Raw genomic sequence first — 57,099 nt, forward strand, 5'->3', positions numbered from 1 at the left:
GCCGGTGACGACGCAGGACGAAACGGGACTGATCGCCACGGTCTTCAATTCGATGGTGCAGCAGATCAAGGAGCTGCTTAAAGCCATAACCGAGGAACAGGGCCGCAAGCGGGAGTACGAGCTGGCCCTGATTCACGCGCAGATCAAGCCTCATTTTTTATATAATACGCTGGATACGATTTATGTGCTTAACGATTTGGGACTGAACGAGGAAGCTCGGGATACGACCAAGGCGTTGGCCGACTTCTACCGGGTGGTTCTGAGCAAGGGCAGTGAGCTGATACCGCTTGCAGACGAGATTGACAATGTCCGGGATTATCTTAACATTATGCAAGTCCGCAACCCCGACGTGCTGCGCTATGAAATCGATATTCCGATTGAACTGGAGAACGTGATGGTGCCCAAGCTGTCGCTTCAGCCGCTGGTGGAGAATGCCATTTACCATGGTCTGAAAACCAAGGGCAGTCAGGGATTAATTGTCATCCGGGCAAGGAGAGACGGCGGCGATGCGGCGATTGCCGTTATAGATAATGGGGTAGGAATGTCGCCGGAGCAGGTGCTGCGGGTTACGCAGTTTACCTCCGGGAACGGCAAGCCCGCATCAATCGGAATATACAGCGTATACGAACGTATCAAGCTCTATTTCGGCGAGCCGTACGGACTGACGGTGCGGAGCAAGCCGGGAGCAGGGACGATAATGGAAATGAAGGTGCCCGGAAAGGAGGGGAAGGATGGCAATGTATAAGGTGATGATAGCCGACGATGAGCCGCTGTTCCGTTATTACATGCGCAGCAAGCTGGACTGGAGCGGACACGGCTTTACGATTTGCTGCGAAGCCGCCAACGGCCGGGAAGCGCTGGAGGAGGCGAAACAGTACTTGCCCGATTTGGCGCTGATCGACATCAGCATGCCCTATATGAACGGTTTGGAGCTGGCCGAGAAGCTGAAGGTGAATGTGCCCGGACTGCTGATCGTTTTCGTAACCGGCCATAATGAATTTGAATACGCGCAGAGGGCGGTTCGGCTGGGTGTCCACGATTATCTGCTCAAGCCGTTCGACCAGCGTGAGTTCGACTCCATGATGGGAAAAGTAAAAGAAACTCTGCGTCTTCGGGGGGGATTCATCCCATCGTATCGCGAAGCCGAAGGGAATGAGGCGTCTTTGCGTAACAATGTGGAGCAGGCAGCGCAGGAGGTCTTCGCGCTGTTCAATGAAGTCTCCACGCCTTCCGGACAAGGAACTTTACCGGTTCGGCATGAGTTTCATCCGGGAACCCACGAAACGCTTCTCATGGCGCTGAAGATGCGCGATCATGAGGCCGCTATGGACGAAATTGGCCGGACAATCGCTCTGTTTCGGCTTCAGCATACCGGGGACCGTTTTGCTTTTACCGTTCTGATGGGCTATGTCTCGTTGTGTCTGTCCCACGCGGGCGAAATCGGAATGAACCCGGAGAGCCTGTGGAAACCGACGGCTTCGCCGGAGCAGCGTCTTCGGGAAATGTCCTCCTGGGAGGAGATAGAGGACTGGATTGCCGGCCTGTACCATAAGGTCATCGAGTACAGGCCCGACGCGCGTCCGTCCAAATCGTATAATTTATTTATGGCCGCCAAAGATTATATTCACAGGAACTACTCCGATCCAGAGCTGACGGTGGATCAGGTTGCAAGCGGCATGTATGTTGATTCCAGCTATTTGCGCAAGGTATTCCGCAAGGAAGGAGCCATTGCCGTTCTCGATTATATCACCTATACGCGGATGAAGCAGGCCAAGGAGCTGCTGGCCGAAGGCAACGTCAAGCTGGCGGAAATCGCTGAAAAGGTAGGCTATGCCGACCCGAATTATTTCAGCAAAAGCTTTAAAAAGCATTACGGTATGCCTCCGTCGGAGTTCGAACAGCGGGAAATCCGCATTCGGCAGACCGGAAAATAGTTGTCTAAAGGCTATCAAGGAGCGGTCCGCACTGGACCGCTTTTTACGATTCCCCCCGCATTGTCCCGTATATTACCGATTATGCCCGGTTTAACCCTTATCGGTCATAGCGGGCTTCTCTATAATAAGAGACATCAAGTAGCTGGAAGCGCTAACAAAAAAGCGGTTTCAGAATGAGGATAAATTTTGAGAAGAAGAAAAAGAAAGGGGATTCAATATGAAACGGAAATATGTGAAAGCGCTTAGTGTGCTTGCTGCTCTATCCCTGACGATCTCGTTGACGGCTTGCGGAGGGAATAAATCGGACAATTCTGCCTCCTCTGCTAACAGCGGCGGCGCAAGCGACGGAACGAAGAAGATTCAAATTAAGATATATGCCCAGCATTTTGACGAAGATACCGCCAAGCCTTTCGACTATGCGGTGGAAGAGCTGAAGAAAGAAATGCCGAATGTGGAAATTGTGCTGGATGAAGCAGTGCAGGACGGATATCAGAAATTGAAAACGTATGCTGCAACCGGTAACATGCCGGATATTTACGAGACGGACTGGATAACGCTCCAAACCTTTGCCAAGTCCAAGAACGTGGAGCTGCTCGACAGTTATCCGGAAACCGCCGATTTCAAATCCAAGCTGAACACCGGTCTGGAATCCCGTCTTACCGCTTCGGACGGACATGTGTACGCTTTCCCTTATACGGGAATTGAGTTCCAGCTCCTTTATTACAACAAGGAAATCTTCCAAAAGGTCGGTATTCAGACGCCAATCAAAACGGTCGATCAGCTGGCCGATGCCGCCAAGAAGCTTTCCGCCGCGGGCTACACGCCAATGGCCATCTTCGCCAAGGAAAAATGGATTACAACCGCCTTCTACGCCGGATTGGCAACACGGGAAGACGCTAATGGCTTCGGCGATCTGGAAGCGGGCAAGCCGGCCGCGCTGCCGCCGGCGTTTGTTACAGCCGCAGAGCAAATGAAAAAGCTGCAGGAAGCAGGGCTATTCGACGCCAATGCCACCAACACCAACTATGACCAGGCTTCGTCCCAATTCTTTTCGGGCAAAGCGGCAATGTTCGTTAACGGCCAATGGGAGATTTACAGCAGCACGGAGAAGCTTGGCGACAAGGTAGACTGGATGTACTGGCCGGCCAAGGATGAAGCGACCTATGACAGCAGCAAAGGCTTTATAAACGGTGCGGGCTCTCCCGGCGGATTCTCGGTGTCCCCAAGCAGCAAGAACAAGGAAACCGCCGTTAAAGTGGCAAGCTTCCTTGCGCAAAAATACAGCGAATACAAATATACCGTACTGGGCAGCCCGATCGTATCCGTCAAAGTTGATAAGCCAATGACCGGAGAAGTGCCTCCTATGATGAAGCGGATTGCGGATGAAGTTCTGCCGAATGTCAAGAGCTACGCGACAGCGGTTAACAATGTGCAGATCAGAAATGTGATCGATGACAATACCCAGAACATGCTGGTCAGCGGCTTTACGGTGAAGCAATTTACAGATAATGTTAACCGGATTCTAGCCAAAGAGAATAAATAACGGGGTTCAAGAAAAGTCCGTGCGGAGCAGCCTCCGGCTTCCCTTGGGGAAAACGGGGCTGCTCTTGCAAGAAAAGGAGTGGAATCATACTGCATGAACAGATACTTAAGCAATAAAAAAGCCATTGGGCTGTTTTTGCTTCCGGCCCTGCTTATCTATAGCGTCGTCATTATTTACCCGGTGCTTCAGACCGTATACCGAAGCTTTTTCAACTGGGACGGGCTGAGCACGGCAACCTGGAATGGGCTTTCCAACTATAGAGATCTCTTGGAAGACCCTCTGCTTATTACTTCTCTTCGCAACGGCCTTCTCTTCGCGCTTGTGCTTGCGGTGTTTCAGATCGGACTGGGAACGGTGCTCGCACTGGCCTGCGCGGACCCGCGCATCAAGGGACGCAAATTGCTGAAGACGTCCTATTTTATCCCGGTGGTGCTTTCCGTCACCGTTGTCTGCCAATTGTGGATTGCCATGTACGACCCGACTAACGGGCTGATCAACCGTCTTTTTAACCTGCTGCATATTCCTTACCAGCAGAACTGGCTCACATCGCCGACTGTTTCCATTATTGCGATTGCGTTCGTCAATGCATGGCAGTTCATGGGATATCAGTTCAGCCTTCTGTACGCGGGCGTCAAGTCCATTCCCGAACAGTACATGGAAGCGGCTACGATTGACGGCTGCTCCAAATGGATGGCGCACCGCAAGGTGACCATTCCTCTGATGAAGGAAAACTACAAGTTCTGTCTGATCGTTGCGATTACCTCCGGGATCGGAGCGTTTGTGCAGATGCTGATAATGACAAGCGGCGGACCGGGAACGAGCAACTATACCCTGACTTACATGATTTACCGCTATGCCTTTATGGAGAGCAACTATGGCTATGCCTGCGCCGTTTCCGTTGTGCTGGTCGCCTTGTCCCTCTTGGCAACAATGATTATCAATAAGACGTTTGACCGGAACGAAGCGTAAATAGAGCGTTGTCCGGCAAGGAAGGAGTGCTATATGAATAAGCTGAGAGCGGTTCTGGTTCAGACTCCGCTATGGATCTATTTTGTGATTTCCGTCTACCCTCTGGTATGGATGATTTCTTATTCGCTTAAAAACAACGATGAGATTTTCGTTACCAATCCGTTTGGCTTTCCGACGCATTTCAGAATCGAGAATTATATTGCAGCCTGGTCGCAGTTCAATATTCCGCGCTATTTTATCAACAGCTTTATCGTCTCATCCATTTCCACATTGCTGATTATTGTGCTGGCCCTGATGTTCTCGTTCGCTATCGCAAGAATGCGCTGGAAATTCCGCGAGAGCGTCAGATTGTATATGACAATCGGCATGTTCATGCCTCTTCAGGTCATTATGATTCCCCTCGCCATTCTGGTTCGCGATTTCCATTTGACGAATACCTACGGCGCGCTGATCGTTCCTTATGTCGCCATCGGCTTGCCCTTCTCCTGCCTGATATTCTACGGCTTCATGAAAGGCATCCCCGGCGAACTAGAGGAATCGGCCTGCATGGACGGCGCGAATATTTACCGGATGTTTCTCCAGATCATCGTGCCGGTTGTAACTCCCGCCATCGCTACCGTTGCCATTTTCCAATTCTTAAGCAACTGGAACGAATTCATGCTCGCCTATATTCTGATTTCCGACGAAGCGATGAAGACGCTCCCGCTCGGTCTGCTCTTCTTCCAGGGGCAATACAGCACCGATTGGGGCGGCATGGGCGCGGTTATGACGATTGCGAGTCTGCCGATGGTCATTGTCTATCTGTTCTTCAGCGAACAGGTCGAGAACGCTATGACGGTCGGATCGGCGGTAAAAGGGTAATCATTCAGGGACTCATGAAGCCTGGCTTTATAATTCCTACGGTGAAAAATGCTGGCGGCTGCCGCGGCCTCGCTGGCAGCTTTCGGCGGCACCTTTGATCCCTGAAACGCGATAACCGGGCGTGTTCTGGTAATAGCCGTGCTGGTGCTCCATCGCGGTTTCATAATAACGGATGTCAGTCCCCAGGGACAGGCGTCCGTTATTTTTTTGTAACCGTTTCAATCATTTGAGATGTATACTTTAAAGAAAATTCAATCTGGCCTGAAAAGCGAGGCGAAGCCCATTTATAAGAAAAGCCTGTTTATTAAGCTGCTGGTCTGGATGCTGCTGGTGACGACCATTCCCTTTATTTTGTCCAATATTATTTCCTACAGGTCAAGTTACCGGTCGCTTCAAAATCAAGTCATTGAGTTAAACCGCGGTACGCTGTTGATCGGTATGGAGAATATGAAAAAGTATCTGCAGGAATTAAATCTGATGTCGGTGTCATGGTATTCCGGAGAGGATATGGCCGCCTTGAGCAGGAAAAATACGGATGTTTACGAGCGATATACCTTTATCCAGAGAAATCTGTCCGATTTATACAGCCGGCGTCATGAAATCAAAATCGTCAACTTCTACAGTGCAGATGCCGAACAGCAGTACGAGTCGGATGATTCCATTTCTTATGATGCTCTTGGCGACGTTCTCCCGCCCGCTGATATGCGTCAGTGGGACAGGTTGCCCGGCTATGAAGTGCGGCAGCTTGGGGGCGAGCGGCTTCTGGCTGTCCATAAAAAGCTGATTGATTATCCCAAATCCACATTGCTGGGATTGCTATCCATTTATGTTTCTTTGGATGAAGTCGAAAGCTTGAACCAGCTTCTTTTCGATCGTTCCCTTGAAACTATGTTTATGTATATCAATACCGATAACCAACTGCTGTATACCTCGTCGGCTTCGCTGCCCAGTCCAAAGTGGATGGGTGAGAACGTCATTGCTACAGATAACGATACAGCCAAGCAGGGATATTGGTTCGGAGAATGGGAAGGAAAACAAGGGGTATATGTATATGCAAGCGATCATTATCTGGATCTTCCCCTGACGATCATCAAATTTATTCCATCGACGGTCATGAACGAGTCGGCCAAGCAGACGCTGAGCCGGTCGATCGCAATTCAGCTGGTTGCCCTGGTCTGTATCGTAATATTGGCCTTTGTTCTTTCCTATTCCACCATTGTGCCCATAAAGCGTCTTGTGCGGAGTATTTCCTATGTGGAGCTCGGGATTTTTGATATTGCCCCCACCGTCAGCCGCGAGGACGAGCTTGGCATTCTGGAGCGCCGGTTTGAACTGATGGTGCATAATTTGAAAAGGTTAATTGTCAACGAGTATCAGCAGAAGCTGGAAATCTCGACGGCGAGGTTAAAAATGCTTCAGGCGCAGATCAATCCCCATTTTCTGTATAACGCGCTCCAGTCCATTTCGACTGAGGCGATGCGGCATCAAGCCGAGGAGGTCAGCGACCGGATCACCGAGCTGGGGTTTATTTTGAGGTACAGTATGGATATGAGCAAGGAGACCGTCCCGCTTGAGCAGGAACTTGACCATATCGGGCATTATCTCTCCCTTCAGGAGAACCGGTTCAGAAAAAAACTCACTTACCAGATTTCCTGCGACCCAGCCGCTCTTTCCGCCATTGTACCGAAAATGATTCTTCAGCCGATTGTAGAAAACAGCATTATTCATGGAATTGAAAACGGCACAGGCAAGGGCAGAATTGAGGTTGACATTAAACGGGACTCCAGACTTGTGATAAGCATCAGTGATAATGGAAAAGGAATGAAGCACGAGGAGATCGAAGCCATGAAAGCGCGTTATGCCAAGCATAAGGTGCTGGAGCAGGATGAGGGCGGTATCGGCTTGATGAATGTGTTACAGCGGTTGTGGCTTCAATTTGGCGACGATTTCCACTGGGAAATGACAAGCCTCCCGTACGAGAAAACGCAAATTCGGCTTATGATTCACTTTAAGGAGGAAGAGGCATGAAAGTATTGATTGTTGACGACGAGGAACATGTTAGAGAAGGGATCGAGCTTTCGGTGTCATGGGAAAAGTTCGGCGTTAAAGAAAGGCTTTTGGCGGACAATGGGATCGAGGCTCTTGATCTGATCAGGCTTCATCATCCGGCGGTTGTCTTTTGCGATATGAAAATGCCCGTAATGAACGGAATCGAGCTGCTTGAGAAAATTAGGGAAGAAGAACTAAATACTCAGGTCATTGTGGTAAGCGGGTACAGCGATTTCGAATTTACCCGGGCTGCGATCAAGGCCAATGGAATCGATTACATTCTTAAGCCCATTCGAAGAAAAGAAATGGAGGAAGCACTGCAAAGGGCCGTTGACGCCTGGTACAAACTGGAGAACAGAAAACAGGCGGAAGTCCGGCTTGGGGCTATTGTCCGGAAAGCGGATGCTTTGCTCGAAGAGGAAAAAATTGTGGCGTTGGCAAAAGGCGATCGCTCTCCTGTAAACGCAGTCAAAAAAATGTTCGGAAGAATCGGGCTGCCGGAGTCTCCCTTGAACATCGTGATGATTCTGCCAAAAAACAGGCTGGATATCGTAAGCAATCGTTTCATGATGGACGATCAGCTGTTTTTCTTCGCCATAAATAACATCGTTTTGGATGCGATGGGTAAAGACAGGCCTTGCTATCTGTGCAGATTGGATGAATACCAATGGCTGCTTATTACAGCGATCCAAGGGAAGGATTTGGCTTTATATCTGAACCGGGTGAGACGGGCTTGGAAAGACACACTCGGTCTAGAGGTGCTGGTTGGTGAATGCAAGCAGCTTTATGCGCTAGAGAATATTTCCGAGGGCGTGGGAGAGGCCAGAAAAGAACTGCTGAACAGCAATGTGTTCTCCGGCAAACCGAAGGCATCAAATTATGCGGATGTGCAAGAGCCTGGAATGAAGAACCATTTGCTTCTGCTCAAGAATGCCATTGAAACGGGGAACAAGCATCTGGTCTCCGAGATCGTGAAATCCTATGCGGACAGCTTGTGCGCGGCGGGAGTGCTGCCATTGAAAGAATTGCAGCTCTGCTCGATGGAGGCGAATTTGCTGCTCGGGCGATTGAGCGCCAAACAGAAGGAAACGCTCCCGATTCTCTATTTGCCTTTGTGGATCAGCGAACTCAATGAATGGAAAAAGATGCTCGTTCAACAAATCTGGCTTTTAATGGAAAGCATGAGCAAACAGCCTGCTCCCGGTTATGGAGGAATTGAAGAGATCCGCGACTATTTGCATGCGCATTTTGAGGAAGATATTTCGTTGACCGTACTATCGGAGAAGTTTCATTTCAGCCCCCAATATATATCCAAAAAGTTCAAGGAGATCTGTCATTCCACCATTATTACCTATTTGACGGAGCTTCGGATCGGGAAAGCGAAAACGTTGCTCCGCAATACCCAGCTAAGCGTTTCGGAGATCGCCAGCCAGGTCGGCTATGCGGACGAAAATTATTTCAGCAAAGCTTTTAAAAAGCAGGTGGGCCTTTCTCCGCTTCTTTACCGGAAGACAGATTAAAATATTACCCGCAGAGGCGAGCATTTTCCCTCCAAGCCAGAAATGAAAGCGGTTAATATTAAGCTGTTAAAACAAACCACTACTGCTTAAGGGGGAAACAGAATGAACAAATGGTTATCAAGCCTGGCCATAATCGCTTTGACCGGAACGCTGCTGGTTGGGTGCGGCAGTAATGCCGCGGAGAACGCCTCCTCCGGAGAAGGCGGGAATAGCGGCAAGATCACCTTGAAGCTGCTGCAGAACAAGCCGGAAATTGCGGATAAGCTGAAGCAGATGCTGGCCGATTACCACAAGGTAAATCCGAACGTTACCATTGAACCTGAGGTTACGGCCGATGTGCCTACGCGGCTTAAAACGATGTTTGCTTCAGGCGATGAGCCGGACATCTTTACGATGAAGGGCTATGCGGACATGAAGAACTGGCAGGAGAAGCTGGCAGATCTATCCGGCGAGCCGTGGGTGGAGGATGTCCTGCCGGCCGCCGAGCCGGGCATGACCATCGACGGTAAGAAATACGGCTTCCCGCTCGCTATTGAAGGCTATGGATTTGTTTATAACAAGGTACTGTTCGCCAAAGCGGGTATCGACAAGGTACCGACCACACTGACCGAGCTTAAAGAAGTGAACGAGAAGCTGAAGGCCGCAGGCATTACTTCGTACGCCGAGGCCTATCGGGAAAACTGGCCGCTCGGACAGCACTTGTTCAGTCTTCCTTTCTCCTATGAACCCGACCCGGAGGGTTTTGCCAAGAAGCTGAACGAGGGAACGGCCCAAGTCAAAGACAGTCCCTATATGAAAGGATTCTTTGATGTTCTCGACATGACTGTCAACTACGGAAAGGGCCAGGATTCGCTTGGACTCAGCTATGATGCCGAGGTGGCGAGCTTCGCATCCGGCAAATCGGCCATGATGCAGCAGGGCGTATGGGTTCTCCAGCCTGTAATGAAGATCAATGCGAACATCCAGATGGGCATGTTCGCCATCCCGCTGACGGATAATCCGGAGGAAACCAAATTGCCTGTAAGCGTACCGAACTACTATGTCGTAAACAAAAACTCCAAGCACTTGGACGAAGTCAAGAAGTTTCTGGCATGGGTGCACGATAACGGACAAAAATACCTGGTGGAATCGTTCCAGTTCACTCCGGCCTTCACCAGCATGAAAGCCACCGCAGACCTGGGGCCTCTGGCTGAGGATATGGGCAGATATGTAGCAGAGAACAAGACGCTGCCTTGGGCGTTCGCCCTGTGGCCTAACGGGGGCATCCGGGAGCAATTTGTGAAGCCGCTGCAGCAATATATCGCTGGTCAAATGACCAAAGAAGAGGCGCTTGAGGATTTGCAGAAATCCTGGACCGCGGCCGTAGATTAATAACCGTCGTTTGATACAGGAGAACAGCCACTGCGCGGAAACTGTTGTCCGGGGTTGCAGTGGCTGTCCTTTTCAAATCCATCACGAAAGAAGGAATCAAACATGAAGCAAGCTCTTACCGGCAAGCTGTCGGGAGTGGCGGTGCGGCCGGCGATGAAGCGAACGAGCCTTCGTAAGCATTTGATCTACTTCGCTTTTGTTTCCCCAGCGCTTTTGCTGTTCACACTCATCATTGTGCTTCCTTTTTTCAGAGCGATTCTCTTCTCGTTTCAGGATTGGGACGGGATCAGCAGCAATATCGAATGGGCCGGATGGGATAATTACATCACCCTTTTCCATGATAAAGCTTTCCTGAAATCGTTTCTCTTTACGCTGAAGTATGTGGCGGTCGGAACGATTTTGGTGAATATTGCGGGTTTTTTCCTCGCCTTTGCCCTGAATTTCGCTTTGAAAAGCAAAAATGTGCTGAGAACGGTCTATTTCATGCCCCATGTGATTGGGCCGCTGATTATCGGATTTATCTGGCAGTTTATCTTCACCCAGGTATTCCCGAATCTGGCCGATCTAACAGGCTGGGGAATATTTGAGAAGAGCTGGCTGGCCCTGCCGAACTACGCTTTCTGGGCTCTGATTATCGTTAACGTATGGTACACCGCCGGATATTTGATGGTCATTTACATTGCGGCTCTTCAAGGGGTTTCACCCGATCTGCTGGAAGCGGCCGAGATTGACGGAGCCAACTCTTGGCAAAGACTTTGGTTCATGGTTCTTCCGCTTGTCCGGCCCGCCATCACGATTTGCCTGTTCCTGGCCATCACCAACGGATTTAAGGTATTCGATCTGAACTTTGCACTCACGAAGGGCGGACCGTTTGGATCGACGGAGTCGCTTGCGCTGCAAATTTATCAGGATGCCTTCTCCAACAATCAATACACGCTGGCTTCGACCAAAGCGATCATATTCTTCGTCGTACTCGCTTCCATTACGCTTATCCAGGTATTTGTGATGAAACGCAAGGAGGTTGAAATGTAATGAAAGAGCGCTATAATGCCGGAAAGTTTCTGCTTGAAATCGCCATGGCCGTTTTGGCTGTACTCTTTCTCGCCCCTCTGTATCTTGTGTTCATCAATGCGTTTAAGCGATATGACGAGGTGTTAAGCTCCACGGCGTCCCTTCCCGAGTCTTTCGGGCTGAACAATTTCATAACCGTGTGGCAGCAGATTCATTTTCCAACCGCTTTTCTGAACTCCCTTACGATCACGGTTATCAGCGTGCTCTGCATTCTGCTGGTCAGCTCGGCTGCCGCCTATCAAATCGTCCGCCGTCCGGGCAAGCTCAGCAATATTATTTTTCTGGCGATTCTGGCATCCATGGTCATCCCTTTTCAAACGATGATGATCCCTTTGCTGCAGGTCGCCAAAGATTTTCATTTGATCAACTCCTTGTACGGAATCATTATCATGTATCTCGGCTTCGGCATCCCGCTGGCCCTGTTCCTTTATCACGGCTTTATCAAGGGGATTCCCATTGAACTGGAAGAAGCGGCTACCATTGACGGGTGCAATACCTTCGGTGTATATTTCCGCATTCTCCTTCCTCTGCTTGCACCGATTACGACCACGATTGCCATCCTGCACTCGTTGTGGATCTGGAACGATTTTCTCCTGCCGTATATTGTGCTGGGCCAGAAATCCAATCAGACGATTCCGCTCGCTTCCTATGTTTATTTCGGGGAGTACATGAACGAATGGCATCTGGCGCTGGCCGCATTGACTATGGCGGTCATTCCCGTCATCGCGTTCTTTCTACTAATGCAGAGATATATTATTCAAGGCATAACCGCAGGGGCCGTTAAAGGCTAGGCTGCGAATATTTCAGAGGAGTGTAGCCTGTATGAAGCACAGCTGGTGGAAGGAAGCCGTTGTCTATCAGATTTATCCGCGAAGCTTTATGGACAGCGACGGGGACGGAGTCGGCGACCTGCAAGGCATTACCATGAAGCTTGACTATTTAAAAGAGCTGGGTATCGACGTGATCTGGCTGAGCCCGGTTTACCAATCTCCAAATGACGACAACGGTTATGATATCAGCGATTACCGGGAGATCATGGACGAATTTGGTACGATGGAGACGTTTGACCGGCTGCTTCTTGAAGCCCACAAGCGGGAAATCAAGATTATGATGGATCTGGTCGTCAATCACTCCTCGGATGAGCATCCGTGGTTTGTAGAGGCCCGGTCTTCCAAGGACAGCCCGTACCGGGACTATTACATTTGGCGTCCGGCCAGTGAGGAGGGCAGCCTCCCAAACAACTGGGGCTCTCATTTTGGCGGGTCCGTGTGGGAATACGAAGAAACGACCGGGGAATATTTCCTCCATCTCTATTCGAAGAAACAGCCGGACTTCAACTGGGAGAATCCGAAGCTTCGGCGAGATGTATACGACATAATGACCTTCTGGCTGGAAAAGGGCGTTGACGGCTTCCGGATGGATGTCATCAATATGATTTCGAAAGCGGAAGGTCTTCCGGACGGAGAAGTCCATGAAGGGTATAAATTCGGGGATGGCAATCCTTATTACAGTAACGGTCCGAAAATCCATGAATACCTGCAGGAGATGAACCGGGAGGTTCTGGACAAATACGATATCATCACGGTCGGGGAAATGCCGAAAGTGGGCGTGGAGCAGGCCAAGCTGTATACGGGCTCGGACCGTGGCGAGTTAAACATGATCTTTCATTTCGAGCATGTTACGGTAGGCAATGGACAGTTCGGCCGCTGGTCCCCCATTGAATGGAAGCTGACGGAATTGAAAACGATCTTTAACCGCTGGCAGTACGGCCTTAAAGAAGACGGCTGGAACAGCCTGTACTGGAGCAACCACGACCAACCGCGTGCCGTTTCAAGGTTTGGCGACGACAGCAGCGAATACCGTGTGCCTTCTGCCAAAATGCTTGCCACCTGTCTGCATATGCTTCAGGGTACCCCTTATATTTATCAGGGAGAAGAGCTCGGGATGACCAATGTCGGCTTTGCATCCGTTTTCGATTACCGGGATATTCAGACTGTGAATGCTTATAGGGATTATGTCGGAGAAGGGGCGCTGACGCATGAACAGATGATGGACGCCATCCATCAGCGCAGCCGGGATAACGGACGAACGCCGATGCAATGGTCGGATGCCGAGAATGCCGGGTTTACGGACGGATCACCATGGATCGCCTTAAATCCAAACTACAAGGAAATCAACGCCGAGAGCGCCATAAACGATCCGGATTCCATCTTTAACTACTACAAGAAGCTGATTCGGCTTCGCAAGGAGCATAAGATTATCGTCTTTGGAGCCTTCGATATTCTCTTGGAGGAAGACGAACACATTTATGCTTTTACGAGATCGCTCGGAACGGAAAGGCTGCTGGTGCTCTGCAATTTCTCGCGAGAGACCCTGCCAGTCAAGCTTCCGGAAGAATTTCAAGACTCCAGCAAGGAGATGCTTATCGGCAACTATATAATAAATACAGCGACTGATCATTCGGAGAAAAGCGAGAGCCTGCAGCTTTTGCCTTATGAGGCGCGTGTTTATCGGGTTACCGTTTAACAAAAATAGGACGTGAACCGAATCTTGGCCGCTGTGAGCGATCCATTTGGTCACGTCCTTTTGTTTGACAAAGCGAGTGGTGATAGCCCCCTCTGCCTATTCCTCCAGAAAAATCAAACCGATGACATCCTCCGGCTCGATGCGTCCGAAATAATGCTTCAGATCAAGATGGGAGAGCGCCTGCCGAATCTCCTCCTGCTCATACCGCTTGCCGCGCAGCGCATCTTCTACGTCGGCCACGTCGCCCACGCCGAAGAAGTCGCCGTAAATCTTGATTTCCTCGATCCGCGCGTCCTTGATCTCCATTCGAATATCGACGATGCCGCCGGGGAACTTGACCGCATGCTTCACATTGCTCTTCGGCGACTTGCCGTAGTTCCAATCCCAGTTCTGGTAACGCTCCTCAGAGATTTTGTTGATCTGGAACCAGTCTTCCTCAGTAAGCTTGTACTGCGGCACCTCGGCAGGCTCCATCCCGAAGATGGACCGGAGAAGGCCCGCGCGGAATTCCTCAATGGTCATGTCTGTTCCAAGCAGCTCCTTAATATTGGCGACCCGGCTGCGGACCGATTTCGTGCTCTTGGACTTGAATTTTTCCGGATTCGCATTCAGCGACGCCTGCACGTCGTCCAGATTCAGGTCGTACATCAGCGTGCCGTGGCTGAACATGCGCCCCCGGGTCGAGAACTGTGCGTTGCCGGAAATCTTTTGCTCCCCGACCTGAAGGTCATTGCGTCCGCTCAGCTCGGCGTTAACGCCCATGCTCTTCAAATAGTCGATGACCGGCTGGGTGAATTTCAGAAAGTTATGAAAGGAATCGCCGTCGTCTTTAGTAATGAAGCTGAAATTCAGGTTGCCGAGATCGTGGTAGACCGCCCCTCCGCCGGACAGCCGGCGCACCACCTTGATATTATGTTCTTGGACATATTCCTGGTTGATTTCTTCTATAGTATTTTGATGCTTGCCGATGATAATGGACGGGCTGTTGATATAAAAAAGCAAGTAGCTGTCGTCCATGGGCAGAAACTTCAGCGCGTATTCCTCAATCGCCAAATTGATGGCCGGGTCCGTAATTCCGGCGTTATCGATAAAGAGCATAGTCCATTCCTCCGTTTAGGCTAATGAATACAGCTACTATTTTAAACCAGTTTCGCCTGTTTCACAAAAGAGATCCGGTCCCCCGGAGAACCGCGCCCGGCGGAAATCGCCGCTTGCGCGGTTCTTTTTTTGTCTGCGCAAATATGCCATGATAACGGTGGAGGAGATGCACGTATGTTCAATGATTTCAAGCTTGCGGAGGGACGCCCGGTCTATCTCCAGGTCAAGGATTACATGAAACGGCTGATTGTCCAAGGAGCGCTTCAGGCGGACCGGCGGCTTCCCGCGACAAGAGAGCTTGCCGGGCTGCTCGGCGTCAGCCGCAATACGGTCATCTCCGCCTATGCGGAACTTGAGGAAGACGGATTCGCCTACACGGTTCAGGGCAGGGGCAGCTTCGCCGCCGAGGTGACGCCCAAGCGTACAGTCGATGAGGGGATAGCCAGCGGTTGCGGAAAGCTGGACTGGAGCGAACGCGTCAGTGAATATGCCCTCCTCGCGGAGGAACTGGACCTGATGAAGCGCGGCATCCGGGGCGCGAAAGGGATCATCTCGTTTACGAGCATTGCGCCCGACGAGAAGCTGTTCGATCTGGACAGCGTAAGGCGCGCTTTTTCGGACCGGATGGCCGTGGAAGGCAATGTGCTGCTAAATTACGGCTACGCCAAGGGCTACAAGCCGCTGATCGACTATTTAATGGACTATATGGCCCGCAAGGGCGTGGATACTCAGAATAAAGATATGCTGATTACGAGCGGCTTCACCGAAGGCTTCGACATCGTGCTGTCTGCCATCAGAAAGAATAGCGGAATGGTGCTGTGCGAGAACCCGACCCACAATACGGCCATCAAAAACTTGAAGCTGCACGGCTTCGGGATCAAAGGTATTGCGATGGAGCCGGACGGTATCAGCATTGGTGGGCTGGAACAGGCGCTTGAGGAAGGGGCTTACGACCTCGCCTATTTCGTTCCGTCCTACCATAACCCGACGGGCATCGTGACCTCTCTGCAAAAAAGGCTGGAGCTGATGACCCTGATGAATCGCTACGGGATTCCCGTAATCGAGGACGGCTTCAATGAAGAGCTGCGTTACTCCGGCTCGCATGTGGCGCCGCTGGCAGCCATGGCGGGTGCAGGAAATGGCGTCATTTATATCGGCAGCTTTTCCAAGGTGCTGTTTCCGGGTCTCAGAGTAGGCTGGGTGCTGGCGGACCGGCAACTGATCGGCACACTGGAGAGCATCAAGCGGGCCCGGAGCATTCATACCTCGACGCTCGACCAATCGCTGCTGTATCAATACTTGCATAACGGCAATCTGGAAAAATATTTACGCAGATCCCGGGCCGAATATAAACGGAAATACGAGTGGACGCTTGCCTGCTGCCGGGAGCTAATTCCTTATTCCACCCTGTCGGGAGACGGCGGGCTGCATCTGTTCATGACGTTTGAGGAGGGCTTCGACACAAGAGAACTGCTGGCGGCCTGCTCGCGAAGAGGCGTGATTTTTACGCCTGGGGACAATTTCTTTACGGACGGAACCGGCGGGAATACGCTGCGTCTGGGCTTCTCCAGAGTGACGGATGAGGACATCCGCAAGGGAATCGCCATTATTGGCAGGGCGGCGAAAGAGCTGATGAATAGATCGGAGCATGCGGCGACGGCGCCAAAAGAATAAGCGGAGTAAAAAAGCAATGAGCCTATCCAGGTGAACGAAAGGGAGCGGGAAATATGAGAGTTGGCGTGATTATGGGCGGCATTTCGTCGGAAAGAGAGATTTCGCTGAAGACAGGCGCGGAGATATTAAAAGCGCTGAACCCTGCCCAATATGAGGCCGTTCCGGTCGTCATTAACAAGCGGGAGGAACTAGCGGAACAGGTGCGCGGCCTCGATCTTGCGCTGCTGGCGCTGCATGGGGCGTTCGGCGAGGACGGAACCGTGCAGGCCGTGCTGGAATCGCTGAACATCCCTTATACGGGAAGCGGTGTGCTGTCCAGCGCCATCTGCATGGATAAGGATGTATCCAAAAGACTGCTGCGCGCAGCCGGAATCGCGACCGCCGACTGGCTCTGCTGGAATCATATAGACGAGTTTGCGCCCGAAGCGGTGGAGAAGCTCGGCTATCCGGTTATCGTCAAGCCTTCCTCGGGCGGTTCCAGCATCGGCATGGCCAAGGTGAATGAACCGGGTGAACTGCGGGCCGCCGTAATGGAAGCTTTCCGGTGGGACCGGTCGGTTATGGCGGAGCGTTACGTCCGGGGGATGGAGATTACCTGCTCCATTCTGGATGGAGAGACGCTGCCGATCATCGGCATCGTTCCACAGACTGCGGAATGGTTCGACTACGACGCCAAATATACCGAGAACGGAGCGCGGGAGCAGGTTACCGTTCTGCCCGCCGAACTGGAGCGCGAGGTGCGGCGGATCGCCCTGGACTGCTACCGGACGCTGAAATGCAGCGTATACGCCCGGGTCGATATGATCGTCTCTGACGGCGTTCCCTTCGTGCTTGAGGTGAACACGCTGCCGGGCATGACCTCGGCCAGCCTGATGCCCAAGAGCGCCAAGGCTGCCGGAATGACATTCGGCGGTCTGCTGGATGCCATTATCGCTGCTTCGCTGAAGGAAAGGGGCGTGCCCGTTCATGTCCGGTGATTGGATTTGTCAGACCGTCCGTGATCTTCCGCCATCGGGCATCCGCGCTTTCTTCGAAACAGCGGCGAATAACAAGCGGTTGATTCAGCTCGGAGTCGGCGAGCCGGATTTTCGGGTGCCGGAGTCGGTCCGGAAAGCCTGCATCTCCGCGCTGAACCGGGGAGAAACGGGATATTCCTCCAATGCTGGCTTACCGGAGCTCCGCAGGGAAATTGCCGGCTATCTAAGCGCCGGCTTCGGGCTTCGCTATGATCCCGGCGCGGAGATCATCGTCACGGCAGGCAGCAGCGAGGCACTGGATATTACGCTGCGGACGGTCATATCACCGGGGGACGAAGTGCTCATACCGTCACCCGGTTATGTGGCCTACGCTCCGATGGTCACGCTGAGCGGAGGGAGTGTTCTTCCCGTGGAGACGAAGCGGGAAGAAGGCTTCAAGCTGACGGCCGAGGCTCTGCGGCGGAGCATCACCCCGCGCACGAAGGCGCTTATGGTGAATTACCCAAATAATCCTACCGGCGCGGTGATGACCCGCAGAGATTGGGAGCCGATTGCCGAGCTTGCCGTCCGGCATAATCTGATTGTCATCTCGGATGAGGTCTATGCCGAATTGACCTACGGAGATCGGCATGTCAGCGTGGCGTCGCTGCCGGGAATGAAAGAGCGGACCATTGTCATTAGCGGCTTCTCCAAGGCGTTCGCCATGACCGGCTGGAGAGTCGGCTACTGCTGCGCAAGCGGAGAACTGGCGGCCGCGATGCTCAAAATTCACCAGTATATCGCCATGTGCGCATCGGTTCCGGGGCAGATCGCCGCTCTGGAATCGCTGCGGAGCGGGCTTGAATCGAAAGACCGAATGAAGGCTGCCTTTGACGCGAGGCGCACCCTATTCGTGGAAGGGCTGAATGCGCTCGGCCTGCCCTGCCATATGCCGGACGGCGCCTTCTATGCTTTTCCATCGGTCGCCGGAACCGGGCTGACCTCAGAGCAGTTCGCGCTTCGGCTGCTCCGCGAAGCCGGGGTCGCAGTCGTGCCCGGTTCCGTGTTCGGACCCGGCGGGGAGGGGCATATCCGCTGCTCCTATGCCGCTTCGGCTGAACAGCTTGCCGAGGCGCTGGGGCGAATCGGGCGCTTTATGGAATCTCTGTCTGCGGGCGATCATACGCTCTGCTTTCCGGAGGAACGGACGAAAGGTTGTGAGGGTGAGGGGACTGAAGCCGGGGCGGCTGCGGTTGGCTCTTAACCGCCGGTCTGCATTTAATCAACAAAAAGGTCCCGGCAGGCTTCATTAGAAGCTTGCCGGGACCTTTTTCCCGTGCGTTATATTTTGAACTTCCGGACCGCTTCCTGCATTTTAAGCGTCTGCTCGTGTAAATGCTCCACAGTCTTTGCGTGGCCATCCAGCTGTTCCTGCTGGGAATGGTAATTATCGGCCAGCGCTTCGGCGCCCGCCTGCGACTTGGCAGTAATCTGCGCGGTTTCTTCTACGGACGCGGTCACTTCCTCGGTTCCCGCCGAAATTTGCTGGGTGGCTGCGGAAACGGAATAGATGCTCTGGTTGATGCTTTGAATGAGTACGGCAAGGTGGTTGAAGGCATTGCCCGCTTCTTCGACTTTGCCCACGCCGGAAGCGACCTCGGCATTCACCTCGTTCATGCTGGCTACAGACCGCTGCATTTCCTCCTGCAGGCTCAGAAGGAACTCGCGGATCTTCTCCGTGGCTTCTCTGGACTGCTCCGATAGCTTGCGTACTTCACCGGCGACAACGGCGAAGCCGCGGCCATGCTCGCCCGCCCGCGCCGCCTCGATGGAAGCGTTGAGGGAGAGCATCTGGATTTGTTTGGTGATCTCCGATATGCCTTGGACGATGTCGCCGATTTTCTGCGACTGCTCGTCCATTTTGCGGAACTGCTCCAGCGATTCCTTGGAAGTCCGCCCGACCTGGCGCATCTGTTCAACGGCGCTTTGAGCCGTGCCGTTGCCGCTAATTGCTTCGGCAGAGGCTTCATGGATCTGCTCGGTCACTTCGCCCGCCGCGGAAGCGATATGCTGGATGCCCGAGCTGATTTCTTCCATGGCACGGGCATTATCGGCCGCGCTGCCGGCGATTAACGCGCTGCCTTTTCCGATGTCTTCGACCGATTCGCTGGAACGCTCCGCCATATCGCGGATGCCGTCCACGCGCTCCTTCAGATCGTTGGAATCGGCCATAACGGTGTCTGAGGTGTTCAGCACCTGGCCGATCAGCTCTTTCAGGCGCAGGGTCATTGTCTGGAAGCTCTCGGCGAGCCTGGAGATTTCGTCATGTCCTTTAACAACCAGTTCCTGAGTGAAATCGCCTTCGGCCAGCCGGTCGCTGTATGCGGCGAGCCGGGTAATCGGCCGTGTAATCCGGCGGCTCATGAACAGGGCCGCGGTCATACTGATGATCAGGGCCAGCAGCGTGATACCGGCACTGGTCCACAGAATGCTCTTCATCTTGTCTTTGACGAAGGTCAGGTCCGAACTGACACCGACGATTAGGCCGCTGCCGGGTATGCCGACATATGCCGTTTTATGTACTCCATGACTGTCGCTGTAAATGGCGCTGATGGCGGGTTTTCCCTTGGAGGCCTGCTCCAGGGCCGGCGTCACTTCCAGCTCTTCCTTCCGTTTAAGCGCCGAACCGTGATCCGCGCTCAGCACGACGGCCTTGCCGTTATTGTAGTCTGCCAGAAAAATCGTCTCCACATTATGCTGGGTCCGCTTGTCCTTGAAAAAAAATTCGACATTCGTTGCTGCCTGATCGTTGCTTCGGGCCTGCTGGGCGTTGGTCGTATTCAGAGTTTTGAACACGTCCTGCGAAGCCGCGCCGAGCAGTTTATCGATCTGCGGGACGACGTAGCTGTTGATGGTATTCACGGAAATGAAGTAAAAGCTGATACTAAGCATAAGCGAAGTAAACAAGAGGGCAGCGAGCAGCAACAACATAAATCTCCGGCCGATGGAATGCCTGATCCGAAACATGCGGTTCTCTCCTTTTTATACAAATAATAAATACCCATATCCGTATGCGGATTTGGGAGGACAGCAGGAAATTGACAGATTATTAGGTCTTTTATCCTGTCTGGCACCCTGTATAAAGACATGCAGGGAATTGTACATGGATTCTATTCTATATAATTAACCCGCGGTTGAATAGAGAAAAATGCTCGGATGTAAGGTAAAATTTTCTGCAATTCAATTTTTTTTGCAAATTCTTGCGAAAGATTCTTCTTTTTTCTGCAATTTCCGAATTTCTGTATCAACTAAAAAAGAGAGAACCGCTAATCGCTAATGATAAGCGCGGCTCTCTCTTTGTTACAAATCCTATAGCGGAAGGTTCAATTCGACCTGAAATTACAATTCCAGCACGGTCCAGCCTTTCGGGAACCGGGTCAGCGTCCGGGCGCCGCCATCTGTGACAAGCACCTCGTCTTCGATCCGCACGCCGCCCAGTCCCGGAACATAAATGCCAGGCTCCACCGTGAAGACGTTGCCGCTCTCCATGATGTCCTCATTCAGGCCGTGCAGGGAAGGATATTCATGCGTATCCATGCCAAGGCCATGGCCCACGCGGTGAACAAAATAAGAACCGTACCCCGCTTCTTCGATAACGGTCCGCGCGGCCAGGTCGACCGAGCCGTATGAAGAACCGGCTTTTGCGGCGGCAATGCCGGCCTCGTTAGCGGCCAGCACGGTGTCATAGATGCGGACCAGCTCGCTGTCCGCCCGCTCCACGGCGAAGGTGCGGGTAATGTCGGAAGCATAGCCGTCCGCGAATACGCCGAGATCGAACATCAGCAGGTCGCCCGGCGCGATAAGTCGGCTGCCGGGAACGCCGTGCGGGAGGGCGGTGTTAGTCCCGGACAGCACCATGGTATCGAAAGAGGGACCGGTTGCGCCAAGCTTTTTCATCAAATATTCCAGCTCCGCAACAAGCTCGATCTCGCTCACGCCTTCCTTCACATGGGTGAGCCCTTGGCGCAGCACTTCTTCAACCAGCTTGGCGGCATGCTCCATCCGCTCGATCTCCCCGGGCGATTTGATGGCGCGCATCCGGCGCAGAAGAGGGCCGATGTCGGCAAAGCCGTCCGCCCGGGCGGCGTTCGACAGTAACTCAAAGCGCGCTACGGAGACATGCTCTTTCTCAATGCCGAGCTTTCCGAGCTTGGCCCCGAAGCGGCTCTTCAGCAGGCTGTACGGATCATCCGTGTCGCTGTGCGTCACGATGGAGGAGACCGTCGACGAGGCATGCGCCGACTCGGCGTCGAGCGCGGGCACGACAAGCACCGGCTCCTCGCCGCGGACAAGCAGCAGGCCGAGAAACCGCTCATGCGGATTGCTGGCGAAGCCGGTCAGATAGTATACATGCTTGGGATCGGTGACAAGCAGGGCGTCCAGCCCTTCCGCAGTCATTTCCCGTTCCAGACGTTTCAGAGCTTCATTCATTTGTGCATTGCTCTCCCTTCGATTCAATTCAGGCCAACTCCTCAATAAGCTGCTGCGGACTGCCTTCGTACAAACCGCCATGGTAGCAGAGCACCCTGTCGATCTGCCGCCCCTCCAGGTTGCGGAGGCTGCGCAGCGCAAGCGGCATGTCCGGCGTCGCCATTTCCGAGGGGCCGGCGAGCTTGCCGTCCACGACTCGCAGTTCGTCGGCTGCCAGCAGCAGCTTGTCTTTTCGGAAATACAGGCAGATATGCCCGGGGGTGTGCCCCGGCGTATGGATGACTTCCACCCCGCCGCCCAAGGGCAGCACATCTCCGTCCTGCAGGACCGTGAATCCGCCAAGACCGGGCAGACTTTCAAGGAAATGCAGGGCCAGATCTTTGAACTCGCCGGACATCTGCGCGATGCGCTCCGGGGTGAATTTGATCAGCGGAAGACTGCCGTTCAGATAAGGAATATCGTCCGCGTGAACCAGAACTTCCAATTCGGGTATTCGGCTTACGAGTTCCGGCAGGTTCCCGATATGATCGATATCCTGATGAGTAATAAGAACACGCTTGATGTCGGATATTTTCGCTCCGGCTTCTTCGACCGTCTGCTTCAAGGCATCGAATTGTCCGAGCATGCCTGTATCAATAAGTGTCAGGCCGTCTTCGTCTTTCAGCAGCGCCGGATAAATTTCGGTGGGCCCGAACACGGGGGAAAGCATGGGCACTTTCAGCGCGATAACCGATTGCGAGAGCTTCATCTTTTTCGGGAGGGCTCCCGGTTCACTTCCTTTCAAATATTGTACAATGAATAGAGAATATCTTAATCCATTCGCCTGCAAAAGGCCAGGGGCTGCCGAAGCCCTTGCGGCTCGGGCATTTCATAGTCAGACGTTATGAATTGACTTTCCATGCGGCCATGGATTACTTTGAAACTATTACGAGCTTTTATGGAGGGATGAACGGATGGATTGGCAGGAGAGCATTATTGAAGACGCTACGCTGGAGGATCTGGCGGTTATTGTGGCCATTTATAATTCCACTATAGCGGGCAGGATGGTTACGGCCGACCTTGAACCCGTGGGCGTGGAGGACAGGCTTGCCTGGTTTCATGAGCATGGCAGCAGCCGCCCGCTGTGGGTGCTCAAAAAGGACGGAGAAATTGCGGCATGGCTGAGCTTTCAGTCGTTCCATGAAAGGCCGGCCTATAACGGAACGGCGGAACTGAGCATCTACGTAAACGAAAAATACAGGGGAACCGGAGCCGGAAGCCTGCTAGTGGGCAAAGCGCTCGAAGAATGCGGGCGGCTGGGGATAAGCAATCTGGTCGGATTGGTATTCGGGCATAACGGGCCAAGTCTGGGACTTTTGAAGAAGTTCGGCTTTGAACGCTGGGGGCTGCTGCCGGAAGTAGCCGATATGGACGGGATACTGCGCGATCTGGTTATTGTCGGCCGGAAGGTTTAGAATATTTGAAATCTTGTGGCGAAAAAAAAGAAACCGGCCTGGCCGGTTCCCCTTTTATGCGGCGATCTTAGATCGTTCAGGTGTGCGGGCTATTGCATTCGGAATCGGCTTCAATCCAGTCCCGGGACCAATGTTCCAAACCACGGATAACCGATTCAAGAGCCATTCCTTTTTCGGTCAGGGAATACTGAATGCGCACCGGCGTCTCAGGGAACACTTCCCGGCGCACGATGCCCTCCTGCTCCAGATCCTTCAGCCTCTCGGATAGAAGTCTTCCGCTGAGAGGAAGGGAGGCTTCGATGCTGCCGAAACGCTGGGGTCCTTGAAGCAGTTGGTAAATGATCAGACCGGTCCAACGCTTTCCGATAATATCCATGCTTTTTTGCAGACGGGGACATAAGGAAGTCTGCTTCATGAGTCTCACCTCTTGCTTACTATTATAAACGAAAAGGCAATGGACCTAAACCAATATAATAAATGAAATACGCTTTAGGAGGAAACGGTTTATGGCAAAAAAGAAGAAAATGCAGAACGCTCCGCGGGCGGTCAAAGAGGAGCCTCAGGCTACCTTAAAGGACCTGCTGAGCAGCGAAGTGCTGAACAAGCTCAAGGCGCAGGCCGATGAGCTGAAGAATGAGGAGGCCAGCCGCAAAGAAGCAGAGCGGAAGGCGGCGGAGGAAGCGCGCAAGACGGAGCAGAAGCGCCTGGACAACGATTTTGCCCATCTGCTGGAGAACAGCAGCCAGGACTGGCGGAAATATAAATAATACAAAAAGAAGCTGTCCGGGACATCCGGCCGGCTTTTTTTAAGCCCTCTGCCCAAGCGGCCTCGTGATCATAAAACGCCCTGCAAAGATTAAGAAGTTGTAACTAAATGAGTGAAGAGGCGGAATATGATTAGGGTACAAATGGAAGCGAGACTGTTGCTTGTAAGGAGAACTTCTCATTGAGAAAAATAATCGTCCCTGTATTGGCTGCCCTAATCCTGATCGGTCTTGCCGCTATTTTCGGTTTCAGACCAAAGTTCCGTGAAGTCGATTTTGAGGTTGAAGGGCGGGTGATAAAAGCATCCGGTCCCTTCGAATACTCGGGTCATGAGCTGCTGGTTCCGCAAAAGTTCGCCGAAAGGCTTCTGGGTGCAAATATCCGCTGGGATAGGCCGGCGCCTTTGCCGAAAGGGGTCTATTATAGAGACAAAGTGGCGGTCTTGATGTACCACCACCTATCCCGGAAACCGCTGCTGCCCTCGATTTTGTCGGAGGACCGGTTCGCCGAGCAGATGATGCTGCTAAAAAGGGACGGCTATCATGTGATTACAATGGGGCAGTACCGGCGGTTTATGCTTGCTAACGTTAGGGTTCCGGATAATGCGGTGCTGCTTACCTTCGATGACGGCTATGAGAGCTTCTATAAGCTGGCATTTCCTGTCTTGCGAAAATACGGCTATACGGCGGTGAACTTCGTCATCGTCTCCGATGTCGACAACCCCGGCAAGGAAGGCTTGCCCAAGCTGACCTGGAGCCAAATGCGGGAGATGAAAAAATTCGGCATGGGCTTCTACAATCATACCTATGACCTGCATTATTTCGCACCCGTAGATGCCGAAGGAGGGAAGGAGCCGGCGCTCAGCGCGCTGCTGTACATTGACGACGAAACGCGCAGCGAGTACAACGAAGAATATTACCGCAGAGTGACCGGGGATCTCGGATTGGCTGAGCGCAGGCTGAAGGAGGAGCTCGGCAATACCGACTCAGCGCTTGCCTTTCCGTACGGTTCATACAATGACCGCGTGATGACCGCAGCGGGTTCGCTTGGGATTCCCCTGACTTTCACCGTGAAGGAAGGCCTGGCAGACAGGGGCGAGACGAATGCTGACCGCATCAACGCGGGAAGCAATCTGCGTACACCCGCCCAGACGATAGACCGGATCAGAAAGTTTGTGCCCAAACGGGAACTGACGGTTAACGGGCGCGGCGTGCTACTTTCCGGCATCCAGCCGGAGTTCAGACAAGGCATGCTGCTCGTTCCGCTTGATGAGATTTGCCGGTCGCTGCACATCGCCATGAATTATGACCGGCTGAAGGGCATGGTGAAGCTGACGATGCCGAAGGCGAACCATGCGTCGCGTCGAAGCGAAGGAGCGTACAGGACGTACGCCCACAGGGGAAATATCGGCCAATTTCGTCCGGCAAAGCCTTGTTCGCGTCTCTCGGCCCGCTGATTGCCGCATATAGTCTGGCTTCGCTCCTCTCCGCGGCGGATTCGATAAATCTGATCGCCGGTCCCGCCATTGCCGGACTGTGCGTATCGCTGGGTGGCATCGGCACAAGCATCGGCGTCGATGCCCGTGTTCGCGCTTGCGGCTCTGCTGCAATGGCATCCGCTCCATTCTGCAAAAGGAACTGGACCCCGGCGTGCTGGGCCGGGTGTTTATTTCGGTCCGGTTCGTGGTGAACACGGTCCGGACGCTGTCCATCGGCGTCGCTTCGCTGATCGCTGGAATCATCGGTTTAAGGGTTATTTTTGCTGCGGCGGCGCTGTGCGTCCTGCTCGGCGGGAGCGCCGCTTATGTGATGGGAAGGCGAGGAGGGCTGGCCGGGAAGGCCGAAGAGAGTGGAATTAATGTCTTTGGAAAATAAAGTATCATTGATAATAAACTTTATGCCATTTATAATCATAATGAACAACTTTTTCTAGGTTTTTAGTTGTTTTCCAGCTCTCCATTAAATGATGAAAGGATGATGTCAGATGATAAATACAAAATTGTCCGCTCGCATAATTTCTTGGAGGGTGACTATAATTTAGCCCTCCTAAAATAATGGAGGATTAGTTTACTATGTCATTTAACTGGATCAACGCAGAGGAGTTCTCTTTTAATAGCTTTTTGTTAATGGACAGATGGATTGTTCGAATGATATGCAACAAGTATGTCGGATGGGATGAGTTTTGCGATAACTTGGGTATAGCTTTAGCACATAATCCATCAGTAGCGTGGTACTTTGCTCATAAAAGTCCTGAAAGCAAGCCTGCGATTGAACAAATGATTGCAAAGGCGCCCAAAAATCTTCCCCCTTATGAAATTCGAAAAGCAGAAGTATTTGTAATTCACGCAATGGAAACTTCGGTCGTTTATGTTTATCCCGACATGATGAACCAAAATTGCGATTACATTTACGCCTGGGATAAACAGTTACTATTTGAACTTGCAGATTTTACGGATAAGGTAGTTCTCGACCTGGGAAGCGGTACAGGAAGGCTTGCATTTGCCGCAGCAGAAAAGGCGAAGCGTGTTTATGCAAGTGACCCTACCAATATGCTGAGGGAGTACATGCGCGATAAAATTAAACGTGAAAATATTGATAATGTTGTAGTCGTAGACGGCATGATCGAGCAAATCCCTTACGAGGATAATTCCTTCGATATTGTTATGTCGGGGCATGTAGTAGGGGACAATTATGATCTTGAGATTGCTGAACTGTCGAGGGTTGTTAAGAACGGCGGTTACATTATTGATTGTATCGGGGAAGATAACAGGAAAAGAGAAGCCGATGAAGAATTAATAAAAAGAGGATTTGAGTCGTTCTATCATGTTAGTAAATCTGGCGGCGATATCTACAGGTATCGTAAGCTGGTTAGTAAATAAAGTCTCATCAATAGCTTGTCAGAAGGCTCTGTATTTACGGACAGAGCCTTTTTACTTATCCATCAATCCGAAAATAGTGTTTAATTATGGTGCAGGATTATGCTAAAGGGGAACAATAGGCGGCCTGTAGACGAACCTATGGCTTCGTCGTACAATGATTAACAATCTAACACCAATCAAGCGGGGAGCTGACCTATATGAAAGTGGGAATCGTTTCGGATACGCACATGGGCCGGATGGCGAAGCTGCCGAAGGCGCTGACGGAAGGTCTGGCCGGAGTCGAGCAGATTCTGCATCTGGGCGATTGGGTCGATCTGGCCGTCTATGACGAGCTGTCCGCTTTGGCCCCGGTAGAAGGAATTGCCGGAAACAATGACGGAAGCGAGATTGTGCGGCGCTTCGGCGAACGCAAAATCATAACACTTGCGGGCGCGCGAATCGGTATGGTTCACGGGCATCGGCCGTATACCGGCAAGGGGACGGACAGCAATGCGCTAAGGGCGTTTGCCGGCGAGAGCCTGGACTGCATCCTGTTCGGCCACTCGCATCAACCGCTGATGCGGAGCGAGAACGGCGTGCTGCTGTTCAATCCGGGCTCGCCTACGGATAAGCGGCGGGAGAAGCTGTATTCCTTCGGACTGATGGATATTGAGGGTGGAAAGATCGAAGCCCGCCATATTTTTTACGAGTCGAAAGGATGAGGTGACATGGCTTTTGAACTGCGGGAGCTGGCGGTTCCGGAAGATAAAAAGATTTACGAGATGGCCCGCGAAATCGGCCCCGGAGAGAACGGGTTTGTGAACAGCCTCTATACTGCCGGATATTCCAAATTTCTGAACCTTCTTCCGGTGCTGCGCGATTATTCCTCCGGGATCGATCTGCCTCCGGGACATGTGCCGCAAACCCTGTATTTTTTGTATGCGGACGGCAGGCCGGTGGGCTATGGCAAGCTCCGTCACCGGCTGACCGACAGTCTGCTTGTTACCGGGGGCCATATCGGTTATTGCATCCGGCCTACCGCGCGGGGAAAGGGTTACGGTACGGCTCTGCTGTCCGGCCTGCTGGGCAAAGCGTCCGAGCTGGGCATCGACCGGGTGCTCCTTACCTGTGACGAAGGCAATGAAGGGTCGAGGCGCGTCATCGAGAACAACGGGGGGCGACTGGCCGAGCTGGACAACAGGTACTGCCGGTACTGGATCGGCCTTTCGAATGTTCAGGCGGCGGCAGGCCGGGATTAGTCCAAATAATGCGGCAATTTCTCCATGGCAAAGCGCTGAGGCCGATTTTACAATGACGGTATAAAGGCTTTGACAAAAGGGAGCGATGAAAGTGACACGGTATGCTGCGGTGCGGGCGGGGCTTGAGGATTTGGAAATGATCGTACCCTTGTTCGACGAGTATCGGATCTTTTACAGACAGGAATCGGACCGGGAGCGCGCTCGGGCGTTTTTGGAAGAACGGCTTAATAAGCAGGAGTCGGTTATTTTTCTGGCGGTTGAAGATGAGGAAGAGGGCGGCGCTGGACGCGCGGTCGGCTTTACACAGCTGTACCCCTCTTTTTCATCGGTTACGATGCAGCGGCTGTGGATTCTGAACGATTTGTACGTTTCGGAAGAGGCGCGGGGAAGCGGCGCGGGTGCGCTGCTGATGGAAGCGGCCCGCGCGTATGCGGAGGAGACCGGCACAAAGGGGCTGACGCTGACGACCTGGACCGATAATTTTACCGCCCAGCGGCTGTATGAGAAGCAAGGCTACATCAGGGATGACGAATTTTACAGCTATAATCTTTTTTTCTGACTATAATATCCGGGGACAGCGGTTACATCCTGTCCTAATCAATAGCGTAAGCTAAGGGGCGTTGAAATGGAGAGCAGCGGTAAAAGGGCGATTTTTTTTGATTTGGACGATACACTTTATGATCATCTTGTCCCGTTCCGAAATGCGGTGAGGGAAGTGATTAAGCCGGACGAGAGCGTGCTGGATGTACTTCATTTATTCGACCGGGTAAGGTATCACAGCGACCAGTTATGGCCGAGATATTTGCAAGGGGAGTTCTCCCTGGACGAGACGCGGGTGCGGCGGATGGAGATCGCTTTCAGCGAATTCGGGATACACCTCAGCCGGGAGCAGGCGACGCTTGTGCAGCAAGGCTATATCAGCCGCCAGTACAACATCGAGATGATTGAAGGCGTTCTCCCGCAGCTGACACGGCTCATGGCGGAAGGGCATGTGGTCGGCATTATTACCAATGGTCCGGAAGATCATCAGATGAGCAAAATCCGCGGGCTCGGCGTGGACAAGCTTATCCCTGCGGATCGGATCTTTATTTCGGATGCTGTCGGCATCGCCAAGCCGGACCCGGAAATTTTCGCTTATGTCAACCGGAAGACGGAGACGGAAGCGGGAAACAGCGTCTATGTCGGCGATACCTGGCATAACGATGTGGTTGGTGCGCTGGATGCGGGCTGGGAAATGTGCTGGTACAATCCGAGAGGAAAGAAACCGGCCACCGATCATAAGCCCCATTATATCTTCCGGAATTATGAGGAGTTTGCCGGTCTGCCGATCGTTTAAGGGCGGGCTGAACGAATAATGATTTTCAAAAGGGACGGCGCAAGCCGTTTCTTTTTTATTGTGATGGGCGCTAGTGCGATACATACTTGTCAAAAAAATTGTAGACAGCAACAACATTCCGGCCGCTGCATCGTTATATCACCGAAAGGAGGTGCAGGATGGGGCCCGGGCACCTGGAGCAGCTGCTTCAACCTAAAATGGCGGAGATCCGCCGTTATTTAATCCGATTGGGCGCTGGCGCCGCCGATGCGGAGGATATTGTACAAGACACGGTTTATAAGGCGCTGCTGTACCTTGAAGCGATCGACGAACGCAAGTTCAGCGCTTGGCTGTATAAGGTTGCGATCAACCGCTATTATGATTTGTGCCGAAGGCAGAGACGGTTTCACTATGACGAGGAACCCGGAGATTATGCCGCTTCGGAGAGCGGACAGCCGGAAGAGACTCTGCTGAGGCGGGAGCAAAAAGACCTGATCGAGCGCATTCTCGGGAAGCTGAATCCTGCGCACAGACAGCTGATACTGATGAAATACGAGATGGAGCTGTCCTATAAAGAGATGGCGGACCTCTTGGGCATCAGCGAGGGGAAGGTGAAAGCTTCCTTGTACCGCGCAAGACGGCAATTTCAAAACCATTACGGAGGTGAGGCATAAATGACCGCTCCCTGGGAAGATCAGGAGGATCAAAGTCTTACGAAAACTATTCAAAGAGCCAAACGAAAAACGTTAATTCGCAATGTTTTGATATCCCTCGCTGTAAGTCTCATTACGTTGGCCGCTATTTTTATCGGCGCTGCCCATCTGATCGATCATGAGTCGTCAGAAAGAATGTTCGATGAATACGGCTATATGTCAATCAGCAGCCCGAATGAGTACCTGGAACCCGGGCACAAGGACCGGCGAGGGTTTCTTTCCGGGGTACTGGAACTGGATACTTACAAGATGGTGGAGGGAGTGCCCGTCCCATGGCGCGAAAAATGGATCAATTACTATGTGCCGGGGTTTCCGTTTACTACCGGGGTACATGGCGGAACCGCCAGTTTGGAGGGGAATGATCCGGCGCTGAAAGCGCAGGGGTATGAATATAACCGCAGATACAATCCCGATAACGGCCAGAGGGAGCTGTTGTTCTATGTGCCGGGTGTCAATTACAACGGCAAGGTGCTGAACGAGATTCCCGCGCTTCTTCAGATGGAATCCGGCAAGCTGGTGGAAATGGCGCTGTCTTTTGACAAGGCGTTTTCCTTTGCCGAGGTGAAGGCCATGCTGCCTGCGGGCGTGCATCCGGTGTGGTATTGGGCCGATACGTATGATGACTGGAAGGACTTCGGTCTTGAGCCTCACAAGGATGAGAAAGGCGTGATCGTATATCCGCAGCCCCTTTTGCCCACATTCGGAGTGCACGGTTTTGGAGTCAGACCCTACTCCGACCAGCCAGACCCGGCGGATTTTATCGGGAATGTAGAGGCGGGAATTCAGCAGAAAGGAACCTACTACAGCGAATATCTTCGAATTTACAACTATTTGAAAAAAGACAAAGCCGAGCCGGACACCGATGATGTCCGCATCCTGGGCGTCGTTGTCACCGGGACCGCGAAAGAACTGCAGATCCTGGACGGTCAATCTTTTGTCCGGGGGGCTGTCCTGGGCGCCGTTGTGGACAGATATTGAAATCTGCCCGAAGGTCGGCAGGTGACCGGGCCGCGCAAGTGTTGCGGATGGAGGTGCCGATTGGCGGCGAGCTGCCACCGATACAAGGCCCCAAGGGACGACGAGCCGAGGTGACGCTGGATGCAGAAAAGGGAGACCGGAATAAGATTCCAGTCTCCCTTTCTATGCAAGTCGCGAACGTTGCGGCACTCCCTGTGCCGGCAGGCGTCTGCCGCTTCCGTCAATTCCCGAAGCTGTACGTCGGGTCGGTCAGTACCAGCCGCTCCCGGATTCCGGGCGTTGCGTAAATTTTGTTGTCTTCGGTAATAAAGAAACCTTCGACTTTTTCCGGAAGAGACTGCAGGTACTTCAAGCCGTCCTGGGCCCCCATCAGGAATACGCCGGTGGAAAGGGCGTCCGCGTCGGTCGCGTTCGGGCTCATGATAGTCAGGCTCTTAAGGCCAAGCTGGCCGGGATAGCCCGTCCGCGGATCGAGAATATGATGATATCTTACGCCGTCCTGCATGAAGAACCGTTCGTATACTCCGGACGCGTCGATGACTTCATCGCTGATCTTGATCGTTCCAAGCTGGGTGCCCCGGCTCTTGTCGGGGTCCTGCAGTCCGATGTTCCACTGCGAGCCGCCGGGCTTGGTTCCGAGCCCTATAATGCTGCTTCCGCCGAGATTGATCATCGCGCTGTCCAGCCCCTGCGCCTTCAGATAATCGGCGATCCGGTCAGCCGCGTAGCCCTTGCCTATACCGCCGAGATCAAGCACCATTCCTTCTTTGGCGAGCTTGACCGTCTTGGCTTTCTCGTCGATGATGATATCCTTGTAGTTCGTCAGGCTCTTGGCTTTATCGATCTCGGCTTGAGGGGGAACATGGTCTCCGCCGCTGCCGATATTCCACAGGTCCACCAGCGGACCGATGGTAGGATCGAACAAGCCATCCATCTCCTGAGCGTATTTGACGGATTGTTTTACCGCGTCCAGCGTCTCATCCGACACGGCAACCGCTTGTTTGCCGGCAGCCAGGTTAACGTCGTAGATTTCGCCGCCTTCCTTGGTGCGGCTGAATTCCATATCCATTCGTTCCAGCATCTGCTGAATATCGTCCATATTCTTCTGGGATACCGTGTCACCGAAAATCTTGATATCGACTACCGTATCGTAAATGAAAAACTGCTGTGAGAGCGATTTCGTTTCTCCGTCCCCCGATACCTGCGATCCGCCCTGCGCGGAATTCGGTTCGCCGTCTCCCTTGTTGCCGAGGAATAGCCACGCTCCAACGGCAGCGGCGATAATAATGACGAGTGCGGCGAGGAGCAGCGCCGTTTTTTTGTTCTTGAACATGTTCCACCATCCATAAAGTAGATTCTTGACCACATCGTTTCTATCATAACTCAGATAGGACGGAGCAGGGAATTACTTTTCATGACAATTCGTGCTGTTGTTTAAATTTCTGTCAAAAATTCGTAAGCGATTGTTGCTGGCAATCAGGCTGTAATGGCGAAATGATAGATTTTGTCAAGCTGATCATAGAATCAAAGGTTTCAGTCCGCACGTAGCGGATATGGACCGGAAAAAATAATGCAACGAACTGAACTTGGAAACTTTTTTAGCTGCTATGGATTTTCAGGTCATCTCTCTTGTCTACATACAGAAAACCTGAAAATGTACATCTTTTTTCGCCTTGAAACCTCCACTCTATAACATGCCTGCCAAAATACAGTTTCTCGCCAGTCCAACCTTAAATGCAGCCAGCACAGCCTTTAATTCCTGCACAATAGAAGGATTTTCCTGGAAACCAACGCTTTCGATCGAAAAAACCTGCACTTTAGCAGGTTTGCAAGCTGCTTGATAGAAATCAAAATCTATCCACCATAAATCCGTTGAGCGATTGCCTTGGCGCGACCCCAATAAAGATGGAAATTTCGTAATTTTACTATATAATTGTACGTGAGTAATAAAAAATTAGCAGTTAACGGAGGTCTATCCATGAAAATAGAGGTTTGGTCCGATTATGTCTGCCCTTTTTGTTATATAGGTAAAAGACGTCTTGAACATGCGCTGAGCCAGTTTTCGGAGCACGATAAAGTAGAAGTCGAATTTCGCAGCTTCCAGCTAGATCCGGAGGCTTCTCCCAGCAGCAAGAGCATACACGAACTGCTGGCCGCAAAATACGGCATAACCGTGGAGCAGGCCAAAACGATGAACGCTCAGGTTGCCGATCAGGCGCTGGGCGTGGGTCTCGACTTCCGGTTCGACACCATGATTCGCGCCAATACCTTCGATAGCCACCGTCTGGCGCAATACGCCAAATCGAAGGGGCTTGAAGCCGAGCTGACGGAACGTCTGATGCATGGTTATTTTACGGAAGGGCTGAATTTGGGCGACAGAGAAGCACTGGCGTCGCTCGCGGCGGAAGCGGGCTTGGACAAGGAAGAAGCCGTAACGGTGCTGAATTCGGACACTTACACCGATGAAGTCAACACGGATATCGCGGCCTCGCGGCGCCTCGGCATTACCGGTGTTCCGTTCTTCGTGTTTAACGGCAAGTACGCTATTTCCGGAGCCCAGCCGGGACCGGTATTCTCGGAGGTGCTGGATCAGGTCTGGAGTGAGGAGAAGGAAGAGCCTGCGCTCCGGATGATCGGCGGGTCTGCTGACGCATCCGGCGGTGACGGCTGCGCGGACGGTTCTTGCAGCGTGTAACGTAAAGGGTCGCGAATAATTGGAAGGGGAGACGCTGCGTGCGCTTCCCTTTTTGTCGTGGAAGAATCATTTGTTCCGTATGGTTGCCCCTTCGCCGCAAAGTCCGGTAAACTAAAGGAAGACAGTTGTTAAGGAGTTTTGATCCATATGAATCCGCAGGAACTTACAATTGAAAATGCGCAGGAAATGCTGCAAAAATATTACGGCTATCCCGATTTCCGGGAGGGCCAGAAAAAAATCGTCGCGAGTCTCTTGGAGGGCCGCGACACGCTTGGCATTATGCCGACCGGCGGCGGCAAATCGATCTGCTATCAGGTACCGGCTCTGCTGCTTCCGGGCCTGACGCTCGTCGTATCGCCGCTGATCTCCCTGATGAAGGATCAGGTGGATGCGCTGACGACGGCGGGCATTCCCGCCGCATATATTAACAGCACCTTAACCGGCAAAGAGGTGAACGAGCGCATCCGCGCCGCCCGCCGGGGAGAGCTGAAGCTGCTCTACGTCGCGCCCGAGCGGCTGGAGCTGGACTGGTTCCGCCTGGAGATGGCGGAATTGTCCATATCCTGCGTCGCGGTGGACGAGGCGCACTGCGTCTCGCAGTGGGGCCATGATTTCCGTACCAGCTATCTGGCCGTGTCGCCGTTTGTGGAGGAGCTTCCACAGCGGCCGATTCTGGCGGCCTTTACGGCGACGGCGACGCCGGAAGTCATGGAGGATATGCTCCGGCTGCTGCGTCTGCGCGGTCCGGGCGTCTTTGTAACGGGCCTTGGCCGGGACAATTTAGCGATGTCGGTGCTGAGGGGCGAGAACAAGAAGGAATTCGTGTTGGAGTATGCCGCTTCGCATGCCCATCAGCCGGGGATCGTGTACGCGGCTACCCGCAAGGAGGTCGACGACCTGTACCAGCGTCTGCGCAGTGCCGGATTCGCGGCGGGCCGCTACCATGCGGGCATGAGCGACGACGAGCGGGCGGAGAGCCAGGAGGCGTTCCTGTACGACGATATCCGCGTGATGGTCGCGACCAATGCCTTCGGCATGGGGATCGACAAGTCGAATGTGCGGTATGTCATCCATTACAATATGCCGAAGAATATGGAGGCTTACGTGCAGGAAGCGGGCCGTGCGGGCCGTGACGGCGAGCCGAGCCAGTGCATCCTGCTGTTCAGCGCGCAGGATATCATGACCCAGAAGTTCCTGATCGAGCAGAATCCGCAGGACTCGGAGCGCAAGCAGAACGAATACCGCAAGCTTCAGCAGATGATCGATTACTGCTATACGACCCGGTGTCTGCGGAGCGCCATGCTCGACTATTTCGGCGAGGTCCACGGGGACAAGCCTTGCGGCATTTGCAGCTCCTGCACCGACGAGCGCGAGCTCGTCGACATGACCGTCGACGCGCAGAAGATCTTCTCCTGCATCCACCGGATGCGCGAGCGCTTCGGCGTGGCGCTGGTGTCGTCCGTGCTGAAGGGCTCGCGCAGCCAGAAGGTGCTGCAGTACGGCTTCGACAAGCTGCCAACCCATGGCGCCATGTCCGGCCGCACCGAGAAGGAAATTACGGAAATCGTCAATGTGCTGATTTCCGAAGGCTATCTGGCCTTGTCCGAAGGCCAGTACCCGGTCGTGCGGCTGCAGCAGCCGGCAGCCGAGGTGCTGCGCGGGCAGCGGGAGGTGCGGCAGCGCGTCGCCCGGCCGGTGAGGCCGTCCGCCGGCGGGAGGGACCGCAGCCGGAGCCGCGACCTTTCGCCTTCGGCCGTCAACGAAACCGTGTTCGAACAGCTGCGCTTGATCCGCCGCGAGCTGGCGGGCCGGGAGCATGTGCCGTCATATATTATTTTTAACGACGCGACGCTGCGGGAGATGAGCGTGGTATGCCCGCAAACAGAAGAAGAAATGATGAAGGTAAAGGGTGTCGGGGAAGTGAAATACCGCAAGTATGGGAAGGAATTTCTGGATTTTTTTCAAAGTGAATTGTATTCCAATGAATCGTAAAGGAGCATACGCAGCATGAAGATCGTCCTGGCCACATTGAACGCCAAGTATATCCACACCTCGTTGGCCATCCGTCTGCTTAAGGCTTACAGTCAACATGAATTCGACATTCAGCTGGCGGAATACACGATCAAAGACCCGGTGATGAACATCGTATCCGACCTGTTTCAGAAGGCTCCGGACGTAATCGGCTTCTCGTGCTACATCTGGAACATCGAGGAGACGGTCAAGCTGATCGGCATCCTGAAGAAAATCATGCCAGGCGTCGCCATCGTTCTCGGGGGACCGGAAGTGTCCTATGAGCCGCTGTACTGGATGAACCGCGAGCCGGGCATTGATTTCATCGTCTGCGGCGACGGGGAAGAGACGTTCCATCATCTGCTGAAGGAGCTGCGGGACGAGCGCAAGTTCCATTTTGTGTACGGGGCGGCTTACCGCAAGGGAGAAGAAGTAATCGTGAACCCTCCGCGTCCCAAGACCGATCTGAACACGCTGCCCACGCCGCACCGTTTTGCCGAGGATCTGCCGGATTTAAGCAAAAGAATTACCTATTTCGAAACTAGCCGGGGCTGTCCGTTCAACTGCCAGTTCTGTCTGTCCAGCATTGAGGTGGGCGTCCGGTATTATGATATTGAGCGGGTTAAAGCGGATTTGCTGTATTTGATTGAGAATGGAGCCAAAACGATCAAGTTTCTGGACCGCACCTTCAACATCAACCGCGAGTACGCGCTGGAAATGTTCCGGTTCCTCATTGACAATCATGGCGGCTGCGTCTTCCAGTTCGAGATTACCGCCGACATCATGCGCCCCGAGGTGCTGGATTTCCTGGCGATGAATGCGCCTCCCGGCATTTTTCGCTTCGAGATCGGCGTGCAGTCCACCAATGACGAGACGAACGAGTTGGTGAAGCGCCGCCAGAATTTTGCCAAGCTGTCCCGTACGGTTATGAAAATCAAGGAGAGCGGCAACATTGACCAGCATCTTGATCTGATTGCGGGCCTGCCGATGGAGGATTACGCGACTTTCCGCAAAACGTTCAACGATGTCTTCGCCATGGAGCCGGAAGAGCTTCAGCTCGGCTTTCTCAAAATGCTGCGCGGCACCGGGCTGCGCGCTCAAGCGGCCAAGTACGACTATGTCTATATGGAGCATGCGCCGTATGAAATTCTGAGCAGCCATGTGATGCCGTTCTCGGACATCGTGCGGCTGAAGCGGCTGGAGGATGTGCTGGAAAAATATTGGAACAGCCACCGGCTGGATCACACGGTTAAGTATTTGATGCGCCATATTTTTGAATCCCCGTTCGACTTCTTCCAGGAGTTCGGCGATTACTGGGAAGTCCGGGGCTGGCAAAAGATCGGGCACCAATTGGAGGATCTGTTCACCCGGCTGAACGAATTTCTGCTTGAACGCGGTACGCCAGAGATGGAAATTATTACGGGCCTCATGAAGCTCGATTATTTCCTCGGCCACAAATACAAGCCGCGCAAAGTGTGGTGGGAGCCGGTTCTCGGCAAAAATGAATGGGGACGCTATCTCCGGGAGATCGCGGAGCGGCCTCAGCTTCTTGGCGAATCCTTGGCGGCTGGGGAAGGCGAAACTGGAGGGAAGCCGGCAGCGGAAGCACCGGCAGCGGGAATACCGGCAACTGGAATCAGTGAACGGGATTTGCAAAAATACGCGGCGCTGGAGATTTTGCCTTTTCCTCTGACCAAGGCGCTGGCGTCCATCAGCGGTCTGAGGGCGGGGGCAAGCGGCGCCGGAGAAGCGGACGCGCCGGAGTTCAAGAAACCGGATGCTGAAGCGCCGGACGTCAACACAACAGCTGCCGGAACGCAGGCAACAGACGGCGAAAGCACTCTCTTGCTTGTGCTGTACCAGCAGGATGAGAGTCAGAAGCCGAGAGTTTATGACCTGCCGGTTCAGCGGGTTCTCCAATAGGCAGAGGGCGTCAGCTTTAGAGCATTCGAACTTCTTCAGTTAAGGGAACATAAGGAGGCTTCATACCGATGAGCGGTACGGTTAGACTGACCGAATATGAGGATGAATTCAAGGAGAGCCTGCTTGCGTTCTTTCTTCCGAAGGAGCAGGAAGAGTTCACGGGAATGCCTGCCGATACGCTGGAACCGGCCTTGCAGGACGTTAACCGGCACCCTACGGTTGTTGTTGACGGAGACACAGCCGTGGGATTCTTTGTGCTCCATGGCTGGGAAGGAATTGACAATGTCTACAGCGGCGGTTCCCGGGCGATGCTGTTTCGCGCATTCCTCATTGATTATGCTAGCCAAAGGAAAGGCTACGCCAAGGCGGCATTGGAACTGCTCCCTTCATATATCTGTGCCCGTTATCCTGGAACGGATGAAATCGTGTTAAGTGTCAACGAAGAAAATATTCCGGCGGAGCGGCTATACTTGGCGGCGGGTTTTCAGGACAACGGTCTTCGGCGGATGGGGCCCAAAGGACCTTAAAAAATTTTGCAATATCCACTGCCGGGTGCGGTTAACGTTGTCCATGCCCGAAGCTCCGAAGGGGAGGAATAGTGTTGATCGAAACGCAGGAATTGCGGGACCAGCTCACCAACATTTTTGAACGGAATGAATGGTTGCTTTCGCTGTTCGAACGGGCGGGAAGCCTCAGTCCGCACCCGTACTATATCGGGGCGGGCTGCCTGGTGCAGACCGTCTGGAACGAGCTTACGGGCAGGCCGCCGATATACGGAGTCTCGGATATCGATATCGTCTACTTCGATGATGCCGACCTCGGTTACGAGGCAGAGAACGAGGTGGTGGAGCGGGGAAAGCGCCTTTTCGCAGAGCTTCCCTTCCCTGTCGACATCAAGAATCAGGCCCGCGTTCACCTGTGGTATCCCGGACGGTTCGGCGTCGGCCTTGCGCCTTACCCTTCTCTGGAAGCGGCGATCGACAGCTGGCCGACGACTGCTTCCTCGCTTGGCGCGCGGAAGGAGGCAGACGGAAGCTGGCGGATTTACGCGCCTTTCGGCCTGGAAGACTTGTTCCGGCTGACGGTAAGGCCGAACAAGACTCTGGTTACGGAAAGCGCGTATTACGCCAAGGCGGACAAGTGGAAGAGCAAGTGGCCCGAGCTTGCCGTGATTCCGTGGTAGACCTGAAGTCTAACTGCGCTTTTTGGCAGCAGCCAGCAGGTGCGGACTCATTCCCAGCAGGCTTTCCTGCTCTTCAACGATGGAACTGATCCTCAGCAGCGCCGCCCGGCTTTCCGGATTCCCCCATTTTTCCGCCAAAGTGGGCACGATCCAGACCGGCCCCTCTACAGCGGCGGTACTCAGGTGGTTGAATCCGGATTCTTCGATTTCTTCCTTCAATTCATTCGGCAGATGAAAAAAAGCTCTTGCAATGAAATTTGGATATTCCTCGGGCCGGATATGCTGGCCGTCCGCAAGTTCGCGTTCGATCATCGACATAAAAGGCTGTTCCTCAAGAATATCGTTCTTTTGTCCGTAAACGGACAGACCCCAGAGAGTGGACCCGAACCTTGAAATGGCAGCGGCGAGCAGCGTTCCGCCCGGTTTGAGCAGTCTGAACGCTTCTTCTAGAGCATCCAAACGTTCGTCTCTCTCAGTCAAGTGATACAGCGGTCCCATCAGAGAATAAGGTCGGCGCTTCCGCCGCTCCTTGCGATTCTCCGCCCGTCCGCGGTCTCGATCCGGTGTACCGGGGCTATGCCGCCCGACGATTGAAGAGCAATGGCGTACTCCACGGCAGCGGGGGATAGGTCGAACAGATGAACCTCATGCCCCAGTTCGGCAAGCCATCTCGAATAGGCCCCGGCTCCGCCGCCGATATCGTAGATCACCATAGGCTGGTCTGACAAGTAACGGGAGATGATCTGTTTGCTCCGCTCCCATTCAATGACGCCCATCCCCGACTGAAGGCGGTTGATTTCCGATCCCGCATTGTAATAATCCAGAATCTGCCGCAGGTCGTCTCTATTATCGTCCACGTTCATCCCTCCCTGTTATAAGGGAAGTATATCCTGTTTTACCTGTTTCTAGATGTGATATATTTTAAAGCTATAAAGTTGTTCCAAAAGGTGGTAAACTGTGTTAACTCGAACGAGACATTGAGCGCGGCGCTTGACACTGAGCGGATTGAGCCGCAGGAGCAAGGGGGAATTGCGGGATGAAATGGCTAGAAATGAGACAGCTGTTTCCCAACCGGTTTGTTTTGTTTTCTGTCCTTGAATATCATCAGGAAGGCACCCGAAGATTTATCGACGAGGTCGAGCCGATTCGCGCTGTTGCAGACGAAGACGCCCGCACGGAATTCAATCAAGCCGGACCCGGAAAGCTGGTCTATCATACTTCCAGTAAAGTATGCGTTCTCCGTATCCGCAGGAGAAAATACAGCAGAGTGAGACGCAAAAAAACGAAGTAAGCCAATCTGCAAAAGGTTGGCTATTGCAATTTAAGCAGCGCAGGGAGCGAGCCTGTTAAAGCTTTTTTCCAGGGGAGGCGGTTTTATGGAATCGGTAATACGTTTCTATGACGGCTATGATGAAGCTTCAAGACTGACGACGGACAATTCCAGGAAGCTTGAGTTTATCACGACTACACATATTCTGGATAAATACATATCGGCAGAGCATAAAATACTGGACCTTGGCGCCGGAACGGGAATTTATTCTTTTTATTATGCGGATAAAGGGAGTTCAATCATCTCGACCGACCTTACGCCGAAGCATGTTGAGATCATTCAAAGCAAGATCAAGAGCGGCGGCTATACGAATATGACCGCTGAACCAGCGGATGCCACGGATCTTTCCCGGTTTGAACCAGGCAGCTTTGACGCCGTTTTTTGTTTGGGGCCGATGTATCATCTCAGGGATCTGGCGGATCAGCGCAAATGTATAAGCGAATGCCTGAGGGTGCTCAAGCCTGGCGGGATTTTGGCGGTCGCTTATATTAACAAGTTTTTTATGCTCCCGTACATGGTGAAGGGCGACTCCCGATTCCTGACCGACCGGTGGGTGGCGAAAATTCTGGGTGAGGGCAGAATCAGCTCGGCGGATGAGGACTGTTTTTGGACGGATGCCTATTTTCATACACCTGAAGAAATTGAGCAGCTGCTCGGTGATCATGGAGTGGATAAGCTGGACAATGCGGCAACGGACGGCATAGGTGTATTAATGAAGGATACCGTTAACCGGTTTAGCGAAGAACAGTTCGACTCCTGGGTGCAATATCATCTAAGAACCTGCTCCGAGCCGTCCATTCTTGGAATCAGCAATCACGGCTTGTATGTGGGACGGAAATAACAGCAAACTTTAAGGAATCGCACAAAAAAGACAGGTCCGTCTCCAATGGGGAAAGGGCCTGTCTTTGCTAATCATAGCGATATTTGTGCTACGTCCGAAGGAGGTTTTGTCCGGAGGGCAGATGGCGGACCAGCCAATCGAGCAGGTCGTCAGTAACCTGGCCGCGGTTTTTCTCATTCAGCATTTCATGCCGGCCCTCCGGGTACAGCCGCACCTCCAAATCGCTCACGCCCAGCCTCCGGTACAACTCGGCCAGCAAGTTGATTCCCTTGCCGTTCATGCCGACCGGGTCGTTCTCGCCGGAGAACAAATATACCGGTTTGTCTTTACACAGAGAGCCCAGCACGGCTTCGGTATGGATATCCTGCAGCAGTCTGAAGAAATCCCGGAAGAACCGGGTCGTGCAGATCGCCCCGCAGAACGGGTCGGATATGAAGCTGTCGACCTCCTCTGTATCGCTGCTCAGCCAATCGAAGGCTGTGCGGACGGGGGAAAAGGAACGGTTATAGCCGCCGAACACGATGCCGTTAAGCAGCACGCTGCGGTGCCTTTCGCCCAAAAGCGCCAGCTGCGCCATGGCCAGCGCCTCTCCGAACCGGAGCATCCCGCGGGGGCCGTTGCTTCCGCTCAAAATATAGCCCGCATATCTTTCGCTCTCAGGCTCGCACATCAGCTTCTGCGCCAGAAATGAGCCCATGCTGTGCCCGAGCAGAAATACGGGGACTCCCGGATGTCTGCCGGACGCGATCGCGGCAATCTGGAGAAGGTTGCGGCGCATCCAATAGAAGCCGTCGCGTCCGGCATCGCCGAGCAAATCGATTCTTCCCGCTGTCCTGCCGTGTCCTCTGTGGTCTCCCGCATACACCGCGTAGCCCGCAGCGTTCAACCGGCCGGCCAAGCGGGCGTACCTGGCGGCCGTCTCGCACATGCCGTGCGAGATCTGAAGGATGCCCCGGACGGGGTCTTCGGCCTCCGGCAGCCATTCGTACACATGTATCGGAACGCCGAGAGGATCTGTCATCGTGAAGGTATGTTCTGTCAACTCTTTTCCTCCTAATAAACAAGCGGACAGGCGGACCGGGAGAAGCTTCAATATCCAAGCCGGGAGCGCCGGCTATGAGGCTAAATCAGGCTTAAGGCAAATACGAACGAAGCAGGGTTGCCTGCCCTTCAATAGTATAGGCGCCAAGGTTGGCCGGGAGCAGATAGCATTCGCCTGCGGAATACGGCTGGGAGCCGCCTTCCCAGATCAGATGCCCGCTTCCTTCGCAAATGACCAGTACGGTAAAGCTCTCCGGATTGGTTTCAAGTCTCCAGTTGCCGCTGACAATGCCTTTTTCCACGATAAAATAAGGCGATTCCGCCAGCAGCAGCCATTCTCCGGGTACGGCGCTGTCCGTCTTCATGGAGGTTGCCCCCGCGCCTTCGTAAGCGGTGACGTTCAGCGAATCCTCGATATGCAGCTCGCGCGGCTTGCCGTCAAGGCCGGGACGGTCGTAATCATATATCCGGTATGTAGTGTCGGAGTTCTGCTGGATCTCCGCAACGACCACGCCCGCGCACAGGGCATGTACCGTTCCGGCCGGAATATAAAACGTATCTCCTACCGAAACAGGAACCTCCTGAAGGTGATCCATTACCGTGCCGTTTTCCAGCGCTTGGCGCAGACTTTCACGGTTCACGCCTTCCTTGAGGCCGTAGATGATTTTGGCGTCCGGCTTGGCGTCGAGAACGTACCACATTTCAGTCTTGCCGAGTTCGCCCTTGGGCAGACGGTCGTAGTCGTCAGTGGGATGAACCTGAACGGACAGGTTGTCGTTGCAGTCCAGCAGCTTGATTAATAGAGGGAATCTTCCGTTCGTTTCCAAATAACCTTTGCTGCCGAACCATTCACGGCCGTAACCTTCGCGGATTTGGTCCAGGCCCTGACCCGCGAGCTCGCCGTTTACAACGGAAGAGGTTCCGTTCGGGTGGTCGGCAATCATCCAGCCTTCGCCGATATGGCCTTCGGGCAAGTCCAGGCCGAACTTCTCAAGAGCTCTTCCGCCCCAGACGCGTTCTTTGAATTCCGGTTGAAATTTTAAAGGATAAGGCAGTGTCATAGATTCATCTTCCTCTCCAACTCAGATTTAGTAGTCCTATCCCTTCTTTTTCTCAAGCGCGATAACATAAGGGGCTGTCCTGCGCTGAAGCTGGCGGTACACGATGGCGCTGGCCGTCTGCTGCGGAACGGAGGACGCCCAGGCCATGGCCGCCTCCGCTTCCAGCTCGCCTCCGGGATGTCCGGGGTAGAGGACCGCCGTTACAATCCCGCCCGGCCGGAGAAGGTCGAGGGAAGCCCCGAGCGCGGCAACCGAACTGTCGGGCAAAGTGATAACGCTCTTGTCCGCGTCGTCCGAGGGAAGATAGCCGAAGTTGAACATGATGGCCCCGACGCTGCCGCGCCACGAAGGGGGCAGTTCGTCGGCCATCGCGGCATGGCTCTTTAACAGAAGAGTCGAAGGAGCGATGCTGTTCCCCGTATCCTCTCTGGCGCGGCGCAGACGCTCTTCGGCAAGCTTCAACGCCTCGGGCTGGATATCGAAGCCGTAGACCTCGCCTCTTGGCCCTGCCGCCTTTGCCAGGAATAGCGTGTCCGCGCCGGTTCCTACTGTGGCATCCACGGCGCGCTCGCCGGGAGAAAGGCGCTCTTCTACCATCTTATGGGCGAAGCTCAGCACGGATAGGAAGCCCATCAGCGCTTTCTCCAATACTTACCCTGCCAGGTATCTCTGCGCACCAGTTCGTCGTCGATTGCATTGAGCACTTCCCATTTCTTGAGGCTCCACATCGGACCGATAAGCAGATCGCGGGGAGCGTCTCCGGTCAGACGGTGCACGATCATTTCCGGCGGCAGCATTTCCAGCGAATCGGCGATGAGCTTAACATATTCATCCTGCTCCAGAAAACGAAGCAGTCCGGCTTCATACTGCTTAACCATCGGCGTTTTGCGCATCAGGTGCAGAAGATGGATTTTGATGCCCTGCACATCCATCTGCGATACGGCGGACACCGTCTCCAGCATCATTTCATGGGTTTCCTGCGGAAGGCCGTGGATAATGTGCGTGCAGACCCGGATGCCGCGGCTGCGCAGCTTCTCCACAGCCTCGTGATAGCACTCCGTATCATGTGCCCGGTTAATGAGCCGCGAGGTGGACTCGTGAATGGTCTGCAGCCCCATCTCGACCCATAGATAAGTCCGTTCGTTCAATTCCGCCAGATAATCGACAACATCATCCGGAAGACAGTCGGGACGGGTGGCGATCGACAATCCGACAACCCCCGGCTGTTCGAGTATAACCTCGTAGTACTCCCGCAGTTCCTCAACCGGCGCGTAAGTGTTGGTATATGCCTGAAAATAACCGATATACTTGGCGTTCGGCCACTTCAGATGCTGGCGGTCGCGGACATTTCCGAACTGGGTGACCAGATCGTCGCGCCGGCTTCCGGCGAAATCGCCCGAGCCTCTTGCGCTGCAAAAAGTGCAGCCTCCCTTGGCAATTGAGCCGTCGCGGTTGGGGCAGGTAAAACCGGCGTCCAGCATGACTTTGAACACTTTATCGCCAAACTGTTCGCGCATTTCGTAATTCCAGGTATGAAAACGTTTATCTCCCCACAGCGAGGCTGTGGAAGGGACTTCTAGTATAGACATGGATGTCTCCTTTAATTGCAAGTAATAATCTTACCCGAGTCCATTGTATCAAAAAACGGGGGCGAACGTAACCGGACAAGACCCCTAGGCTGTTTGACCAAAAGAGCGGCGAATTTGCATGGTCGAAATCGCTTTATCGCACGCAGGCGAATCCCCGTTTTTTCTCAGACTTATTGAGCATTTTTTACAAAAATTATGTTTTAAAAATAGGCCTGCAGAAGGAGAAAATTCACTTGAAATTACTTACACGACATGTTATATTTTGATTGTAAAAACGCTTCATCGTCACCAGCCAGCATGAATGAAGGAATTCATTATTTCCTGTCGCCGTGGTCCATACAATTAACCGTGAGGTGATCAAACATGAATTCTCAAGCCGTACATCCTGAAGGCAGAGGTCCGATCGACGTCCAGTTGACTCCCGACGAGGCTCTTGCGCTTACAGGCGTTGAATTTAAGGGGAATCCGAAGATTAAGACTGAAGCGCAGCGCAAAATCCGCAACGCTTTCGAGAAGACATTTGATTTTAACTCCGAAGCAAGATAGACTATGAGTTGTTGAAATTAGGGACCCCAATTCCAAATACAACAGGGAAGGAATTTCCTTTGCTTTCGCCGCTGGCGGGAGTTCGGGAAATTCCTTTTTCTTTTTCGTTTTTTCATCTTTACTTTTTGCAGTAAGTTAGGCACAATATTGCAGTTGACAGTGATTAAACTGAAATGTTGAAAATCCAATTCATCCCATTGCAAGGCTTTCTTGAAATATCAGAAAGTATAAGCTTCGCGCTTATCCTTGACCTGATATTTCTACGAGAAACGGTGCCGTCTTCTGAAAGACGGCGATGCCGTTTCTTCTTGACTAAATTTTGTTGGATATTGAAAGGAGTAAACATGCGTTTACGCGGAAGAAAAGGAATACGCGAAAGTCTGGAGCAGCAGACCGATCTGGTCGTGCTCGACCCTCGCAGCCACAAAGGACAATGGGCCGGAGTTTTTGGAAACGACCGCCCGATTTATGTCGAGTTCGGAATGGGAAAAGGGCAGTTCATCAGCCGGATGAGCCGCAAGTACCCGGAGATCAATTTCATCGGCGTGGATATGTACGATGAGCTGATCCGCCGCGCCGCGGAAAAAGCCCGGAACGAATGGGAACCGGAGGGGCTGGAAACGCCGCCGAATCTGAAACTCGCGCTGGCCAATATCGACTATGCGGAGGAAGTGTTCGCTGAGGGAGAACTGCAGCGCATTTATCTGAACTTCAGCGATCCCTGGCCGAAAACGAAGCATGCCCGCCGCAGATTGACGCATCCCCGTTTTTTGGACAAGTACCGCGGGCTGCTCAACCCTCTGGGGGAAATTCATTTGAAGACGGATTCGCGCAGTCTGTTCGAATTTTCCCTGAACGCCTTTGCCGACTACGGCCTGCAGATGACGAACATTTCGCTGGATCTGCACGCGGGAGGCATTAACGAGGAGCATGTCATGACCGAATATGAAACCAAGTTCGTCGGCCAGGGCATACAGATCCACCGCTGCGAGGCGATTGTCGGAACAGAAGCGCTGGAACGCTATCAAGCCTTGCGTTTGGACAAATACAGACTATAACCCGGGATTGCCGCTGCTTGAAAGGCAAATGGCAGCCGCCGGAAGATAGCATACCTATAACAAAAGAGGGTCCTTCAGCCTAGGCCGGCAGAACCCTCTTTTGTTATCTCTCCATTCAATTTGGCTTCGGGCGCTTAGCCTCGTTTTTTCAGAAGATTGTCCACGATCTCCGGCCGATGCCGGTGAACAATATTTTTTGCAGGCCGGGTATAAAAAAGCCGGTGCAGGGCAAGCGTGGTAAGAATGATTAACGAATTCCGTTCTGTAAAACATAGCATGTCTGGAACGCGGCCTCAACTCCACAAGGCGACCGTGCCTGCAGCGACCGCGGCGCCGATCAGAGCGCCTGCCGCCACATCGGAGGGATAATGGAGCCCAAGATAGATCCGTGAGAATCCCACCGTCATGGCCAGCGGAAGCAGAATGAAGGCCAGAGCGGGAAACGCCGCCATATAAGGCACAGTGGAGGCGAAGATGGCCGTCGTATGCCCGGACGGAAACGAATGGTCCTTGAGCGGATTGCGGAACGTATTCGTTCCGGGCATCGCCAGGTAAGGACGGGCCCGAGGATACAGCTTTTTGGCGACGGCGACGGGAAGATGGCTGACGGCCAGGGCGATCAGCGCCTGAAGGGCAGGCAGCTTTAACTGGGGCGGGGCAAACGCCCACACCAGAAGGCTGATCCCGACGCTGGCGGTCGCTCCGCCCAGATGGGTCAGATAAAAGAGCCAGAAATTCAGATGACGGTTGTGCAGCCGTCCGTTGATCCAATGAAACAGGCGCCGCTCTGCAGTAAGCAATTTTAACATTTTAGGTCTCATAGTGGTCCCTCCGTTAGTAACGGCAGCCGGATAACCGGCCTTAATTAGGATAACCCGCTTTAGCCTGTACAACTAACATCATCATACTTTTTTGCAAGAGCCGATTTCAAGAAAAAGGTCGGTTTTGCGCGAAAAATGACAGCTTTGACTTAGAGTGCCATTAAGCCGTACAATGATTCAAGCGGTCTTTCCACGTTTATATGGTAACAGAGAAAATCAAGCGTTTTGTAAAGTTGGGACACTGGGAAGAAATACCATATCAGCGGTATATATAAAAAAGGCTAAGCCCGCTGAGAATACCCGCTGAGAATAAAAGCGGATTTCTCGTCTGAAGTTCAAGCTTGCAACAAAAGGGTCATTAACCGCGTTCTAAGGTCAAAGAAAAAAAGAACCTGAACCAAAAAAAGGGGGCATCAAAGGATCATGACAGATGCAATTTTTGTAACGCTCCAAGTGGTCTTGGCGTTAATCGCGATTTATCAGTTCGGATTCTCGTTGTTCGGACTGCGCAAGAAAAAGAAAAAGGAGTTGTTCCCTCCGCAAAAATCGTTTGCGGTGCTCGTGGCAGCGCATAACGAACAAGAAGTGGTCGGAGCGCTCATGGAAAATTTGAAGCAGCTGAATTATCCGAAAGAACTTTACGACGTATTCGTCATCTGCGATAACTGTACGGACGCAACGGCCCGCATTGTTCGGGAGCATGGCATGAACGCCTGCGTCCGAACCAATAATAACCTGAGAGGCAAAGGCTACGCCATCGAGTGGATGCTGGGGAACCTTTGGGAGATGCCGCGCCAATACGATGCCGTCGTGATGTTCGATGCGGACAATCTGGCCCATACCGATTTCCTGATGGAGATGAACAACGATCTCTGTTCCGGCGCAAAAGTCATCCAAGGCTACATCGATACGAAGAATCCCGAGGATTCTTGGATCACCGCAGCCTATGGCATCTCTTACTGGTATATTAACCGTCTCTGGCAGCTGTCCCGCCACAATCTGGGAATGGCCAACTTCCTGGGCGGAACGGGCATGTGCTTCGAAACGAATCTGCTCAAGGAAATGGGCTGGGGAGCAACCAGCCTTGTAGAGGACCTGGAGTTCACCATGCGCAGCGCGTCGAAGGGCGTATATCCCGAGTTCAACTACGACGCCAAAGTATTTGACGAGAAGCCGCTCACGTTCAAAGCCTCGTCCAGACAGAGGCTTCGCTGGATGCAGGGGCATTTTACAGTCGCCCGTCGCTATTTCTTCCCTCTGCTATGGCAGAGTATCAAAGAGCGGAGCCTGACCAAATTCGACCTGGCCCTGTACGGCGCCAACGTATATATCGTGCTCCTTACGTTCCTGATGACCGCGGTCATGTGGATCGACAGCTCGCTTCTCGGCGGGCCGCATATCGCCAACCTGTACGGACACTTGCCTTTGTGGCTCAGCTATGTCGCTATCGGCGCCAATATATTCACCTTTTTCATATCGATGATTCTCGAGAAGGTGACGTTCAAGAAGGTGTACGCCTATATGCTGGTCTTTCCGATTTACCTGATTTCATGGTATCCGATTACGTTCTACGCGTTCTTTACGCAAAACAACAAGCAGTGGAGCCATACCAAGCATACCCGCGTCGTTCGCCTGGAGGAAGTTCAAAGCAAGCAGGGCTAGTGCCTGCAATTAAAAGACGCCAAATTAATGGTTGACATCACTGCGCCGAATATTGTATAGTATTCAAGTGTGCTAAATATGTCGGAGATTATAAGCAGAAGCACCGGCTTCTCACCTGATCGGCTTTAAGCCGGCTGGTTTTGATCTCAATGCTTTATGAATGTGGTTCGTTCATGAACGTTGATCAAACGGGTTGTCGGTAAATTCCGGCGACCCGTTTTTTAATGGGAAGAAGCTGTTATATCTATAGCCAATCAGATCCGGAGGTGGAGAATTATCAGTAAGGACCATATGATCAATGATGAGATTCGGGCGAAAGAAGTCCGTTTGGTTGGTGCGGAAGGAGAACAAATCGGGATTAAACCGATCCGCGAAGCGTTGCAAATGGCAATAGATCTTAATCTGGATTTAGTCAATGTAGCGCCGCAAGCGAAACCGCCGGTATGCCGCATCATGGATTACGGGAAGTTCCGTTATGAGCAGCAGAAGAAAGAGAAGGAAGCCCGCAAGAACCAGAAGATTGTGGACATCAAGGAAGTCTGGTTCCGCGCGAACATTGAAGAACATGACTATCAGACCAAGTTCCGCAATGTGGTCAAGTTTCTGAATGAGGGCGACAAGGTGAAATGCTCCGTCCGCTTCCGCGGACGTGAAATTACCCATGCGAATATCGGTCAGAAAATTCTGGAGCGCGTCAAATTGGAAGTGGCCGAGATTTCCGTTGTGGAGCGCCAGCCCAAGCTGGAAGGCCGCAGTATGATCATGATTTTGGCCCCCAAATCATCTTAACAAGCAGCATAACTATTGAGGAGGAAACACAATGCCTAAAATGAAAACTCACAGCAGCCTGAAGGGCCGCTTTAAAATTACCGGAACGGGTAAAGTAATGCGCTACAAAGCTTACAAAAACCATCTGCTGTCCCACAAGTCCAAGCGCGCTAAACGGGTTCTGGGAACAAACCCTGAAATGGCTCCTGGTGATGTAAGACGCCTGAAGCAAGGCCTGGCTAACTTGAAATAGTTTTTATTACACAATTTTTGGGAGGTTTATTAATATGGCAAGAGTTAAAGGCGGCTTCGTCGTTCGTCGTAAACATAAAAAAGTACTGAAACTGGCAAAAGGTTACTTCGGCTCCAAACACCGCATTTTCAAAACCGCTAAAGAACAAGTAATGAAATCGTTGGTATACGCATACCGCGACCGTCGTCAAACGAAACGCAACTTCCGCAGACTGTGGATCGTTCGTATCAACGCTGCAGCCCGTCTGAACGGCCTGTCCTACAACAAGCTGGTACACGGCCTGAAACTGGCCGGAGTGGACATCAACCGCAAAATGCTGGCTGATCTGGCTGTAAACGATCTGAACGCATTCAACTCCCTGGCTACCGTAGCCAAAGAGAAGATCAACGCGTAAGCAACTTTTTGAGATATGAAAAGCACCGCTTCCCGGGATTCCCGTGCAGCGGTGCCTTTTTTGTGAAAATTTATGCGTATGCGGAAGCCGATTACTCCCAGTATTTTGTCGTTATAAGCTGGGCAGCCAGCTTCTTGCTGGCGGCGCGTCTGACTTTCCGCAGTTCAGACCGTTCCTCCGCTAAATCGCTGATCAGCTTCTCTTCGTCCGTCTCGGGGATAACAGCGGGTACGGGGGCGGGCTTGCCGTCAGGACCGATGGCTACAAAGGTAAGGAAGGAAGTGGCCGCCACGGCACGCTCTCCGGAGTATAAATTTTCGGCTATGACCTTAACGAATACCTCGATGCTGGTACGGCCGGTCCAGGAGACAAAGGATTCGAAACAGAAGGAGTCGGTAGGCCGGATTGGGGACAGAAAGTCGACGGAGTCGGTGGAGGCGGTAACGACATTGCATCGGCAGTGGCGCATCGCGGAGATGGAGGCGACTTCATCTATGTTGCTCATCAGCTTCCCGCCGAAAAGGGTTTGGTGGTTATTAACATCGTTGGGGAAGACACGCCCCGTTTTGAATACGCGCGACTCCCGGCAGTACTTCGAAGCCGGAGCTGCCGGCTGGGATGATTCACTCATCATGATCGGCTTCCTTTCCTTGGAATGATAAACATATATAATAATAGAGTTTACCAGATTGTGCAATACTATTTATGTTTGCTTCAGGGAGACATTGAGGACGGTGGAGGTAAGATGACATGAAGGGGGCATATACATAACACAACACGTAATAGAAAGCGATTTCTTGAGGGGAAATGCAAATTTTTATTAACCAAAGGTCATTAATTTACTGGATTTTACCGTTTTTAACCGTTATAATTTGTTTCAATGGCATGTCCAAGGAGAACACAGAAGACATCCAATTTCTTAAGGGGGATAACAATCGATGAAAAAAGTTTTCAAGCTGTCTCTCGTTATGCTGCTTGCTTTCACGGTCATTCTGGCCGGATGCGGAAGCAACAATAACAACGCGTCCGGAGACACAAACACTAACACAGGCACCAACACTGAAACCAATACGGGCGCCGGCGAAGCCACTACAGACAACTCCAACATCAAAATCGGTATGGTTACCGACGTTGGCGGCGTAAACGACAAATCGTTTAACCAATCCGCTTGGGAAGCCCTGCAAGCTCTTGAGAAAGAAAACGGCGTTAAGGTTCAATACCTGCAAAGTAAATCCAATGCGGACTATGAGCCGAACCTGAACCAATTCGTTAAAGACGGTTATGCTCTTACCTGGGGCATCGGCTTTGACATGGGCGACTCCTTGAAAAAAGTTGCGAGTGAGAATCCCGACGCCAAACTAGCCATTATCGATAACGTAGTAGATGCTCCCAACGTCGAGTCCGTTACCTTCTCCGAGAACGAAGGCTCGTTCCTGGTAGGCGTGGTTGCCGGTTTGACGACCAAGACGAACAAGATCGGATTTATCGGCGGAGCGGAAAGCCCGGTAATCAAACGTTTTGAAGTGGGCTTCATAGCGGGAGTTGCGGCGGTTAATCCAACTGCAAAAGTAACGCCTACTTATGCCGGCGCTTATGACAAGCCGGATATCGGCAAATCCCTAGCTGCTACTTTGTACGATGCAGGCAATGACATCATCTTCCCTGCGGCAGGCGCAACGGGCAACGGCGTATTCAACGAAGCTAAATCCCGCAACAAAGCCGGAGGCACGAAAGTATGGGTAATCGGCGTAGACAAAGACCAATCGCTCGAATTTGGCGACGATGTAACGCTGACTTCCATGATGAAACGCGTTGACGAAGCGGTTAAGGTTGTTTCCAAACAAGTTATCGACGGTACTTTCAAAGGCGGCAGCACTACCGTGCTCGGTTTGAAAGACAACGGCGTAGGTCTGCCGGATACTTCTAAAGCCAACGTGAGCGCCGACATCCTGGCTAAAGTCGACGATTACAAACAACAAATCATTGACGGTAAGATTACTGTACCTTCCGAATAATTCTTTTCTATAATTGAATAAGATCGGAACAAGAATCAAGGCCGGTTGTATAGCTGGCCTTGTTCTTAGTTAGGCGGGCGACTTTTATATCAAGGCCCGTCCCATCCGGTACGGCTACCGTCTCGCAAGAGGCGGTACAGCCGTGTCTAAAGAAGATATTCGAACTGTCGTTATTGTATCTATTTTTTATACTCCCCGCACGGGTTCCCGGGACGACCCCCAATATATGGGCTCAGGGACAAACAGCGGCTTTGCTGAATTATAATCTGTAATGAGGGTGATTCCATGAGTGCTGCGGCTCCTGTCGTAGAGTTGAAGCAAATCACGAAACGTTTTCCCGGTATCGTCGCCAATGACTCTATCAGCCTGACGCTGGAGAAGGGCGAGATTCATGCGCTGCTCGGCGAGAATGGGGCAGGCAAATCCACATTGATGAATATCGTATTCGGACTGTATCAGCCCGATGAAGGCAGCATTGAAATCGGCGGCAAACCGGTTATTATCGACAGTCCCAATAAAGCCATCGAGCTTGGCATCGGCATGGTGCACCAGCATTTCAAGCTTGTAGACCCTTTTACGGTAACCGAGAATATCATTCTTGGAATGGAGCCGAAGAAAGGCCTTAAAATTGACTATAAATCCGCAGCGGAGCAGGTTCGCAAGCTGTCGGAGCTGTACGGTCTTCAAGTTAATCCGCATGCCAGAATCCATGATATCTCGGTAGGGATGCAGCAGCGTGTGGAAATTATGAAAACCTTGTACCGCGGTGCGGATATTCTTATATTTGACGAGCCTACCGCCGTGCTTACTCCTCAGGAAATCAATGAACTTATGGCGATTATGAAGCGACTCGTTGCCGAGGGCAAATCCATTATTCTGATCACCCATAAACTGAAAGAAATCATGTCCATATCGGATAGGGTTACCATTATTCGCCGCGGCAAGGTTATCGACACCGTCAAAACATCGGAGACCAATCCGAACGAGCTGGCAGAGAAGATGGTCGGACGGGACGTAACGTTTAAAGTGGACAAGCAGGACCCGCAAGTCGGAAACACGGTCCTTAAACTGGACGGAGTAAACAGCAAGAACAAGGAAGGCATTTCGGTATTAAATAATCTGAGCTTTGAAGTCAAGTCAGGAGAAATTTTGGGTATTGCCGGGGTAGATGGAAACGGTCAGAGCGAACTGATTCAGGCCATCACAGGCCTCCGTAAAATCGATTCGGGTTCCATTATCGTCGAAGGGAAGGAAATAGCCAACCTGTCCCCGCGCAAAATATCGGAAATGAATGTATCACATATCCCGGAGGACCGGCATAAGCACGGTCTCGTGCTTGACTTCACCGTCAGCGAGAATATGGTGCTTGAAACCTACTACAAGAGTCCATACAACCGGAATGGTTTTATGAATAACGAAGTGATTGACAAGCATGCCGAGGAGCTGGTTCAGGCTTTCGACGTGCGAACGCCATCGATACACAACACTGCCCGTTCCCTGTCGGGAGGAAACCAGCAAAAAGCCATTATTGCGCGGGAAATAGACAAAGAACCGACCCTGCTGATTGCGGCGCAGCCGACGCGCGGCCTTGATGTAGGCGCTATCGAATTTGTGCAAAAACAGCTGATAGCCCAGCGGGATAAAGGTAAAGCGGTGCTGCTCGTCTCATTTGAGCTGGACGAAATCATGAATGTATCCGACCGTATCGCCGTTATTTATGAAGGACAAATTGTCGGCGAGGTCTATCCGAAGGATACGAATGATCAGGAGCTTGGGCTTATGATGGCAGGCAGCCTGAAGCGGGGAGGTAAAGCGGGTGAATAAGTTCAAAAAGATATTTGCGACAGACAGTTATATTGTGCCGCTTGTCGCGATCCTGCTTGGATTTCTGGTCGGCGCAATCGTTATGCTGATCGGAGGCTATGATCCAATCGCTGCCTATGGAGCCTTGTTCAAGCGCGTCTTCGGCAGCCCATATGATTTCGGCGAGGCAATCCGCGAAATGACGCCGCTGATGCTGACCGGTCTATCGGTAGCCTTTGCGTTCCGTTCCGGACTCTTTAATATCGGTGCAGACGGTCAGGTGCTGATCGGAATGACGGCGGCATCGCTCATCGGCATTAAATGGGCCGGATTGCCCTTGTTCCTTTTGGTTCCCCTTGCGGTTATCGGAGCCGGCTTGTGCGGCGGACTTTGGGCCGGTATTGCCGGTTACCTGAAAGCCAAGCGCGGCATCAACGAAGTTATCACAACGATTATGCTGAACTGGATTGCCCTTTTTCTGGCCAACTACATTGTCCGCAACTTTTTGCTGATTCCGGGGCAGAATCGGTCCGAGGATATTCCGGCTTCCATATCAATGACCTTTTTAAATTCATTCTTTGATAACGCTCGCCTTCACTGGGGAACGATTATCGCGCTGGCGGCGGCGGTGTTCTTCTACATTTATTTGTGGAAGACGAAGCAGGGCTTTGAGATGCGGGCTGTAGGCCTTAATCCCCATGCCGCCGAGTATGCGGGGATGAATGTTGGACGAAACGTCATGAAATCGATGTTTATTGCCGGAGTCTTCGCGGGACTCGCCGGAGCCGGCGAGGTGCTTGGCGTATTTCACTACCAAGCCGTGTTTGCGGGATCGCCGGGCTACGGCTTTGACGGCATCGCAGTGGCGCTGCTGGGGCTTACACATCCTTTCGGTGTCATTCTGGCCGCGATTCTTTATGGAATGCTGACTTACGGGTCGGCGGGCATGAGCTTCAATGCGGACGTTCCGCCTGAGCTGATCCGCATCGTAATCGGTTCGATTATATTCTTCATCGCGGCACAGGGGATTGTGCGCTGGGTGCTTAAGCCCTTTTACTTCAAGCGCAAGAAAGAGAAGGTGTTATAGATGGATGTGCTGACGCTGCTAGGCCAAATGCTCAATACGACGCTTGTATTCTCCACAGCGCTCATTTTCGCCGCTCTGGGCGGCATCTTCTCCGAGCGTTCGGGCGTGGTGAACATCGGGCTTGAGGGTCTCATGATGTTCGGTGCCTTTGCCGCCGCCGTCGGCGGTTATTATGCCCAGGATGCGGGGTATGCCGGCATGGCTCCCTGGATCGGCGTGCTCTGCGCCATGGCCGTCGGCGTAATTGGGGCGCTTATTCATGCCTTCGCTTCCATAACGTTCAAAGCGGATCAGACGATCAGCGGTACGGTAATCAACTTCCTTGCCGCGGGCAGTACGCTTTATCTTGTTAAGCTGCTGTTCGAAGGGGCGGGGGAAACGCCGCTGATCGACGGGTTCTATAAATACAAGGTGCCGGTGCTTTCTGAAATTCCGGTGTTGGGACCCGGCTTGTTTAATAGTTACCCTACAACCTACTTGGCGATCATTCTGGTGATTGTGGTGTATTACCTCCTGTTCAAAACGCCGTTCGGTCTTCGTCTCCGGGCGGTCGGCGAGCATCCGAGTGCAGCAGACACGCTTGGGGTTAACGTCAACCGGATGCGGTATATCGGCGTTATGCTAAGCGGCATGTTAGCCGGTATCGGCGGAGCGACGATTACACTTACGACGACAGGCACCTTCGCCCACAATACGATTTCCGGGCAGGGCTTTATCGCCATTGCGGCCATGATTTTCGGCAAGTGGAATCCGCTTGGCGCGTTCGGCGCGGCCGTGTTCTTCGGATTCTCGCAGGCGATCCGCAATTACGTTCAACAATTTGGATGGTCTCAGGATATCCCCCAGGAATTTATCTACATGATCCCTTACGTGCTGACCATTATTGTCCTTGTGAGCGCGGTCGGCCGCTCCTCGGCTCCGTCGGCGCTGGGGCAGCCTTACGATCCAAGCAAACGATAAATGGCGATCGTCCCCTTTCGTTTCAACCGCATTTCCGGTTTCAGCCGGAGATGCGGTTTTTTGTTTGCGCATTTTCTTATCCGGATAGGCAGCCTGGGCAGAGGTACAGGCGGGCAGAAGCGGCGCCGAATACACTGTCTCGAAGACAGCAATAGGAAAGCAGAGATTTTTTGGCAGCAGGGCTAATTCTGCCTGTGTGCACAGTTCTGAGAATGTCAAGAGGAGGGATATTATGACACAACTTGTGACCAAGAAGCAGGTTATGAAACTCGTGGGCAAAAATATCGTAGCGGTGAAAAAAGACGGAACGAAGGTTGCCGGCAAACTGCTTCGCATCTCGGGCAATCGTCTGATTGTGCAGCGGTCCGGAGGCAAAAAAGTACAAACGAAAGCCCTTATCCCGCTGGTGTTGTTCGACCTGCTTGCTATAGGGACCGCACCATACGCTTACGTCGGCTACGGCTATGGATATGGCAAGCCTTATGGCCCGGGTTACGGCCATGGCTACGGCTACGGCAAGCCTTATGGCTCGGGTTACGGCTACGGCGGCGGACCTAATCCCTACGGTTTTTTCTAAGACTCCAATTTTTCAAATGCCTGTCGCCTGTAAATGTTTCTCCATCTCGTAGCACATGCCCTGCGACGAATATCGGAC

At 52.7% G+C, this 57,099-nt stretch carries 58 protein-coding genes (2 of these 58 cut by a window edge); 43 read left to right on the forward strand and 15 right to left on the reverse strand.

Translation table 11 applies throughout. The annotated features are described in order from the left end of the window. The 11 genes from PUR_RS06775 to PUR_RS06830 all read left to right on the forward strand — a co-directional run. Positions 1–745, forward strand: the 3' portion of a protein-coding gene (locus PUR_RS06775; protein ID WP_179034578.1) for a cache domain-containing sensor histidine kinase. 1,064 nt of this gene lie to the left of the window's left edge; only the last 745 of its 1,809 coding nucleotides appear in the window; its start codon lies off the left edge, out of view; it ends in the stop codon at positions 743–745. After that, on the forward strand, positions 732–1,934 hold the full coding sequence (locus PUR_RS06780; RefSeq protein WP_232101743.1) for a response regulator transcription factor: 1,203 nt from the start codon (positions 732–734) through the stop codon (positions 1,932–1,934). The genes PUR_RS06775 and PUR_RS06780 overlap by 14 nt, the downstream gene beginning before the upstream one ends. Positions 1,935–2,151: 217 nt before the next feature. Beyond that, positions 2,152–3,477 (forward strand): ABC transporter substrate-binding protein, encoded by a 1,326-nt coding sequence (locus PUR_RS06785; RefSeq protein ID WP_179034579.1) that lies wholly within the window; start codon positions 2,152–2,154, stop codon positions 3,475–3,477. A 93-nt stretch (positions 3,478–3,570) separates the two neighbouring features. Beyond that, entirely contained in the window at positions 3,571–4,446 is an 876-nt protein-coding gene (locus PUR_RS06790; RefSeq protein ID WP_179034580.1) for a carbohydrate ABC transporter permease, read from the forward strand. A gap of 33 nt (positions 4,447–4,479) precedes the next feature. Next, entirely contained in the window at positions 4,480–5,307 is an 828-nt protein-coding gene (locus PUR_RS06795) for a carbohydrate ABC transporter permease (RefSeq protein WP_179034581.1), read from the forward strand. Positions 5,308–5,538: 231 nt separating this feature from the next. Further along, the gene (locus PUR_RS06805) at positions 5,539–7,335 is read left to right on the forward strand and encodes a sensor histidine kinase (RefSeq protein ID WP_179034583.1); all 1,797 of its coding nucleotides are present in this window, start codon (positions 5,539–5,541) and stop codon (positions 7,333–7,335) included. Then, a complete protein-coding gene (locus PUR_RS06810; protein WP_179034584.1) occupies positions 7,332–8,876 on the forward strand; it encodes a response regulator transcription factor in 1,545 nt (514 codons plus the stop codon). Before PUR_RS06805 ends, PUR_RS06810 begins: the two co-directional genes overlap by 4 nt. A 102-nt stretch (positions 8,877–8,978) precedes the next feature. Then, positions 8,979–10,247: an ABC transporter substrate-binding protein gene (locus PUR_RS06815; RefSeq protein ID WP_179034585.1), complete on the forward strand. Its 1,269-nt coding sequence runs from the start codon at positions 8,979–8,981 to the stop codon at positions 10,245–10,247. Positions 10,248–10,349: 102 nt separating this feature from the next. Further along, a complete protein-coding gene (locus PUR_RS06820; protein WP_232101744.1) occupies positions 10,350–11,279 on the forward strand; it encodes a carbohydrate ABC transporter permease in 930 nt (309 codons plus the stop codon). Continuing rightward, complete coding sequence (locus PUR_RS06825) at positions 11,279–12,109, forward strand: carbohydrate ABC transporter permease (protein WP_179034586.1); 831 nt, start codon at positions 11,279–11,281, stop codon at positions 12,107–12,109. The genes PUR_RS06820 and PUR_RS06825 overlap by 1 nt, the downstream gene beginning before the upstream one ends. Positions 12,110–12,140: 31 nt before the next feature. Then, on the forward strand, positions 12,141–13,844 hold the full coding sequence (locus PUR_RS06830) for a glycoside hydrolase family 13 protein (RefSeq protein ID WP_179034587.1): 1,704 nt from the start codon (positions 12,141–12,143) through the stop codon (positions 13,842–13,844). Positions 13,845–13,940: 96 nt separating this feature from the next. On the opposite strand, the gene PUR_RS06835 is transcribed toward PUR_RS06830, so the two are convergent. After that, positions 13,941–14,942 carry a lipoate--protein ligase gene (locus tag PUR_RS06835; protein WP_165097140.1) on the reverse strand — a complete coding sequence of 334 codons (1,002 nt, stop codon included), beginning with the start codon at positions 14,940–14,942 and terminating at the stop codon, positions 13,941–13,943. Between the two features lie 174 nt (positions 14,943–15,116). Here PUR_RS06835 and PUR_RS06840 point away from each other — a divergent pair, with 174 nt between their 5' ends. Genes PUR_RS06840 through PUR_RS06850 form a run of 3 tightly spaced genes read left to right on the forward strand, consistent with a single transcriptional unit; the run spans position 15,117 to position 18,836 of the window. Continuing rightward, on the forward strand, positions 15,117–16,616 hold the full coding sequence (locus PUR_RS06840; protein WP_179034588.1) for an aminotransferase-like domain-containing protein: 1,500 nt from the start codon (positions 15,117–15,119) through the stop codon (positions 16,614–16,616). Between the two features lie 53 nt (positions 16,617–16,669). After that, complete coding sequence (locus PUR_RS06845; RefSeq protein ID WP_179034589.1) at positions 16,670–17,593, forward strand: D-alanine--D-alanine ligase; 924 nt, start codon at positions 16,670–16,672, stop codon at positions 17,591–17,593. After that, entirely contained in the window at positions 17,583–18,836 is a 1,254-nt protein-coding gene (locus PUR_RS06850; RefSeq protein ID WP_179034590.1) for an aminotransferase class I/II-fold pyridoxal phosphate-dependent enzyme, read from the forward strand. The genes PUR_RS06845 and PUR_RS06850 overlap by 11 nt, the downstream gene beginning before the upstream one ends. A gap of 77 nt (positions 18,837–18,913) precedes the next feature. Here the strand turns inward: PUR_RS06850 and PUR_RS06855 are convergent, their stop codons facing one another. From PUR_RS06855 to PUR_RS06865, 3 genes are all read right to left on the reverse strand, one after another. Next, on the reverse strand, positions 18,914–20,599 hold the full coding sequence (locus PUR_RS06855; protein WP_179034591.1) for a methyl-accepting chemotaxis protein: 1,686 nt from the start codon (positions 20,597–20,599) through the stop codon (positions 18,914–18,916). 372 nt (positions 20,600–20,971) lie between these two features. Continuing rightward, the gene (locus tag PUR_RS06860) at positions 20,972–22,063 is read right to left on the reverse strand and encodes a M24 family metallopeptidase (protein ID WP_179034592.1); all 1,092 of its coding nucleotides are present in this window, start codon (positions 22,061–22,063) and stop codon (positions 20,972–20,974) included. 28 nt (positions 22,064–22,091) lie between these two features. Beyond that, on the reverse strand, positions 22,092–22,811 hold the full coding sequence (locus PUR_RS06865; protein ID WP_179034593.1) for an MBL fold metallo-hydrolase: 720 nt from the start codon (positions 22,809–22,811) through the stop codon (positions 22,092–22,094). 205 nt (positions 22,812–23,016) lie between these two features. On the opposite strand from PUR_RS06865, the gene PUR_RS06870 reads away from it, so the two are divergent. After that, positions 23,017–23,517, forward strand: coding sequence for a GNAT family N-acetyltransferase (locus tag PUR_RS06870; protein WP_179034594.1), 501 nt, complete (start codon positions 23,017–23,019; stop codon positions 23,515–23,517). Between the two features lie 76 nt (positions 23,518–23,593). On the opposite strand, the gene PUR_RS06875 is transcribed toward PUR_RS06870, so the two are convergent. Next, positions 23,594–23,932 carry a winged helix-turn-helix transcriptional regulator gene (locus tag PUR_RS06875; RefSeq protein WP_124695490.1) on the reverse strand — a complete coding sequence of 113 codons (339 nt, stop codon included), beginning with the start codon at positions 23,930–23,932 and terminating at the stop codon, positions 23,594–23,596. 91 nt (positions 23,933–24,023) lie between these two features. On the opposite strand from PUR_RS06875, the gene PUR_RS06880 reads away from it, so the two are divergent. The 10 genes from PUR_RS06880 (at position 24,024) to PUR_RS06925 (ending at position 31,404) form a co-directional block, all read left to right on the forward strand. Then, on the forward strand, positions 24,024–24,284 hold the full coding sequence (locus tag PUR_RS06880) for a YqkE family protein (protein ID WP_179034595.1): 261 nt from the start codon (positions 24,024–24,026) through the stop codon (positions 24,282–24,284). A gap of 179 nt (positions 24,285–24,463) precedes the next feature. After that, positions 24,464–25,738, forward strand: a complete 1,275-nt coding sequence (locus PUR_RS06885; RefSeq protein WP_179034596.1) for a polysaccharide deacetylase family protein — start codon at positions 24,464–24,466, stop codon at positions 25,736–25,738. Between the two features lie 136 nt (positions 25,739–25,874). Then, the gene (locus PUR_RS06890) at positions 25,875–26,156 is read left to right on the forward strand and encodes a hypothetical protein (protein WP_179034597.1); all 282 of its coding nucleotides are present in this window, start codon (positions 25,875–25,877) and stop codon (positions 26,154–26,156) included. A gap of 197 nt (positions 26,157–26,353) precedes the next feature. Beyond that, the gene (locus PUR_RS06895; protein ID WP_179034598.1) at positions 26,354–27,160 is read left to right on the forward strand and encodes a class I SAM-dependent methyltransferase; all 807 of its coding nucleotides are present in this window, start codon (positions 26,354–26,356) and stop codon (positions 27,158–27,160) included. A gap of 197 nt (positions 27,161–27,357) precedes the next feature. Continuing rightward, the gene (locus PUR_RS06900; RefSeq protein ID WP_179034599.1) at positions 27,358–27,861 is read left to right on the forward strand and encodes a metallophosphoesterase family protein; all 504 of its coding nucleotides are present in this window, start codon (positions 27,358–27,360) and stop codon (positions 27,859–27,861) included. Between the two features lie 6 nt (positions 27,862–27,867). Next, a complete protein-coding gene (locus PUR_RS06905; protein ID WP_179034600.1) occupies positions 27,868–28,398 on the forward strand; it encodes a GNAT family N-acetyltransferase in 531 nt (176 codons plus the stop codon). Positions 28,399–28,534: 136 nt separating this feature from the next. Further along, complete coding sequence (locus PUR_RS06910; RefSeq protein ID WP_442953831.1) at positions 28,535–28,957, forward strand: GNAT family N-acetyltransferase; 423 nt, start codon at positions 28,535–28,537, stop codon at positions 28,955–28,957. A 66-nt stretch (positions 28,958–29,023) separates the two neighbouring features. After that, positions 29,024–29,734: an HAD family hydrolase gene (locus PUR_RS06915; RefSeq protein ID WP_179034602.1), complete on the forward strand. Its 711-nt coding sequence runs from the start codon at positions 29,024–29,026 to the stop codon at positions 29,732–29,734. A 158-nt stretch (positions 29,735–29,892) separates the two neighbouring features. Further along, positions 29,893–30,387 (forward strand): RNA polymerase sigma factor, encoded by a 495-nt coding sequence (locus tag PUR_RS06920; protein ID WP_179034603.1) that lies wholly within the window; start codon positions 29,893–29,895, stop codon positions 30,385–30,387. Next, the gene (locus tag PUR_RS06925; protein WP_179034604.1) at positions 30,388–31,404 is read left to right on the forward strand and encodes an anti-sigma factor; all 1,017 of its coding nucleotides are present in this window, start codon (positions 30,388–30,390) and stop codon (positions 31,402–31,404) included. It abuts the gene before it with no gap. 220 nt (positions 31,405–31,624) lie between these two features. Here PUR_RS06925 and PUR_RS06930 read toward each other — a convergent pair whose 3' ends face one another. Beyond that, positions 31,625–32,737, reverse strand: coding sequence for an FAD:protein FMN transferase (locus tag PUR_RS06930; RefSeq protein ID WP_179034605.1), 1,113 nt, complete (start codon positions 32,735–32,737; stop codon positions 31,625–31,627). A 645-nt stretch (positions 32,738–33,382) separates the two neighbouring features. Here PUR_RS06930 and PUR_RS06940 point away from each other — a divergent pair. From PUR_RS06940 to PUR_RS06960, 5 genes are all read left to right on the forward strand, one after another. After that, positions 33,383–34,099, forward strand: a complete 717-nt coding sequence (locus tag PUR_RS06940; RefSeq protein WP_179034607.1) for a DsbA family oxidoreductase — start codon at positions 33,383–33,385, stop codon at positions 34,097–34,099. 147 nt (positions 34,100–34,246) lie between these two features. Continuing rightward, a complete protein-coding gene (gene recQ, locus PUR_RS06945) occupies positions 34,247–36,091 on the forward strand; it encodes a DNA helicase RecQ (protein ID WP_179034608.1) in 1,845 nt (614 codons plus the stop codon). 15 nt (positions 36,092–36,106) lie between these two features. Further along, positions 36,107–38,032 carry a B12-binding domain-containing radical SAM protein gene (locus tag PUR_RS06950; protein WP_179034609.1) on the forward strand — a complete coding sequence of 642 codons (1,926 nt, stop codon included), beginning with the start codon at positions 36,107–36,109 and terminating at the stop codon, positions 38,030–38,032. 68 nt (positions 38,033–38,100) lie between these two features. Next, the gene (locus tag PUR_RS06955) at positions 38,101–38,559 is read left to right on the forward strand and encodes a GNAT family N-acetyltransferase (RefSeq protein WP_179034610.1); all 459 of its coding nucleotides are present in this window, start codon (positions 38,101–38,103) and stop codon (positions 38,557–38,559) included. A 74-nt stretch (positions 38,560–38,633) separates the two neighbouring features. Next, a complete protein-coding gene (locus PUR_RS06960; protein ID WP_232101745.1) occupies positions 38,634–39,215 on the forward strand; it encodes a nucleotidyltransferase family protein in 582 nt (193 codons plus the stop codon). Positions 39,216–39,224: 9 nt separating this feature from the next. Here PUR_RS06960 and PUR_RS25965 read toward each other — a convergent pair whose 3' ends face one another. Together PUR_RS25965 and PUR_RS25970 are read right to left on the reverse strand one after the other, a co-directional pair. Then, entirely contained in the window at positions 39,225–39,674 is a 450-nt protein-coding gene (locus PUR_RS25965; protein WP_232101746.1) for a hypothetical protein, read from the reverse strand. Between the two features lie 38 nt (positions 39,675–39,712). Continuing rightward, the gene (locus PUR_RS25970) at positions 39,713–40,072 is read right to left on the reverse strand and encodes a class I SAM-dependent methyltransferase (RefSeq protein WP_232101747.1); all 360 of its coding nucleotides are present in this window, start codon (positions 40,070–40,072) and stop codon (positions 39,713–39,715) included. A gap of 179 nt (positions 40,073–40,251) precedes the next feature. On the opposite strand from PUR_RS25970, the gene PUR_RS06970 reads away from it, so the two are divergent. Beyond that, complete coding sequence (locus PUR_RS06970; protein WP_179034612.1) at positions 40,252–40,506, forward strand: hypothetical protein; 255 nt, start codon at positions 40,252–40,254, stop codon at positions 40,504–40,506. 85 nt (positions 40,507–40,591) lie between these two features. Beyond that, a complete protein-coding gene (locus tag PUR_RS06975; protein WP_179034613.1) occupies positions 40,592–41,386 on the forward strand; it encodes a class I SAM-dependent methyltransferase in 795 nt (264 codons plus the stop codon). 88 nt (positions 41,387–41,474) lie between these two features. On the opposite strand, the gene PUR_RS06980 is transcribed toward PUR_RS06975, so the two are convergent. The 4 genes from PUR_RS06980 to PUR_RS06995 form a co-directional block, all read right to left on the reverse strand. Beyond that, entirely contained in the window at positions 41,475–42,428 is a 954-nt protein-coding gene (locus PUR_RS06980) for an alpha/beta fold hydrolase (protein ID WP_179034614.1), read from the reverse strand. A 91-nt stretch (positions 42,429–42,519) separates the two neighbouring features. Further along, the gene (locus PUR_RS06985; RefSeq protein WP_179034615.1) at positions 42,520–43,488 is read right to left on the reverse strand and encodes a type I phosphomannose isomerase catalytic subunit; all 969 of its coding nucleotides are present in this window, start codon (positions 43,486–43,488) and stop codon (positions 42,520–42,522) included. Between the two features lie 36 nt (positions 43,489–43,524). Beyond that, complete coding sequence (locus PUR_RS06990; protein WP_179037792.1) at positions 43,525–44,121, reverse strand: tRNA 5-(aminomethyl)-2-thiouridylate-methyltransferase MnmM; 597 nt, start codon at positions 44,119–44,121, stop codon at positions 43,525–43,527. Further along, complete coding sequence (locus tag PUR_RS06995) at positions 44,121–45,077, reverse strand: tRNA modification radical SAM protein MnmL/YtqA (protein ID WP_124695512.1); 957 nt, start codon at positions 45,075–45,077, stop codon at positions 44,121–44,123. Before PUR_RS06995 ends, PUR_RS06990 begins: the two co-directional genes overlap by 1 nt. 363 nt (positions 45,078–45,440) lie before the next feature. Here PUR_RS06995 and PUR_RS07005 point away from each other — a divergent pair, with 363 nt between their 5' ends. Both PUR_RS07005 and trmB read left to right on the forward strand, forming a co-directional pair. Further along, on the forward strand, positions 45,441–45,623 hold the full coding sequence (locus PUR_RS07005; RefSeq protein ID WP_124695513.1) for a hypothetical protein: 183 nt from the start codon (positions 45,441–45,443) through the stop codon (positions 45,621–45,623). A 344-nt stretch (positions 45,624–45,967) separates the two neighbouring features. Continuing rightward, positions 45,968–46,681 carry a tRNA (guanosine(46)-N7)-methyltransferase TrmB gene (gene trmB / locus PUR_RS07010; protein WP_179034617.1) on the forward strand — a complete coding sequence of 238 codons (714 nt, stop codon included), beginning with the start codon at positions 45,968–45,970 and terminating at the stop codon, positions 46,679–46,681. Between the two features lie 293 nt (positions 46,682–46,974). Here the strand turns inward: trmB and PUR_RS07015 are convergent, their stop codons facing one another. Then, positions 46,975–47,502, reverse strand: coding sequence for a phosphatase PAP2 family protein (locus tag PUR_RS07015; protein WP_179034618.1), 528 nt, complete (start codon positions 47,500–47,502; stop codon positions 46,975–46,977). A 423-nt stretch (positions 47,503–47,925) separates the two neighbouring features. Between PUR_RS07015 and PUR_RS07020 the strand changes: the two genes are divergently transcribed. From PUR_RS07020 to rplT, 4 genes are all read left to right on the forward strand, one after another. Next, positions 47,926–49,164: a glycosyltransferase family 2 protein gene (locus PUR_RS07020; protein WP_179034619.1), complete on the forward strand. Its 1,239-nt coding sequence runs from the start codon at positions 47,926–47,928 to the stop codon at positions 49,162–49,164. A 291-nt stretch (positions 49,165–49,455) separates the two neighbouring features. After that, on the forward strand, positions 49,456–49,953 hold the full coding sequence (gene infC, locus PUR_RS07025) for a translation initiation factor IF-3 (RefSeq protein WP_025333810.1): 498 nt from the start codon (positions 49,456–49,458) through the stop codon (positions 49,951–49,953). Between the two features lie 31 nt (positions 49,954–49,984). Continuing rightward, positions 49,985–50,185, forward strand: a complete 201-nt coding sequence (gene rpmI / locus PUR_RS07030; protein ID WP_042205713.1) for a 50S ribosomal protein L35 — start codon at positions 49,985–49,987, stop codon at positions 50,183–50,185. Between the two features lie 34 nt (positions 50,186–50,219). Next, positions 50,220–50,579, forward strand: a complete 360-nt coding sequence (gene rplT, locus PUR_RS07035; RefSeq protein ID WP_025333812.1) for a 50S ribosomal protein L20 — start codon at positions 50,220–50,222, stop codon at positions 50,577–50,579. 91 nt (positions 50,580–50,670) lie between these two features. Here rplT and PUR_RS07040 read toward each other — a convergent pair whose 3' ends face one another. Then, a complete protein-coding gene (locus PUR_RS07040; RefSeq protein WP_442953784.1) occupies positions 50,671–51,213 on the reverse strand; it encodes an acyl-CoA thioesterase in 543 nt (180 codons plus the stop codon). 304 nt (positions 51,214–51,517) lie between these two features. Here PUR_RS07040 and PUR_RS07045 point away from each other — a divergent pair, with 304 nt between their 5' ends. The 5 genes from PUR_RS07045 (at position 51,518) to PUR_RS07065 (ending at position 57,021) form a co-directional block, all read left to right on the forward strand. After that, positions 51,518–52,594: a BMP family lipoprotein gene (locus PUR_RS07045; RefSeq protein WP_179034621.1), complete on the forward strand. Its 1,077-nt coding sequence runs from the start codon at positions 51,518–51,520 to the stop codon at positions 52,592–52,594. A 285-nt stretch (positions 52,595–52,879) separates the two neighbouring features. Further along, positions 52,880–54,418, forward strand: a complete 1,539-nt coding sequence (locus PUR_RS07050; RefSeq protein WP_179034622.1) for an ABC transporter ATP-binding protein — start codon at positions 52,880–52,882, stop codon at positions 54,416–54,418. Continuing rightward, on the forward strand, positions 54,411–55,484 hold the full coding sequence (locus tag PUR_RS07055) for an ABC transporter permease (RefSeq protein WP_179034623.1): 1,074 nt from the start codon (positions 54,411–54,413) through the stop codon (positions 55,482–55,484). The genes PUR_RS07050 and PUR_RS07055 overlap by 8 nt, the downstream gene beginning before the upstream one ends. Beyond that, complete coding sequence (locus PUR_RS07060; RefSeq protein ID WP_179034624.1) at positions 55,485–56,444, forward strand: ABC transporter permease; 960 nt, start codon at positions 55,485–55,487, stop codon at positions 56,442–56,444. 232 nt (positions 56,445–56,676) lie between these two features. Then, positions 56,677–57,021, forward strand: a complete 345-nt coding sequence (locus PUR_RS07065) for a hypothetical protein (RefSeq protein ID WP_179034625.1) — start codon at positions 56,677–56,679, stop codon at positions 57,019–57,021. Between the two features lie 12 nt (positions 57,022–57,033). On the opposite strand, the gene PUR_RS07070 is transcribed toward PUR_RS07065, so the two are convergent. After that, a protein-coding gene (locus PUR_RS07070) for a GNAT family N-acetyltransferase (RefSeq protein WP_179034626.1) crosses the window boundary here: on the reverse strand, positions 57,034–57,099 show its 3' portion. It continues 393 nt past the right edge of the window; 66 of the gene's 459 nt are visible here — the last part of the coding sequence; its start codon lies beyond the right edge, outside the window; the stop codon is at positions 57,034–57,036.

This window comes from Paenibacillus sp. URB8-2 (assembly GCF_013393385.1).
Lineage (GTDB): Bacteria > Bacillota > Bacilli > Paenibacillales > Paenibacillaceae > Paenibacillus_AQ.

Coding starts and splice junctions, on each gene's coding strand:
- PUR_RS06780 (WP_232101743.1), top strand. CDS start 732: ATGGCAATGTATAAGGTGATGATAGCCGACGATGAGCCGCTGTTCCGT.
- PUR_RS06785 (WP_179034579.1), top strand. CDS start 2,152: ATGAAACGGAAATATGTGAAAGCGCTTAGTGTGCTTGCTGCTCTATCC.
- PUR_RS06790 (WP_179034580.1), top strand. CDS start 3,571: ATGAACAGATACTTAAGCAATAAAAAAGCCATTGGGCTGTTTTTGCTT.
- PUR_RS06795 (WP_179034581.1), top strand. CDS start 4,480: ATGAATAAGCTGAGAGCGGTTCTGGTTCAGACTCCGCTATGGATCTAT.
- PUR_RS06805 (WP_179034583.1), top strand. CDS start 5,539: ATGTATACTTTAAAGAAAATTCAATCTGGCCTGAAAAGCGAGGCGAAG.
- PUR_RS06810 (WP_179034584.1), top strand. CDS start 7,332: ATGAAAGTATTGATTGTTGACGACGAGGAACATGTTAGAGAAGGGATC.
- PUR_RS06815 (WP_179034585.1), top strand. CDS start 8,979: ATGAACAAATGGTTATCAAGCCTGGCCATAATCGCTTTGACCGGAACG.
- PUR_RS06820 (WP_232101744.1), top strand. CDS start 10,350: ATGAAGCAAGCTCTTACCGGCAAGCTGTCGGGAGTGGCGGTGCGGCCG.
- PUR_RS06825 (WP_179034586.1), top strand. CDS start 11,279: ATGAAAGAGCGCTATAATGCCGGAAAGTTTCTGCTTGAAATCGCCATG.
- PUR_RS06830 (WP_179034587.1), top strand. CDS start 12,141: ATGAAGCACAGCTGGTGGAAGGAAGCCGTTGTCTATCAGATTTATCCG.
- PUR_RS06835 (WP_165097140.1), bottom strand. CDS start 14,942: ATGCTCTTTATCGATAACGCCGGAATTACGGACCCGGCCATCAATTTG.
- PUR_RS06840 (WP_179034588.1), top strand. CDS start 15,117: ATGTTCAATGATTTCAAGCTTGCGGAGGGACGCCCGGTCTATCTCCAG.
- PUR_RS06845 (WP_179034589.1), top strand. CDS start 16,670: ATGAGAGTTGGCGTGATTATGGGCGGCATTTCGTCGGAAAGAGAGATT.
- PUR_RS06850 (WP_179034590.1), top strand. CDS start 17,583: ATGTCCGGTGATTGGATTTGTCAGACCGTCCGTGATCTTCCGCCATCG.
- PUR_RS06855 (WP_179034591.1), bottom strand. CDS start 20,599: ATGTTTCGGATCAGGCATTCCATCGGCCGGAGATTTATGTTGTTGCTG.
- PUR_RS06860 (WP_179034592.1), bottom strand. CDS start 22,063: ATGAATGAAGCTCTGAAACGTCTGGAACGGGAAATGACTGCGGAAGGG.
- PUR_RS06865 (WP_179034593.1), bottom strand. CDS start 22,811: ATGAAGCTCTCGCAATCGGTTATCGCGCTGAAAGTGCCCATGCTTTCC.
- PUR_RS06870 (WP_179034594.1), top strand. CDS start 23,017: ATGGATTGGCAGGAGAGCATTATTGAAGACGCTACGCTGGAGGATCTG.
- PUR_RS06875 (WP_124695490.1), bottom strand. CDS start 23,932: ATGAAGCAGACTTCCTTATGTCCCCGTCTGCAAAAAAGCATGGATATT.
- PUR_RS06880 (WP_179034595.1), top strand. CDS start 24,024: ATGGCAAAAAAGAAGAAAATGCAGAACGCTCCGCGGGCGGTCAAAGAG.
- PUR_RS06895 (WP_179034598.1), top strand. CDS start 26,354: ATGTCATTTAACTGGATCAACGCAGAGGAGTTCTCTTTTAATAGCTTT.
- PUR_RS06900 (WP_179034599.1), top strand. CDS start 27,358: ATGAAAGTGGGAATCGTTTCGGATACGCACATGGGCCGGATGGCGAAG.
- PUR_RS06905 (WP_179034600.1), top strand. CDS start 27,868: ATGGCTTTTGAACTGCGGGAGCTGGCGGTTCCGGAAGATAAAAAGATT.
- PUR_RS06910 (WP_442953831.1), top strand. CDS start 28,535: ATGATCGTACCCTTGTTCGACGAGTATCGGATCTTTTACAGACAGGAA.
- PUR_RS06915 (WP_179034602.1), top strand. CDS start 29,024: ATGGAGAGCAGCGGTAAAAGGGCGATTTTTTTTGATTTGGACGATACA.
- PUR_RS06920 (WP_179034603.1), top strand. CDS start 29,893: ATGGGGCCCGGGCACCTGGAGCAGCTGCTTCAACCTAAAATGGCGGAG.
- PUR_RS06925 (WP_179034604.1), top strand. CDS start 30,388: ATGACCGCTCCCTGGGAAGATCAGGAGGATCAAAGTCTTACGAAAACT.
- PUR_RS06930 (WP_179034605.1), bottom strand. CDS start 32,737: ATGTTCAAGAACAAAAAAACGGCGCTGCTCCTCGCCGCACTCGTCATT.
- PUR_RS06940 (WP_179034607.1), top strand. CDS start 33,383: ATGAAAATAGAGGTTTGGTCCGATTATGTCTGCCCTTTTTGTTATATA.
- recQ (WP_179034608.1), top strand. CDS start 34,247: ATGAATCCGCAGGAACTTACAATTGAAAATGCGCAGGAAATGCTGCAA.
- PUR_RS06950 (WP_179034609.1), top strand. CDS start 36,107: ATGAAGATCGTCCTGGCCACATTGAACGCCAAGTATATCCACACCTCG.
- PUR_RS06955 (WP_179034610.1), top strand. CDS start 38,101: ATGAGCGGTACGGTTAGACTGACCGAATATGAGGATGAATTCAAGGAG.
- PUR_RS06970 (WP_179034612.1), top strand. CDS start 40,252: ATGAAATGGCTAGAAATGAGACAGCTGTTTCCCAACCGGTTTGTTTTG.
- PUR_RS06975 (WP_179034613.1), top strand. CDS start 40,592: ATGGAATCGGTAATACGTTTCTATGACGGCTATGATGAAGCTTCAAGA.
- PUR_RS06985 (WP_179034615.1), bottom strand. CDS start 43,488: ATGACACTGCCTTATCCTTTAAAATTTCAACCGGAATTCAAAGAACGC.
- PUR_RS06990 (WP_179037792.1), bottom strand. CDS start 44,121: ATGGGCTTCCTATCCGTGCTGAGCTTCGCCCATAAGATGGTAGAAGAG.
- PUR_RS06995 (WP_124695512.1), bottom strand. CDS start 45,077: ATGTCTATACTAGAAGTCCCTTCCACAGCCTCGCTGTGGGGAGATAAA.
- PUR_RS07005 (WP_124695513.1), top strand. CDS start 45,441: ATGAATTCTCAAGCCGTACATCCTGAAGGCAGAGGTCCGATCGACGTC.
- trmB (WP_179034617.1), top strand. CDS start 45,968: ATGCGTTTACGCGGAAGAAAAGGAATACGCGAAAGTCTGGAGCAGCAG.
- PUR_RS07015 (WP_179034618.1), bottom strand. CDS start 47,502: ATGAGACCTAAAATGTTAAAATTGCTTACTGCAGAGCGGCGCCTGTTT.
- PUR_RS07020 (WP_179034619.1), top strand. CDS start 47,926: ATGACAGATGCAATTTTTGTAACGCTCCAAGTGGTCTTGGCGTTAATC.
- infC (WP_025333810.1), top strand. CDS start 49,456: ATGATCAATGATGAGATTCGGGCGAAAGAAGTCCGTTTGGTTGGTGCG.
- rpmI (WP_042205713.1), top strand. CDS start 49,985: ATGCCTAAAATGAAAACTCACAGCAGCCTGAAGGGCCGCTTTAAAATT.
- rplT (WP_025333812.1), top strand. CDS start 50,220: ATGGCAAGAGTTAAAGGCGGCTTCGTCGTTCGTCGTAAACATAAAAAA.
- PUR_RS07040 (WP_442953784.1), bottom strand. CDS start 51,213: ATGATGAGTGAATCATCCCAGCCGGCAGCTCCGGCTTCGAAGTACTGC.
- PUR_RS07045 (WP_179034621.1), top strand. CDS start 51,518: ATGAAAAAAGTTTTCAAGCTGTCTCTCGTTATGCTGCTTGCTTTCACG.
- PUR_RS07050 (WP_179034622.1), top strand. CDS start 52,880: ATGAGTGCTGCGGCTCCTGTCGTAGAGTTGAAGCAAATCACGAAACGT.
- PUR_RS07060 (WP_179034624.1), top strand. CDS start 55,485: ATGGATGTGCTGACGCTGCTAGGCCAAATGCTCAATACGACGCTTGTA.
- PUR_RS07065 (WP_179034625.1), top strand. CDS start 56,677: ATGACACAACTTGTGACCAAGAAGCAGGTTATGAAACTCGTGGGCAAA.